Source organism: Nocardia sp. NPDC004860, from assembly GCF_040609015.1.
GTDB lineage: Bacteria > Actinomycetota > Actinomycetes > Mycobacteriales > Mycobacteriaceae > Nocardia.
The window spans coordinates 1-57,671 of the sequence record NZ_JBEXJI010000024.1; the positions used below are offsets into that span (position 1 = coordinate 1).

54 protein-coding genes (1 of these 54 running past the window's edge) are annotated in these 57,671 nt (G+C 65.0%); 30 read left to right on the forward strand and 24 right to left on the reverse strand.

The window, feature by feature from the left end; translation table 11 throughout:
- Positions 1-1,151: 1,151 nt before the first annotated feature.
- Complete coding sequence (locus tag ABZV44_RS32790) at positions 1,152-1,772, forward strand: hypothetical protein (protein ID WP_354844906.1); 621 nt, start codon at positions 1,152-1,154, stop codon at positions 1,770-1,772.
- 644 nt (positions 1,773-2,416) lie between these two features.
- On the opposite strand, the gene ABZV44_RS32795 is transcribed toward ABZV44_RS32790, so the two are convergent.
- A complete protein-coding gene (locus ABZV44_RS32795; protein WP_354844909.1) occupies positions 2,417-2,602 on the reverse strand; it encodes a hypothetical protein in 186 nt (61 codons plus the stop codon).
- Between the two features lie 473 nt (positions 2,603-3,075).
- On the opposite strand from ABZV44_RS32795, the gene ABZV44_RS32800 reads away from it, so the two are divergent.
- Entirely contained in the window at positions 3,076-3,921 is an 846-nt protein-coding gene (locus ABZV44_RS32800) for a hypothetical protein (RefSeq protein WP_354844911.1), read from the forward strand.
- 262 nt (positions 3,922-4,183) lie between these two features.
- On the opposite strand, the gene ABZV44_RS32805 is transcribed toward ABZV44_RS32800, so the two are convergent.
- Positions 4,184-4,366 (reverse strand): hypothetical protein, encoded by a 183-nt coding sequence (locus ABZV44_RS32805; protein WP_354844913.1) that lies wholly within the window; start codon positions 4,364-4,366, stop codon positions 4,184-4,186.
- A 141-nt stretch (positions 4,367-4,507) separates the two neighbouring features.
- On the opposite strand from ABZV44_RS32805, the gene ABZV44_RS32810 reads away from it, so the two are divergent.
- Positions 4,508-4,990: a hypothetical protein gene (locus tag ABZV44_RS32810; RefSeq protein WP_354844916.1), complete on the forward strand. Its 483-nt coding sequence runs from the start codon at positions 4,508-4,510 to the stop codon at positions 4,988-4,990.
- A 175-nt stretch (positions 4,991-5,165) separates the two neighbouring features.
- Positions 5,166-5,828, forward strand: a complete 663-nt coding sequence (locus tag ABZV44_RS32815; protein ID WP_354844918.1) for a GNAT family N-acetyltransferase — start codon at positions 5,166-5,168, stop codon at positions 5,826-5,828.
- Here the strand turns inward: ABZV44_RS32815 and ABZV44_RS32820 are convergent.
- The gene (locus tag ABZV44_RS32820) at positions 5,795-6,841 is read right to left on the reverse strand and encodes a hypothetical protein (RefSeq protein WP_354844921.1); all 1,047 of its coding nucleotides are present in this window, start codon (positions 6,839-6,841) and stop codon (positions 5,795-5,797) included. The two genes, ABZV44_RS32815 and ABZV44_RS32820, sit on opposite strands and share 34 nt — an antisense overlap.
- 597 nt (positions 6,842-7,438) lie before the next feature.
- Here ABZV44_RS32820 and ABZV44_RS32825 point away from each other — a divergent pair.
- The 12 genes from ABZV44_RS32825 (at position 7,439) to ABZV44_RS32880 (ending at position 17,463) form a co-directional block, all read left to right on the forward strand.
- Positions 7,439-7,777 (forward strand): hypothetical protein, encoded by a 339-nt coding sequence (locus tag ABZV44_RS32825; protein WP_354844923.1) that lies wholly within the window; start codon positions 7,439-7,441, stop codon positions 7,775-7,777.
- 222 nt (positions 7,778-7,999) lie between these two features.
- Positions 8,000-8,308, forward strand: coding sequence for a hypothetical protein (locus tag ABZV44_RS32830; RefSeq protein ID WP_354844926.1), 309 nt, complete (start codon positions 8,000-8,002; stop codon positions 8,306-8,308).
- Positions 8,309-8,698: 390 nt separating this feature from the next.
- The gene (locus ABZV44_RS32835) at positions 8,699-9,952 is read left to right on the forward strand and encodes a nucleotide sugar dehydrogenase (protein ID WP_354844929.1); all 1,254 of its coding nucleotides are present in this window, start codon (positions 8,699-8,701) and stop codon (positions 9,950-9,952) included.
- A gap of 35 nt (positions 9,953-9,987) precedes the next feature.
- The gene (locus ABZV44_RS32840; protein WP_354844932.1) at positions 9,988-10,947 is read left to right on the forward strand and encodes an NAD-dependent epimerase/dehydratase family protein; all 960 of its coding nucleotides are present in this window, start codon (positions 9,988-9,990) and stop codon (positions 10,945-10,947) included.
- Between the two features lie 8 nt (positions 10,948-10,955).
- Positions 10,956-11,225, forward strand: a complete 270-nt coding sequence (locus ABZV44_RS32845; RefSeq protein ID WP_354844934.1) for a hypothetical protein — start codon at positions 10,956-10,958, stop codon at positions 11,223-11,225.
- 10 nt (positions 11,226-11,235) lie between these two features.
- A complete protein-coding gene (locus tag ABZV44_RS32850) occupies positions 11,236-12,108 on the forward strand; it encodes an SUMF1/EgtB/PvdO family nonheme iron enzyme (RefSeq protein WP_354844937.1) in 873 nt (290 codons plus the stop codon).
- A 12-nt stretch (positions 12,109-12,120) separates the two neighbouring features.
- Positions 12,121-13,038: an NAD-dependent epimerase/dehydratase family protein gene (locus tag ABZV44_RS32855; RefSeq protein WP_354844940.1), complete on the forward strand. Its 918-nt coding sequence runs from the start codon at positions 12,121-12,123 to the stop codon at positions 13,036-13,038.
- Positions 13,039-13,118: 80 nt separating this feature from the next.
- A complete protein-coding gene (locus ABZV44_RS32860; RefSeq protein WP_354844943.1) occupies positions 13,119-13,832 on the forward strand; it encodes a PIG-L deacetylase family protein in 714 nt (237 codons plus the stop codon).
- A 626-nt stretch (positions 13,833-14,458) separates the two neighbouring features.
- Complete coding sequence (locus tag ABZV44_RS32865; protein ID WP_354844945.1) at positions 14,459-14,977, forward strand: hypothetical protein; 519 nt, start codon at positions 14,459-14,461, stop codon at positions 14,975-14,977.
- An 83-nt stretch (positions 14,978-15,060) separates the two neighbouring features.
- Positions 15,061-15,732: a phosphotransferase gene (locus tag ABZV44_RS32870; RefSeq protein WP_354844948.1), complete on the forward strand. Its 672-nt coding sequence runs from the start codon at positions 15,061-15,063 to the stop codon at positions 15,730-15,732.
- 354 nt (positions 15,733-16,086) lie between these two features.
- Positions 16,087-16,245 (forward strand): hypothetical protein, encoded by a 159-nt coding sequence (locus tag ABZV44_RS32875; RefSeq protein ID WP_354844951.1) that lies wholly within the window; start codon positions 16,087-16,089, stop codon positions 16,243-16,245.
- A 150-nt stretch (positions 16,246-16,395) separates the two neighbouring features.
- A complete protein-coding gene (locus ABZV44_RS32880) occupies positions 16,396-17,463 on the forward strand; it encodes a G1 family glutamic endopeptidase (RefSeq protein ID WP_354844953.1) in 1,068 nt (355 codons plus the stop codon).
- Here ABZV44_RS32880 and ABZV44_RS32885 read toward each other — a convergent pair.
- Positions 17,439-17,858, reverse strand: coding sequence for a hypothetical protein (locus ABZV44_RS32885; protein ID WP_354844956.1), 420 nt, complete (start codon positions 17,856-17,858; stop codon positions 17,439-17,441). The genes ABZV44_RS32880 and ABZV44_RS32885 overlap by 25 nt on opposite strands.
- A 181-nt stretch (positions 17,859-18,039) precedes the next feature.
- On the reverse strand, positions 18,040-18,552 hold the full coding sequence (locus tag ABZV44_RS32890) for a hypothetical protein (protein WP_354844958.1): 513 nt from the start codon (positions 18,550-18,552) through the stop codon (positions 18,040-18,042).
- A 291-nt stretch (positions 18,553-18,843) separates the two neighbouring features.
- On the opposite strand from ABZV44_RS32890, the gene ABZV44_RS32895 reads away from it, so the two are divergent.
- Complete coding sequence (locus ABZV44_RS32895; protein WP_354845279.1) at positions 18,844-18,951, forward strand: helix-turn-helix domain-containing protein; 108 nt, start codon at positions 18,844-18,846, stop codon at positions 18,949-18,951.
- A gap of 1,087 nt (positions 18,952-20,038) precedes the next feature.
- On the opposite strand, the gene ABZV44_RS32900 is transcribed toward ABZV44_RS32895, so the two are convergent.
- From ABZV44_RS32900 to mftR, 4 genes are all read right to left on the reverse strand, one after another.
- The gene (locus tag ABZV44_RS32900) at positions 20,039-20,950 is read right to left on the reverse strand and encodes a hypothetical protein (RefSeq protein WP_354844961.1); all 912 of its coding nucleotides are present in this window, start codon (positions 20,948-20,950) and stop codon (positions 20,039-20,041) included.
- A gap of 2 nt (positions 20,951-20,952) precedes the next feature.
- A complete protein-coding gene (locus tag ABZV44_RS32905) occupies positions 20,953-23,463 on the reverse strand; it encodes a hypothetical protein (RefSeq protein WP_354844964.1) in 2,511 nt (836 codons plus the stop codon).
- A gap of 496 nt (positions 23,464-23,959) precedes the next feature.
- A complete protein-coding gene (locus ABZV44_RS32910; RefSeq protein WP_354844967.1) occupies positions 23,960-24,187 on the reverse strand; it encodes a hypothetical protein in 228 nt (75 codons plus the stop codon).
- Between the two features lie 146 nt (positions 24,188-24,333).
- Positions 24,334-24,969, reverse strand: coding sequence for a mycofactocin system transcriptional regulator (gene mftR, locus ABZV44_RS32915; RefSeq protein WP_354844970.1), 636 nt, complete (start codon positions 24,967-24,969; stop codon positions 24,334-24,336).
- A gap of 66 nt (positions 24,970-25,035) precedes the next feature.
- Between mftR and mftA the strand changes: the two genes are divergently transcribed.
- Genes mftA through mftE form a run of 7 tightly spaced genes read left to right on the forward strand, consistent with a single transcriptional unit; the run spans position 25,036 to position 30,619 of the window.
- Positions 25,036-25,146 carry a mycofactocin precursor MftA gene (gene mftA, locus ABZV44_RS32920; protein ID WP_354844972.1) on the forward strand — a complete coding sequence of 37 codons (111 nt, stop codon included), beginning with the start codon at positions 25,036-25,038 and terminating at the stop codon, positions 25,144-25,146.
- Positions 25,136-25,435: a mycofactocin biosynthesis chaperone MftB gene (gene mftB, locus ABZV44_RS32925; RefSeq protein WP_354844975.1), complete on the forward strand. Its 300-nt coding sequence runs from the start codon at positions 25,136-25,138 to the stop codon at positions 25,433-25,435. Before mftA ends, mftB begins: the two co-directional genes overlap by 11 nt.
- Entirely contained in the window at positions 25,432-26,613 is a 1,182-nt protein-coding gene (gene mftC, locus ABZV44_RS32930) for a mycofactocin radical SAM maturase (RefSeq protein WP_354844977.1), read from the forward strand. The genes mftB and mftC overlap by 4 nt, the downstream gene beginning before the upstream one ends.
- Before the next feature lie 28 nt (positions 26,614-26,641).
- Positions 26,642-27,814, forward strand: a complete 1,173-nt coding sequence (mftD, locus tag ABZV44_RS32935) for a pre-mycofactocin synthase MftD (RefSeq protein WP_354844980.1) — start codon at positions 26,642-26,644, stop codon at positions 27,812-27,814.
- Positions 27,814-28,602, forward strand: coding sequence for a mycofactocin-coupled SDR family oxidoreductase (locus ABZV44_RS32940; protein WP_354844983.1), 789 nt, complete (start codon positions 27,814-27,816; stop codon positions 28,600-28,602). The genes mftD and ABZV44_RS32940 overlap by 1 nt, the downstream gene beginning before the upstream one ends.
- The gene (gene mftF / locus ABZV44_RS32945) at positions 28,599-29,936 is read left to right on the forward strand and encodes a mycofactocin biosynthesis glycosyltransferase MftF (RefSeq protein WP_354844985.1); all 1,338 of its coding nucleotides are present in this window, start codon (positions 28,599-28,601) and stop codon (positions 29,934-29,936) included. The genes ABZV44_RS32940 and mftF overlap by 4 nt, the downstream gene beginning before the upstream one ends.
- Before the next feature lie 11 nt (positions 29,937-29,947).
- A complete protein-coding gene (gene mftE, locus ABZV44_RS32950; protein ID WP_354844987.1) occupies positions 29,948-30,619 on the forward strand; it encodes a mycofactocin biosynthesis peptidyl-dipeptidase MftE in 672 nt (223 codons plus the stop codon).
- Positions 30,620-30,868: 249 nt separating this feature from the next.
- Here the strand turns inward: mftE and ABZV44_RS32955 are convergent, their stop codons facing one another.
- From ABZV44_RS32955 to ABZV44_RS33000, 10 genes are all read right to left on the reverse strand, one after another.
- Positions 30,869-31,543, reverse strand: coding sequence for a helix-turn-helix domain-containing protein (locus ABZV44_RS32955; protein ID WP_354844990.1), 675 nt, complete (start codon positions 31,541-31,543; stop codon positions 30,869-30,871).
- A gap of 266 nt (positions 31,544-31,809) precedes the next feature.
- Positions 31,810-32,040, reverse strand: a complete 231-nt coding sequence (locus ABZV44_RS32960; RefSeq protein ID WP_354844993.1) for a hypothetical protein — start codon at positions 32,038-32,040, stop codon at positions 31,810-31,812.
- A gap of 127 nt (positions 32,041-32,167) precedes the next feature.
- A complete protein-coding gene (locus ABZV44_RS32965) occupies positions 32,168-34,141 on the reverse strand; it encodes an aconitate hydratase (protein WP_354844995.1) in 1,974 nt (657 codons plus the stop codon).
- Between the two features lie 414 nt (positions 34,142-34,555).
- On the reverse strand, positions 34,556-35,110 hold the full coding sequence (locus ABZV44_RS32970; protein ID WP_354844998.1) for a gamma carbonic anhydrase family protein: 555 nt from the start codon (positions 35,108-35,110) through the stop codon (positions 34,556-34,558).
- Between the two features lie 101 nt (positions 35,111-35,211).
- Entirely contained in the window at positions 35,212-36,168 is a 957-nt protein-coding gene (locus ABZV44_RS32975) for a hydroxymethylglutaryl-CoA lyase (protein WP_354845001.1), read from the reverse strand.
- Positions 36,165-37,418 carry a CaiB/BaiF CoA-transferase family protein gene (locus ABZV44_RS32980; RefSeq protein WP_354845004.1) on the reverse strand — a complete coding sequence of 418 codons (1,254 nt, stop codon included), beginning with the start codon at positions 37,416-37,418 and terminating at the stop codon, positions 36,165-36,167. Before ABZV44_RS32980 ends, ABZV44_RS32975 begins: the two co-directional genes overlap by 4 nt.
- 194 nt (positions 37,419-37,612) lie before the next feature.
- Positions 37,613-38,848: an alpha/beta hydrolase gene (locus tag ABZV44_RS32985; RefSeq protein ID WP_354845006.1), complete on the reverse strand. Its 1,236-nt coding sequence runs from the start codon at positions 38,846-38,848 to the stop codon at positions 37,613-37,615.
- Complete coding sequence (locus tag ABZV44_RS32990; RefSeq protein ID WP_354845282.1) at positions 38,845-39,090, reverse strand: hypothetical protein; 246 nt, start codon at positions 39,088-39,090, stop codon at positions 38,845-38,847. The genes ABZV44_RS32985 and ABZV44_RS32990 overlap by 4 nt, the downstream gene beginning before the upstream one ends.
- Before the next feature lie 8 nt (positions 39,091-39,098).
- Positions 39,099-39,755, reverse strand: a complete 657-nt coding sequence (locus tag ABZV44_RS32995; RefSeq protein WP_354845009.1) for a VOC family protein — start codon at positions 39,753-39,755, stop codon at positions 39,099-39,101.
- A gap of 35 nt (positions 39,756-39,790) precedes the next feature.
- On the reverse strand, positions 39,791-40,573 hold the full coding sequence (locus tag ABZV44_RS33000) for a maleate cis-trans isomerase (RefSeq protein WP_354845012.1): 783 nt from the start codon (positions 40,571-40,573) through the stop codon (positions 39,791-39,793).
- Positions 40,574-40,665: 92 nt separating this feature from the next.
- On the opposite strand from ABZV44_RS33000, the gene ABZV44_RS33005 reads away from it, so the two are divergent.
- Positions 40,666-41,436: a TetR/AcrR family transcriptional regulator gene (locus tag ABZV44_RS33005; protein ID WP_354845015.1), complete on the forward strand. Its 771-nt coding sequence runs from the start codon at positions 40,666-40,668 to the stop codon at positions 41,434-41,436.
- 23 nt (positions 41,437-41,459) lie between these two features.
- Here the strand turns inward: ABZV44_RS33005 and ABZV44_RS33010 are convergent, their stop codons facing one another.
- Both ABZV44_RS33010 and ABZV44_RS33015 read right to left on the reverse strand, forming a co-directional pair.
- Complete coding sequence (locus ABZV44_RS33010; RefSeq protein ID WP_354845017.1) at positions 41,460-43,115, reverse strand: AMP-binding protein; 1,656 nt, start codon at positions 43,113-43,115, stop codon at positions 41,460-41,462.
- Between the two features lie 254 nt (positions 43,116-43,369).
- Entirely contained in the window at positions 43,370-43,576 is a 207-nt protein-coding gene (locus ABZV44_RS33015; RefSeq protein ID WP_354845020.1) for a hypothetical protein, read from the reverse strand.
- 208 nt (positions 43,577-43,784) lie between these two features.
- Here ABZV44_RS33015 and ABZV44_RS33020 point away from each other — a divergent pair, with 208 nt between their 5' ends.
- From ABZV44_RS33020 to ABZV44_RS33035, 4 genes are all read left to right on the forward strand, one after another.
- Positions 43,785-45,041, forward strand: a complete 1,257-nt coding sequence (locus tag ABZV44_RS33020) for a flavin-dependent oxidoreductase (protein WP_354845023.1) — start codon at positions 43,785-43,787, stop codon at positions 45,039-45,041.
- Positions 45,042-45,073: 32 nt separating this feature from the next.
- Positions 45,074-47,176 carry a hydantoinase/oxoprolinase family protein gene (locus ABZV44_RS33025; protein WP_354845026.1) on the forward strand — a complete coding sequence of 701 codons (2,103 nt, stop codon included), beginning with the start codon at positions 45,074-45,076 and terminating at the stop codon, positions 47,174-47,176.
- Positions 47,177-47,186: 10 nt separating this feature from the next.
- Complete coding sequence (locus ABZV44_RS33030) at positions 47,187-49,517, forward strand: hydantoinase B/oxoprolinase family protein (protein WP_354845029.1); 2,331 nt, start codon at positions 47,187-47,189, stop codon at positions 49,515-49,517.
- 239 nt (positions 49,518-49,756) lie between these two features.
- Positions 49,757-52,993, forward strand: a complete 3,237-nt coding sequence (locus tag ABZV44_RS33035) for a protein kinase (RefSeq protein ID WP_354845032.1) — start codon at positions 49,757-49,759, stop codon at positions 52,991-52,993.
- Positions 52,994-53,553: 560 nt separating this feature from the next.
- Here ABZV44_RS33035 and ABZV44_RS33040 read toward each other — a convergent pair.
- Both ABZV44_RS33040 and ABZV44_RS33045 read right to left on the reverse strand, forming a co-directional pair.
- Positions 53,554-54,750, reverse strand: coding sequence for an acetyl-CoA C-acetyltransferase (locus ABZV44_RS33040; protein WP_354845034.1), 1,197 nt, complete (start codon positions 54,748-54,750; stop codon positions 53,554-53,556).
- Positions 54,751-54,780: 30 nt separating this feature from the next.
- Complete coding sequence (locus tag ABZV44_RS33045) at positions 54,781-55,920, reverse strand: acyl-CoA dehydrogenase family protein (RefSeq protein ID WP_354845037.1); 1,140 nt, start codon at positions 55,918-55,920, stop codon at positions 54,781-54,783.
- A 96-nt stretch (positions 55,921-56,016) separates the two neighbouring features.
- Between ABZV44_RS33045 and ABZV44_RS33050 the strand changes: the two genes are divergently transcribed.
- Positions 56,017-56,601 carry a TetR/AcrR family transcriptional regulator gene (locus tag ABZV44_RS33050; protein ID WP_354845039.1) on the forward strand — a complete coding sequence of 195 codons (585 nt, stop codon included), beginning with the start codon at positions 56,017-56,019 and terminating at the stop codon, positions 56,599-56,601.
- Positions 56,602-56,952: 351 nt separating this feature from the next.
- Here ABZV44_RS33050 and ABZV44_RS33055 read toward each other — a convergent pair whose 3' ends face one another.
- Positions 56,953-57,671 carry the 3' portion of a mycofactocin-coupled SDR family oxidoreductase gene (locus tag ABZV44_RS33055; RefSeq protein WP_354845042.1) on the reverse strand. It continues 115 nt past the right edge of the window, so only the last 719 of its 834 coding nucleotides appear in the window; the start codon falls outside the window, past its right edge; it ends in the stop codon at positions 56,953-56,955.

Below are 57,671 nucleotides of genomic sequence, written 5' to 3' on the forward strand. Positions count from 1 at the left end.
GCAGGTCAAGCCACGCTTTTCGGCTTGACCTGCCCAGACCCGACCTGATAGCCCCTGGTGGGCTCAGCGAAGGACGACACCGACACCTGCGGGACCGGGCGACGCGCGGCCAGCGGCCGCGGACATCGGCGAGGGGCTACGGGCGCCGGTGGCCGGCGTAGATGACTTCTTGCCCTTCGGAATTGGACACGCGGGTGATCTTGCCGTAAGCCACTGCGCGAGAGCCGTGCTCGGTTTCCACGTCTGACTCGGCGGCCTTGGCACGATACGCGCGAGCGCACGCTCGCGGGCCTGGCCCTCCGCGCGGGCAGGCCCGCCCTCCACCACCGGCTTGCCCGTCTACGGGTAGATGAACAGGGGTTCGCTGGAAACGTCGCGGGAGCGCTCGGCGACCCTCCCGACTCTTGATCCGGCGCAACGTCAGCAGGTCGGCGAACGCGATCACAACCGCCGAGTATCCGGACTCGCCGAGCGGATTTGCTGGACAAGCCGTGTCATTCGAAGAAGGCTGGATCAGCAATTCGAAGACTGCGGCAGGCACCCCAATGCTTGAGCCCAACTCCGCGGGGCCGTCTTGTTCGAGCACGGGCTGTGAGCGAAGGCCATATGACAGACCCCGAGAGCGCTGGAAAATGGAACCCGAACGACTGGGGCTCAACAGGAGAGATCGGTCATCTCCTTGAGGAAGCGGGCGACCTCGCCGCGCAGGTGAGGCGGCTCGCCGACCGTCTTCGCACCGAAATGAGCAACATTCGACCACCTGACGATGCAAGTCCGGATTGGGTCAACAGCCCCGCAGGGCCCGTCTACTACCTGGACGCCGCCGTGAGCTACTTGACTGCTGCCATGCTGGGAACTATTTGTTGGGCCGATTTCCCGAATTCGGCGTTCAGGCACAATCCGCCCCCAGCGGATCGCTGGTCCTGCGATCATGCCCCTCGGCATCACCGTTCGTAACGGGGAGCTTGCCTCCAATGATGACCAGGCTAACTGTCATTAGAGCTTTTCGTGACTTGATCCCAGCTCTGCTCGGATTGCTCCTCGTCCTTTCCGTGGTACATAGTGGGTGGTTTCTCGGAGTATTGGGATTAGTCCTGCTCACAGCGCTCCTGACGCTAGGCGGGGTCGGATATCGTGTCGGCAGGTCACTCTTGCCAGAGCAACCCGATCGCGCTGTCTCCTGGATCGAAGTACAGGTAGTCGGGCTGATATTCGGGGTATATATCACGGGATACGCATTGATGCTGGGATTATTCTGGGGACTCACGGCCTGCGTGCGCAGCGAGACTGGAAAATTTGCTATAGGCGCTGCCAGCGGGTTCGTCCTCGCCGCATTGGCAGCGGCATTTATCAAGCCCGGGGAATCCGGCTCTTGGCTTGCTGATCGAGTCAAGAAGTCCCTATTCAAGTCGTACGGGCCATTTTTCAAGCCTCAGTCCGGGGGGCCGCCCTTCTGGGATCCTGCCGGGATCGAATCGCATGCCCTCCAAGATGAAGAGTTCGATCTGCCCCCAAGTGGACGGCGCATTAGCGGCTGGGGATACCACGCTCGTCGCGATCGAGCGAAATTTCTACGCAAGCAATGGGAACTGTCTGCCGCCGGACTACTGAACAAGGAGCTGATCGACCGCGCGATTCGCTTGGAGCGCTCCGTGGTGCTGCAGCAAGCGCGCCAGCACCCAAACATGGACGAACTCGTGGCGTGGCTGGAAAAACGGGAAACCGAGTCGATCGAGATCGAAGAACGCCAGCGCGAGGACGGCACCATCTAATTCCCCCGCTCCATCGTCGCGTCCGGGCCGGGGGCAACACGCCCCCATCGGCGGCGCACCTCCTGCCAGCCCTTGCTACCGTTTCGAACATACGTTCGTCCGATCGTATCTGGTGGGCCTTGGGCGATGGCACCCTCGCCGACCCCTCGCGCCTGTATCTCAATAGTGAGGGCCGCTACGAACAGCCCGTCCCGGCCCGATGTCGACGCGGCCACCGCCTCGGCCGCGTCCTCGTCGGGGGCGGGGCTGACGGCATCAGCTGGCACTGCCGACAGTGCGACGACGTCATTCACCGCCCGGCCCTCCACCCCGACCACGACCGGGACTGACCCCATGTTCGCGCCGCGCACCAAGGTCCGCCGGGCCACCTGGCCCGGCGAGGAACCCCACCCCCGTACATGGCTACGTCGCCCCGCCCCACATCCACGCGCGCGGCCTGGTGGACCACCGATACAACGACGAAACCCAGAGCCTGGAACCGATCTACTCCACACCCCACCCAGCCCAGACCATTTCCTGGTCTGGTGGCCCGGCGATCGCTGGACCTGGGAACTGCCCGGATTCGTCGAACCTGTCCCCGACGACCCGACCGGCGGGCAACCGCCGGCGCGGCCGGGTGGGGCCGGAGGTCCGGCCCCGCGGCGCTAGATGACGTCCCAGTACCAGGCGGTGAGCTGGGCGAAGAGGGCGTTTTGGCAGAAGCCGCAGACTGGTCGGGCGTAGCCGTAGTCGTTGATGGGCGCGGAGTCGTAGTCGTGGGCGGGTACGACGGCGGTGGCGGGGTTGGGGCAGTCGCGGGTGGAGCAGGCGGTGGAGGTCGTGGTGGTCATCGCGGGTTCCTCTCCGGGTGGGGTGTTCGAGCTGCCGGTAGGGCTACCGCGCCGGCGGGACGCGGAAAAGGATCGGCGTAGCCGACCGCGTAGCGGCTTGTCCTTTGGAGTGTTCCGCCGGTGTGGTAGGGCTGTGTCCAGTTCGATCATCCCGCTCGGAGAGGGGTTCGTGAGGGCCGCGGCCGTGCGGCTGCGTCGGCTGCCTCAACCCCGCCACCGCCGGAATGCGCTGGGACGCGGCTGCTTTCGACGTGCCCCGGCTGGGTGGTGAGCCTGCGGGAGCTGCGCTGGGTGCGGGAGGGCTCGGTGTCGCGGCAGCTCAAGGCATAGGCGGGATGCTGCGGGCCGCCGGCTACGGCGGGGAGCGGTTGAACAGCCGAAATCTGGTGTTTGATCAGGGTTTTGATCTGCGGTTTCGTGGCCAATTCCGCGATGAAACGTAAGAAACGTAAGAATTGTTATAGAATAGTTGCATGACGCTGTTGTTGGAAACGCGGCCGGTACCGGTAATCGACGCCGTGATTCGTAAGAATCGTAGGCTTTCAGATGTGTCGAATGGTTCGGGTATCGAGGTCGTGGACACCGAGGGCTTGCGTAAGCGCTGGTCGGCGTGCTGGAAGATGGCGGCCGCGGATCGGTTTGTGCAGGTCAATTGGTGGGGTAGGACGCCGACGGCGGTGTTGGTGTCGGCGGGGATGTGGCAGGAACGTCAGAAGCTGAACAAGGCTCTGGTGGTGCCGGATTCGCGGGTGCATGAGCGGCCGTCGTCGGATGGGCGCACGCAGTTGACGGACATTTTCGATGAGCTCGAGGCGGGCGTCCATACTGTGTTGCTGTTTCATGGCAAGGCGAAAGCGGTTGTGGTGCCGTATGTGTGGGCGCGCAAGGCGTTTCCGGAGTTGATGTTGGCTGAGCCGGTGGAGCCGCTGCATTCGGATGTGGCGTGGGATGGTGAGCTGGCGTTGGTGCTGTATCGGAGTCCGCGGGCGGCGCGGCGGTTCGAGCGGGAGTTCGAGGGGGCGGCGGATCCGGATTTCGAGGCGGATCGGCGGTTGTTGTCGCCGTCGAGTGAGCAGGCGCGGCGTCGGCAGGCTGGTCTGCGGGCGGTGGTGTATGTGGTCGATGGGCGTGTCGAGCGGGTGCGGGCGGTGGATCCGGCCGGGGAGTGGGCCGATCTGGGCGACGGGTATGCGCTGGCGCCGGTGTCGGCGGCGTTGACCCGTGAGCAGATCGACGAGCGGTTCCCGGGCCTGGGCTTGTATCCGGGTGAGGCGCGGCCGGCGGCGCCGGGTTCTCCGCGGGAGTACATCGACCTGTAGGGCGTCGGTATCGGTGTTGGCTTGTGTTGGCTTGCAGCGCAGATTGTTTCGGGTGCCGATATGGGGTAATTCGATGTTGTCCGGGTGGGGTGTGCCCGTAGGATTCGGTGCGGCCGACCGGCTCTTTCACCCCTTGGATCGTGTTGGTTCGCGGTCCGGTGTGTCTGGTTGCTCGTGCTGGGCTGGTGGCGCACCGTTGATGCAGATGCCGCCGGGCTTTCCCCTTCGCCCGGCGGTATCGCCATTCCCCGGGATGGGCGGGTTAGTTGTCGCCGTAGAGCGCGCGGGGTCCGAGCAGACGGAACAGTTCGACCTCGGGGCGGCTGTATCGGTCGAACAGGGTGTGGAGGGCGGCTGTGGCCTGTTCGGCTTCGCCTCGGCTGAATTGGTCCTGGAGGTGGCGCAATTCGTCGAGTATGTGGCGCTCGTCGGCGGCCGATGCCATCGGTTGTGCTGCTTCGCTGGTGTCGGCCGGCTGCGCTGCTGTGCTGGTTGTTCTGATTGTTCACCACCGCCCGGGCCCGGGACAGGAAATCTTCCACACTGCTGGTCGGTGCGCGGGATTTGGTCGGTGGCCGGTGCGAGCATGGGGCACATGGCATTTGACGATTTGCAGGCTGAGATCCGGGCCGAGCGTGAACGTGATCGCCGGGCGGCTCAGGTGGAGGCCGATGTGGCGGCCGGGCGGCAGGCGCGCGAGGAACAGATCTGGCTGGATTCTCTGGCGGCGCTGGATGTGGCGGCCCGCGATATCGCGAGGATCTGTCGGAAGGTCGGCTGTCCGGCGGATATTCGGGGCTGGCTGGGACTGAGGTCGGGATGGGTGTTCGATATCCCCACGCCGGCCCGGCGTATCACGGTTTTGGTGTGGCGGGGTGGGTCGTGGGAACGGGTGTCGGGCTCGAAGTTCGCATCGACTGATCCGGCGCAGATCCTTCGGCGTGGGGAGGTGGTGCGGTTGAGCGAGCCGTTGACGGTGGAGATGGTGTGTGAGGTCGTCGAGCCACAGATCAAGCAGCGGGCCCTGGGCGAGGCCTACAGCTGGCACTACATCGATACCTCTCGCTGACCGGCCAGATGGCGATGCCCTCGCCGCACAGCTCGAGGGTTTTCGCCGGGCGCGGTCGGAGGGCGCCAACGAATAAGCCCCGGCCAGTTCGGTGACTGACCGGGGCAATCGTTACAGCGAGGGAAGCGGTATCTGCTTACCGCCGGATCCGGACTTGCCTTTCAAGGGGGTAGCGGTGCAAGTGCCCGGGATCCGGCGGTTACGCCACTACCGCAGCCGAGAAACCGTTAGGTGGTTCGGTGGATATCGCCTCTCTTCGATGGCTATCCTCGCCGGTGTGAGTGGGGTTTCGGTGCAGGCGGTGACCGCGGTTGATGCCGCAAAACGGTTGGACGCGATCGATGCCCTGTACCAGCAGGTGTTCACTGTGGCGCCGAATGTGGCCGAGTCCCCTGCGCAGCATCGCGCGTCGATGCTGGGCATGCTGGCGGATCCGAGTTTCGGCTGCGCGCTCGCCGTCGTCGACGACGTCGAATTGGTGGGGTTCGCCTACGGGTACGGGTTGAAGTCCGGCCGTTGGTGGGAGGGGCTGCGTGAGCCGGTGCCGGAGGGATTCACCACCGAATGGGAGGGTCGCACGTTCGCGGTGATCGACATTGGGGTCAGCCAGCGATGGCGGCGGCACCGGATCGGTACCCAGCTGATGGAGGCTCTATTGGCCGATCGTGTCGAGCAGCGCGCCAGCCTCGGGGTGATTCCGGCGCTCTCGGATTCGGCCAGGTTCTACGCAGCCACCGGTTGGGAGCTGGTCGGCAGGCAGGACAGTCCCCCGGACGCAGGCTGGACATCACCAGTGTTCGACGTCTATGTGCGGGAGCTGGGGACCGGAAGCCGGTAGCGCCCCAGGGCGGTGTCGAGTTCCTGCACCGGCGAGGCGTTCTCCCACCCCTGCATGCTGGTACGCACGTCGGTGAGTGCGGCGACCAGTCGGGGTGAGCGGTTGGTCGCGGTCAACTTGGCGGCAGTACGAGCGGTGGTCGCCGCCGCGTCGATGTCACCGGTACGCAGGTGTGCCGCCGCGAGATCTACGGCGTTGAACGCACGGTTGCGCGTGAATTCCTCTGCGATGCCGCTGATTCCGTCGGTGAGCGCGTCCACTGCCGCTGCGGTTTCGCCGAGGGTGAGCAGGCATTGTCCGAGAGTGGATACAGCCAACCCGTCGTCGTAGAAGTAGGCAGGCGATTCGGTGGGGGTGACGGTCGCGCCGCGGTCGCGGGTCAGGCTCTCGAGCAGATCCAGGCATTCGCGGCGCTGCCCGGTCGCGGCGAGAGCGCGGGCGGTCACATCGGCGGCATAAGCGCGCAGCCGCAGGTCTCCGGTTTGAGCTGCCCATTGTTGCGCGGCGACGCCGTGATCGACGCCGCGGCGACCGTTCCCGTGCCAGGTCGCCAGGTGCGAAGCTTGGCACAGGGTGATCGCTGCCAGCGTCGAATCCTCGGCCTTATGGGCGTCATCGAGTGCCTGTTCGTAGGCCGCTGCGGCTTGCGGGTAGCGGCAGAGGTTGAACAGCAGCCAGCCACCGAAACGTGCCAAATTCGACCGCAGGCCCAGCAAACGGCGGCGAAACGGATCGGTTTCGCTGCATCCGGACACGAGGGCGTCAGCGGTGCGGTATTCGGCCGAGGCGATATCCAGGGCGCGGTGTGGGCCCACCGCGTCGTCGAGGAGCAAGGTGGCGTTGAGGACCGCCTCGACTCTGTCGAGGATGTGGCCACTGAGCACGGGCGGGGGTTCCCACGCTGAGGCGTCTTCGATGAGATTCGGGGCGTGTCCGCCCGCTGTGGCGAACTGGTCGAAAGCGAGCGCCGCCGGCACGGCGGCGCCCAAGCGCAGCACATCGCGACGATGCACGTCGTCTCCTGAGAGTAGGGGTGCGGACGGCTCCCACTGTATGTGTGCTGGCGGCGTTCTGATCGGCGTGACGGGAAGTTGCGGGGTGGAAGCCCGCCGGTTGTAGAGCCCCAACATGCCTGGGTCAGAAACCTTGAAAACAGTTTGCAGAGCTTCCCGATAGTGGCGGGGAGGCCACGTGACGCGGCCAGCCACCAGCCGCCGAATCGACTCGTCGGTATAGAGCCCTGGGCGGCCGGTAGCCACACCAACAGCCACATTGACGGCCTCGGCGGTGAGTTGCTGAGACCACCCACGGGCATCGATCAACGCCTTCAGCCGGGTGTTGCGATGACACTGTGAACCCATCGGTAGCCCCCATGCAGCCGTGGAACCTGTTGCCGCTGAGGGTAATCCGGACCTCGCCGCACCAGATAGGTTTCGCCCGAAACTGCGGGGTTGACAGCCGAGCCTGCGGGGTTTTCTGCGGGGTCTTCTGCACTTCCTGACCGTTGCCCGGCACGGCAGGCTCGAACTGGGCGCTGCTGGGTCGAGTTGATCGCCCCCTTTCGACTCCCCAGCGGCGGCCCTTCCAACCAACGAGGGTAGGGGCACTCGATGACGACATCCCGCGCAATCGGCTATCTGCAACAAGAAATTTCCGGCACCCATGAGGAATGGGATAAGGCCCAGATACGCCGACTTGCAGAGCGATTCGGCTACGACCTGACAAAAATCCTGGCGTTCGGCCCGGAAGTCGATCGCCCGATTCACCGGGTTCGTGTAGCGGTAGATCGGACCGGAGCCGAAGCCGTTTTCACCCCCAGCGCCGAACACTTCGACGGCGGCGAAGTCCCGGCCGACCTGATGCAGGTGGCCGATGTGATCACCGTGAACGACGAGCGCACCTACGCGCGCTATCCCACTGGTCAACTGCCCGAATTCAACGGGGCGTAGCAGCGAGTCAAGCGACGTGGAAAGAAACCGGCTCCCCAGCCGAAACCCTGGCGACAACCCCGGCAGCGCCGAACTTCCCGTACCCACGTGGACCTCCAAGGGTGACCGCGAACTGATCGCGAGAGTGGTTGCGGGACTGCACGAACTGCACGATTGGCCCACCGGCTACCGGGCCGAGCCCGAGAGGGCGACCCGCCCCGACCAGCTAGGCGGGGGTGGCTGATGGGCATGGTGCCGTGGTTCTCGCTGTTGCCCGCCGCCGGGCTCGCGTTGGCGCTGGCGTGTATCTTCCGCGCCCGTAGACCGGCGGGCCCGAGTGTGTGGGAGATCCAGGCCGAGTTACCACACCGCGCCCGCGAGATCCGCCCCAGCGTCGCCGATGCCATAGACGACGCCCACGAGCACCGCCGTTGCCGCCCCGAGAACTGCACGCGCCGCTGCGCCGCGCTGCGCGTGCTCTACGAGGCCGGGCGAGCGGACCTGACCGACGAGCTGTACGCGCTGCTCTACGAGCGACCCGAAAGCAATTGATACGGAAGGAGGTCGTAGGAATCGGATTAGGCTGATGCCCACCGCCCGGGTGAAGACCGGTGGCAGGTGTCATGAGCCCGGCAGACGAGCTCAACAGCGAGATTCCAGCACAAATCACGTTCCCCCGATTCGGTGGAACGGCGTCAAATCACGCCTATCGCTTCGAAATACTAAGTGGCACAACTAAATTCAGCAACTCCTGACGGCGACCGGTGTCAACACGGACGGTACCTATTTCCATTTCCTCGAAGGGATGACGTCATGACGATTCGAGAACTGTTCCAGGACCGAGCGGGCGGGCCTTCTGGCCATCGAGTGGGCCGACCTTGTCGAGGAAGCTGTGAACGGACAACCCAGGGCTCGGGACAGCGGTGAGCGCCAATGATGCCGGTGGCGCCGTCGCGTCGGATTGCCGTTGTCGGACAGGGTTTCGTCGGCCTGCCGGCGGCGATGTTGGCCGTTCAAGCTGGGCATTCGGTGGTCGGCTACGACACCGACCCGTACCGGGTTCTGCGGCTCGAACACGGCGATTCCTACGTCGCGGACGTGTCCTCGGCACGCCTCGTCGAAGCCCTACATTCGGGGCGGTACCTCCCGACCGGCGATCCGGATGCGTTGGAGGGCTTCGACATCGCGCTGATCGCTGTGCCGACTCCAGCCACCGATGATCGCCCAGACCTGAGCTGTATCGAGGCCGCCGCCAAAACTCTCGCCGCGTACCTGCGTCCGCGGTGCCTCGTGATCCTCGAATCCACGACCTACCCGGGAACGACGGTGGACATCGTCGCGCCAGCGCTGGAGACGTCCGGGTTGACAGCAGGGCGCGATTTCCGGCTCGGCTACGCACCCGAACGGCTGGATCCCGGTGCAGGCCTTGACGGTGTAGTACACGTGCCGAAGATCGCGGCCGGGATCGACGAGCAATCGCTAAGGGCGGTCGTCGAATTCTGGAGCGGCCTGGTCGACACCGTCGTACCCGCGCCCGACATCCAGACAGCAGAGTTCGCGAAGCTGGTCGAGAACGCGTTCCGGCTGGTCAACATCTCGTTCGTCAACGAACTCACCCGCGACGCGGCCGTTCTGGGGGTATCGGTCTGGGCGGCGTTGCAGCTAGCGGCCACAAAGCCCTACGGGTACATGCCATTTCATCCGGGCGCGGGCGCCGGTGGCCACTGCTTACCCTCGGATACCGCCTATTTGGCGTGGTGTCTGCGAACGCAGGGGCATCCATCACCGCTGATCGAAACAGCGGCACGGGTCAATCGGAACCAACCGGGCTATGTCGCGCAGCGGATCATGGCCGGCCTGATCCGCCGCTTCCACACCCTCACCCCGGACCGGGCCCGGATCGTCCTGCTCGGAGCCACTTACAAACCAGATGTCGCCGATGTGCGGGATTCGTGCGCGCTGAAGGTCTCCACCGAACTACGCCGCACCGGCGCGGAGGTCATCGTCGTCGACCCACTCGCCACCGACGTCAACGGCGTCCTGGCCGAGCTCACGCTGGCGCTGGTAGCGCAGGCATCAGCGGTCGCGGTGCTCGTCGCGCACCACGGCCTGGACTACGACCTGATCCGCCGCGCCCGGTACGTGTTCGACGCGTGCGGCGTCCTGGAACCAGGGCCGAACATCGAACAACTTTGAGTAACAACCGATTTCATAGGATCAGAGGAAACGTCATGAGCACTCACCACACCTTGGTCACCGGCGGCGCGGGATTCATCGGATCCCACCTGTGCCGGTACCTGCTGAACATCGGACACGACGTCACCGTGGTCGACAACATGTCAACCGGCCGAGAGGACAACATCGCCGATCTCGCGGACAATCCGCGGTTCACGCTGCGGGCTGCCGACGTCAGTCTCCCCGGCTCGTTCGTCGAACTCGACACACTGACCCATATCGTGCATCTGGCCTGCCCTGCCAGCCCGAAGGCCAACACGAGAATGCCGCTGGACACCATCCGTGCCTGCTCGGTGGGCACGCTGAACGTCCTCGATCTCGCCGCCCGCACTGGTACCCGAGTCGTATGCGCGTCGAGCTCGGAGATCTACGGCGACCCTCTCGAACATCCGCAGAACGAGACCTACCGCGGCAACTGCGATCCCGTCGGGGCATTCAGCGCCTATACCGAGGGGAAACGGGTCCTGGAGGCCGCGGCCGCGGCCCACGTCCGCGAAGGCACCAACGCCGGAATCATCCGGCCGTTCAACATCTACGGACCGAACATGTGGCCCGAGGACGGCCGAGTCGTCTCCTCGTTCTGCGCCAGCGCGTTGCGTGGGGCAACCCTCGAAATCGCGGGTGGCGAGCAAACCCGTTCGTTCTGCTACATCGGCGATTTCATCGAAGGTGTGGTGCGGATGATGGACTCCGACGCGTTCGGCCCGGTCAACCTCGGTAACCCGGCCTGCGAAGTTTCGATCGCGGAGCTGGCCCAGCTGGTGGTGCGGATCGCGGGTACCGGGCGAGCGCAGATCGTGCCGGGCCGCAGCGGCGAAACACATCGGCGGCAACCCGATACCGACCTCGCTGCCCGGGTCCTGTCCTGGTCGGCGATCACGAGCCTGGACACGGGCATCGAACGCACCCTCGATTGGATGTCTCAGGTCATCCACGCCGAGAGCTCGGTGCGGTGATGGCGACCGTGACGTTCGTGGTGCCGCCCAGCTGGAACAGTGAGACCCCGCTCTCGGATCTGAGCTGTGAGGCTCCGACGGTCGGGATGGCTCTGGGTTGGTTCGCCGACCGTTATCCCATTTTGCGTAAGCGCTACCTCACGCCCGATGGCGAGATCGCTGCGTGGGCGCTGGTGACCCTCAATCGGATCGATGTGCGGACACTGAGCGGACTCGATACCCGTATCGAAGCCGCTGACAGCGAGATCCAGATCATCGCCGCATTGATGGGCGGCTGAAATGTCCGACATGATCGCCATCCCTGCGGGCCGGGTCGAGATCGGCGCTCCGGATCATCATCTCGACGAACTCGCCCGACGCCAGCACTACGGGCGGGAATGGTTCGAAGACGAAGCGCCCCAAAATCTTTGCGACGTCGCGGGATTCCACATCGATCGGACACCGGTCATAAACGCAGCATTCGCCGAATTCGTGAGCGCGACCGGCTACGTCACCGGAGCCGAACAGCAGGGCTACGGCTTGATCTACGGGCAGGAGTACTGGCAGGTCGAACCGGGCATCTGCTGGCGATTTCCCGCACCCGGAATCGACGCGCTCAACGAACGGCCGCAGCATCCGGTGGTGCACGTCGACCACACCGATGCGACCGCGTACGCCTGCTGGGCAGGCAAACGGCTACCCACCGAAGTGGAATGGGAATACGCCGCGCACGGCGCAACCTGGTCGCCGTACCCCTGGGGACACCAGTGGAATCCGGCCGTGGTCAACTGCGTCGAGCACTGGGCCAGCGCTCCGATACAGGCACTCGGCGGCTGGCGCGCCTGGTGGCAGGCCCGCTACGACCAGTTCGGCTCGACGCCGGGCACAACCGCTGTCGGGACCTTCAGCCCCGCAGGCGATTCGGTGTTCGGCGTGGCAGACATGGCGGGCACGGTCGCTGAATGGACATCGAGCACCTACGCCTTCTACGACCCGAACAGGACCTACGACCCATCTTTCGCCGCTGCTAGGCTCCACCGCTATCGCGTGGTTCGCGGTGGTAGCTGGAAACATCTGGAGCCACAGGTCCGAACGACCGAACGCATGGCCGCCAGCTCGAGCTATTGCTGCTTCGACATCGGATTCCGATGTGCTGCCGATGCCGGTCCCGACAATCCATAGAAGGGGTGCAGTATGCGCGCAATCATCACTGGCGGAGCCGGATTCATCGGCTCGCACCTACTCGACAAACTGGTCAGCGACGGCCACCAGGTAAGCGTGATCGACAACCTGTCCTCCGGCGACAAGACCCGCATCCCCGACACCGTCGCCCTGCACATCGTCGACATCCGCGACGCCTCCACAGTCGCCGACATCGTCGCGGCCGAGCAGCCGGAGGTCGTCTTCCATCTGGCCGCGCAGATCAGTGTCCGGCACTCGGTGTCCGATCCGGTGTTCGACGCCGACACCAACGTGCTCGGCACGATCAAGCTGCTCGAAGCCGCCCGAACCGTGGGGGCGCGCATCGTGTTCGCTTCGACCGGCGGGGCGATGTACGGCGACGGTGTACCCATGCCGACCCCGGAAACCCAACTGCCGAAAACTCAAGCGCCCTACGGCATCAGCAAGTACGGGGCCGAACAGAACCTCGCGCTCTACAACCGGCTCTACGGCGCTCGGCATGTGTCGCTGCGCCTGGGCAACGCATTCGGGCCCCGCCAAGACCCACACGGCGAAGCGGGCGTCGTCGCCATCTTCTGCGGGCTCGTCGCCCGCGGCCAGACACCCACGATCTTCGGCGACGGCCATCAAACCCGTGACTACGTCTACGTCGCCGATGTGGTGCGCGCCTTCCTGGCGGCCGCCGGCTACACCGGCAGCGAGGAAATCTTCAACATCGGGACCGGCAAAGGAACCTCCGTGCGGGAGCTGCTGGCCGCGGTCAACGCTGCGGCCGGCACGGGCATCGCCGCCACCTTCGCCGCGGAGCGTGCCGGAGAGTGGAAGCACGGCGCACTCGACTCCTCCCGCGCGGCAACCGAACTGGGGTGGACCGCCACCACCTCGATCGCCGACGGCATCCGCAAAACCTACCAACAACTCACAGCCTGACCCATGTCCCGGTTCGGTGGCGGATCCGCCACCGAACCGGGCACCGGCTGGGTACGGCGCTGCCGAAAGGTGGAAGACCAGTGGACTGGGCACGACAGCGAGTTCTGATCATCGCGCCGCACCCTGACGATGAGGCGATCGGCTGCGGTGGTCTCATCAGCCGCGTCAAACGCGAAGGCGGGGAGGTCTTCGTCCTGTGGCTGACCATCGCTGACATCCGCGACTTCTCCGAGGCAGGACAATCCACAGCGGAACAACGCCGCCACGAAATGCAAGCAGCACATATGTTTTGGCCGCTCGACGGCAGCCACCTCGCGTTGCCCGGCGCTGCCTACAACCTCCGGCTCGATGCGATGGCTCAAGCTGATCTGGTCGACCTCATCGAACGCGGCGACCATCCACTATCGCTGTCCACACTCGCGCCGACGGTCGTCGCCTTCCCCGACCCGTCCAGCTACAACCAGGACCACGCGGCCGTCGGCTCGGCGGTCGTCACCGTCCTGCGTCCAGGCCCCAACACCTACCGGCACCAACCCGACCTCGTGCTGATGTATGAGGAGGTGGGCGACAGCTGGAGCAAGCATCAATTCGTCGCCCCACGAAACTACTTCGTCGAGCTGACCACCGATGACCTCGACCGAAAGATCGCCGGGCTTCGGGTGCACACCAGCCAATGGCGCGAAAGGCCGCACACCCGTTCAGAAACTGTCCTGCGAGGCGTCGCCGCCGTCCGCGGCGCGCAATGCGGCACTCAGTGGGCTGAGGCATATTGCTGCTACCGGTGGCGCGCATGAACCCGCAAATCCCCGCACAGCGCACAGGCGGCCACGATTCTTGCGCAGGAACCGGAAAGGGTGCTGCGCCAAGGCATGCCGGCAGATCAGGCGGGAGTGAGGGCAGGGCGATTGCGCAGGATTGCGCCGACGGCCAGCACCGACAGCGCCAGCAGGGTCAGCGCGAAGGTCGTCACATCATCGCCGGGAAATGGCCCGACACCAGCCGCTGGCCGGACCTGACGTTCGTCGGTCGCGTGTCATTTCACCACGTCAGCGAGATCTACTCCACCGCGACGGCCACCGTCCTGCTCCTGCCGGACCGGTATGCCGCAGTCGGACAGATGACGCAACGACTGCCCGAAGCAGTTCTACAGGGTTGTCTGCCGCTGACTCCGCGCACGATTCGCAAACGCCGAACTGTTCACACCACCGCAGCTGCACGTCACCGACGGCAGGCGTGTCGCCGACACGCTGGCGTGGTTGATCAAGGCCACTGGAACCGAAACGCATGCCGATCTGATCAAGGAATGCCTGGTCCGACTGGAGATGTTCCGCCTCTCACGTCAGCTGAAGGTGCTCGATGATTTGCTCATATGACGCGGAGCGCGGTGTTGTGGCCTCTCGGGCGGCTACCCTCGGTGCCCGTGGACAGAATCGCAGTGATCGGATGCGGAGGCTCAGGCAAGACCCATTTGGCCAATCAACTGGCCGCGCACCTAAGCCTGCCCCTGACCCATCTCGACGCGGTGTACTACGACGACAAATGGAATCCCCTGCCGCCCAACGAGTTCGAGGCCTTACAGCATCGACTGGTCGAGCCCCGTCGATGGCTGATCGAGGGCAACCACGCGTCCAGCATGGCCATCCGTCTCAGGGCCGCCACCACGGTGATCTTTCTGGATCTGCCGGCCATCACCTGCCTGGTTGGGGTCCTGCAGCGACGCTTGCGTTGCCGAGGCGGTCAACACGCCAACGGCGTCTACGACCGGATCACATGGAGCTTCATCCGCTACATCTGGGGCTACCGCACCACGATGCGCCCGAAAGTCGAATCCCTTCTCGGCGAACATGGAGACCATGCCGACCTGGTCGTACTCACCAGCCGCAAGGCGGTCAACGAGTACCTTGCTCGCGCTGTAACCGAGAGAGCCGACAAGCACTAGCGGCCGACGGCAGCGGGCATGGTGGGCCGCCGGCCGCGACCAGGGTCTCTTGCGACAGCTCGGGCCAGGGTGGGTGACCGGGCATGGAGTTCAGCAAGTACTACCGAACGGATTCCTACGCCGACACCGCACGACGTCACTATCGCTGGTTACAGCAATTGGATTCCGGCGTTCGGCTTCCTGTCCTCCTCGGGCAGGACGGCACAGCACTGCTCTTCGAGCACCTCGAGGGGCACGCGGTCGAACCTGATGACATGCGTTGTGCCGCAATCGTGTTGGGCAAGCTTCATGCCGCCGCGCACCGCGAGTACCTCTCCAGCGCGCGCCTGGATCGACCATTCGTGGTCAGCAACGAACTGACCGTGGCCGACTTCCTCACGCCACGCCGATCCCTCGGCTCGCAAGTGCGCCGATTCCGAGCGCTGCCGGTTGCCCTGTACAAGGACGCCAACGTGCGAAACTTCGTCGTACAGCCGACCGGAACTGCTGTCATCGACTTCGACGAGCTCACCCTGGCACCGTTCGGATACGACCTCGCCAAGCTCATCGTCAGCTGCGCAATGACCCACGGGCATTTCGGTAGAACCAGAGTCAGATCCGCGCTCGATGGGTACAACAGCGAACTGCCGCCCTCCCTGCAATGTCCAGAAGATCGTCTGCGGCAGTATGCGACGCTCCAGCACCTTCTTACTGCGCCTTATCAGGGCCGCCATGGATACCGGTACTCCTGGCTCGATGTCGACTCGTGGAGGTAGGGCCGCATCCGACTCAAGAAGCAGCGGCTGCCCGACCTGAGCTCGTGGATGTCGCCTGCGGGGGTTGTGCGATCCAGAGAGACCTGCGAGCAGTACAGGACTGTGAGCTGGGCGCTCGCAGGTCTTTCCGAATCGCGCGGCTGGCGGGAGCACTTCCAGCCGCAGCAGAGGCTCCCAGCTGCTTTAAGGTGTTGGCCGCGCCCACGTGTCCTATATGGGGCGCATAGCGGACACCGAGCGGTCCCGGGCGGCCGCGATTTCTGTTGGTCGGTTTACCACGGCTCTCCGCCGCCGGCCCGTACCGTCGCGGCCACCGAGCGGCCACGCGCCGCTCCCCGACCGAAAGAGGACCCCATGCGCTGGCTCACCCGCCTGCTCGACCGGTTCGACCGCTACAACGACGTCCAGGCGCACATGAGCGACGGGCGCATCCTGCGCCTGCGCGACCTGCCGCCCGAGGACCGCGAACGGGTGAAGAAGGTGCTCGCCAAGTACCGCCGCCGTCGCCGCTGACTGCCGAAATCGAGCACCGACACCCGATCCGGGTCTCGAATTCCAGTCGCAGAAGAAGGGTGAGGTGTAAGAGTGCGAAGATGCGTCCGGCAACGTAGACTTCCCGACTGATCGATGCTCCACGTTTCTGTACTTTTCCAGTCTTCAGAAATGGGGTGGATCATGCCGGAACCGATGAGTTGGGAGTCCCTCGGACTCCAACCAGCCAGTGTCGACGGGTACTTCTTCGATCCCAACCTTCCCGCGCAGATCGACACTGCAACCGCCAGCGACGACGTTCTCAAGCAGCTCGGCATCCCATCGAGGCCCGATGCAGCGGCCGACGCAGACGCATACACCGCGTGGAAGGCATCCTTTGAAAAGACACTCACCTATATCCCGCCAAAGCTGACCACCTTTCAACGGGCTACCCGCAAGGGACCAATGCAGTCCATGGGCCTTACTTCTTCCAGCTGGGCTGGTGGTGTTATACCGTCGCCAGCGGGCCAAACGTTCAAATACATAACCGGCCGGTGGAAAGTGCCCGCAGCGAACACCCCCACGGCGGGGCCCTTCGCCAATGTGCCCAGCACCCTCGCTTCCGTCTGGGTCGGATTGGACGGCGGCTATGCGACTGGCGCAAATGCCAGCGGAGACGTATTTCAGGCGGGTACGGACTCGATGAACAGTGCCTTCCCCCTCCCAGGGCCGAATGGTGCTGTTGTGTGGACCGAGTGGTTTCCGGCCCCCGGGGTGAACTACGACGGATTTCCGTGTAACTTCGGCGACGACATCTCCGTCGCTATGCAGTTCCTCGGGCCGGTGCTGTGGCCTCTCCCTGGCCTGGGGTCGGTACCTCTAGGCCGCGCTACCATCACCAACCACACAACGAAGAATTTCACCGGCATATACGGGATGGTAGGGCCCCAACCTTCTGGTCCCAATCCATTCGTCGGCAATACCGCCGAATGGATTGTGGAGACTCCGCAGCTCGGCAGCTGCACCAATGTGTTTGCGGCTCTGCCAGCTTTGCGGGACGTCACCTTTGACAACGCTGCCACGGTCGACAGCGCAGGATCAGAATCGGGACCGAAGTCCAAGAGCTTGCAGCTGTTTCAGATGGACAACAGCGGAGTCGGTATTGGCCGCAACAACGGTCAGCCGGGAACCGGCACAGTAGTCGCCATCGGAGGCAAAGACGCGGCGGGCAGAATTCAGGTAGCTCCGCAATTCAACTGAACCGTCAATACGGCGTCGGCCGCTCCACCATCCACCGCATCGCCAGCAGCCCCGGGACGCGCGGCTACCGAAAGCTGCCCGATGAGGATGTCGGCGGCGGTCTCGAGGGCCGCCCGCCGTTGCGTGGTATCCATCGCCTCGCATTCGGTCCACATCACCGTGTTCGCGCCACCGAGACCGACACGCGCCAAGCGCCGGAACTCGCTGCTGGCGACACCCGGCGCATCCAGGTCGATCATCTCCACAGGCAGGCCGCCCATCAGCGAATACGTGGAGACACAGGCCAATTCGACCAGGCGCGCGGTGGTGGCCGGATCCTCGACCATCAGCTTCAGCTGCGCATCCTGACACGAACCACAGCCATCGACCGCGGCCCCGACGAACCGGCCGAGCAAGGCGTGGTCCACCGGTCGACCGAGCGGATCGTCGACGTGGAACTCGAACTCTGTGTGCGATCCAGAGAGACCTGCGAGCAGTACGGGACTGTGAGCTGGGCGCTCGCAGGTCTTTCCGAATCGCGCAGCTGGCGGGAGCACTTCCAGCCGCAGCAGAGGCTCCCAGCTGCTTTAAGGTGTTTTAGCCGATGGGCAAGCTGGTGTCGCAGGTCCCGCAGAAGACACGTGACAGTCGGCAGTCGTTCCGGCATGGGCTCCAGTCGCTGCAGCGGTGGCACTCGGGCCGGTTGCGCTCGCAAGCGGCCGACTTCCAGCAACCGTTGCACACCCAGTGCCCATCGCTGAATCCCCGCATGCGCTGGTAGTCCCACCAGACGAGGTGAAAGACGCCACGGGTTTCGTAGCCGCCATCTGTCATCGTGACGACACCGGCGTGCAGGACGTGGTTGTCGTAGTCGGTACGCATGCGTGCCTCGTGGGCCCGCTTCTCGTGGTGGGCGGTGACGGCGGCGGCGACATCGGTGTCGTCGACCATCCAGCGCCTGCCCTGTCGTGTCGCCGGAACCTTGCTCTCGCCCAGCCACACTCGTCCGTGTCGGGCCGCGGACTGGCGATACCAGTTGTAGGAGTTGCTGCCGCAATCGTCAGCGGCCGTTCGGTATTGGGCGATAGCGTCTGCCAACGTAATCAGCATGCGAGGCCAATGTCTCCTGTGAGTCGTGCCGCATCGTGGGTGCGGCGTCGATGGCGCATCGTAGGAGTTCACGCGGACGCCGCAGCTGAATCGGGGATCAGCGTGTCGGCACTGGGCCCGTCACCATCGCGACCACTATTTCTGGGTCTAGCAGTTGGGGTCTTGGCAGCTGCAGGATCCGGGAAGTGTTGACAGCTGGTCCGGAGGCCCTGATAGGCAGGTTGTCCGGGAAGTGTTGAGAGTGATGATCTGTTGCGCGCTTTACATGACGCGGTAGAGGCCACCGGCCACATGTCCAGCCGCGCGGCTGCCCAGCGACTCGGCGTCAGCGCATCCACAGTGAAGCGATGGCGCAAGGCTTCCCGACTGATTCGGAAAGACCTGCGAGCACCCTGCTAACAGCCCTCTACCACTCGCAGGTCTCCCTGGATCGCACAGGGGTCGGGCAGCATCGGACATTGTCGATATATCGTAGTTATATCTAGTTATGCCGATAATGTGCGTTATGTCAAGTTGGATTCACAGGACGGACCGCGCATTCCGCACCGCGACCGTTACCACCAGTCACCTATCGATCCGAGAACCGGGCGAATGACGTAAATCTCTCTCGCACAGAAGATTTAGATGCCCATGGCCCGTCGGGCCGGATGCCGCGGGCAACCCTGCCGCTCGACAGTCGCCGTCATCCCTGCGACAGCGAACATGATGCGTTGTCATCCGTGTGAACAGACACAGCAGAAGAAGGCTTCCCTCACCCGGTCAGCCCGTGTTCGGTGATCCGGCACCGAGGCGACCGCGCGGATCTCGGCACTGCCGCCACACACGGCCCTGACCGATCGCGCCACCCCGCCTTCACCATTGGGCAATGGCGGCACCCTGGAGCACTCGAAAGGTCGAGCTCCTCCCCACAAACAACCCCGATCTACTTGCCCGGCAACGACCTTGGCAAGTTGAGCGGAACCACGAACGTCTGCACCCGATCTACCTCGACGGCCCTGGCACGCAGCATCGACACCCGCGGCACGACTCCGCGATTCCAGCCCTGAGCGTCAACTCCTGGAACGAGCGTCATTGGCGTCCACTTCCCCCACCGCAACTCAATAGACCAGATCAGCGGGTCGATCCGGTAAGGTCCACCATCGGACTTGATCAAGTCAACCAACACGATGCGATCGAGGCCGATTACCCCGAGAAGCCCTGCCGGGGAACCTCAGTCACAGAGTGTTCCGCTACTCGCCCGGCAGGGCTTTTCGCTGCGACAGATCGACGCCGCACCCTGGCGCTTGAGCGGGCACTCGATACGTGTGGGCGACCCACCGCTTCGAAACAGTCAGCGTTCTGTGTGCGGTGCCGATCAGTTCGCCGTCGACGATCATTGCGGCTCGTGGATCATGAGCATTGTCGTGGCGCACGGATTTTCGTGGCGACTCCGCCATCGGCGAGTGCGATGTCGCGATCGCGCTACCCAAACACAGCACCGCGCCGGTCAGGCTGATCTGGAGTCGAACACAGTCTCGACGATGCTGTCGAGTGACTGGCTCCCGTCGGCGACTGCGGCCATGTAGCCGTCGATGTCCTCAATCGTGGGCAGGCCACTGACACTGATCGTCAGCGGGACATCGGCGCACACTTCGGGATGTGCGCAGACCTGATTGAGGGTTGCCAACACCGAGTCCGCCACGGCCAGCCAGGTGCGTAAGAATCGCAGCCGCCGGTATATGCGGTAGCTGCTGGTGGCCTGTGGCAGGAACAGCTCTCGGCCGTCCCAGCCGATGGATCTCGTTGCGCGCGCGGCCATTGCATCGAGGCTGCGGCGGTGAGCGGCCCGGTCGTAGCTGCTGCGCGCAAGGTCGGCCGTGACCGGTGTCAACGCCGTATGGGAGGGTCGGAGCGCTGTCAGGCATTGCCAGGTGCGGTGCAGGTCACGCCGCAGCTGCACCGGAAGTTCGAAGGTCACCAGCACGTCGGCGGGGATCTTGCGCCGCGCCTGCTCGCCTGCGGTCTGCGTGTTCTGGAAGGTACCCCATATGCGCCGCTGCAGCGACCAACCGGGCAGCACCCCCAGGCGGGCGCCCGGCATCGGGTCCTGGTCGTCGGTGTACAGCTCGAACATGCTGCGCCCGTACATCAGGTGGTCGTGCCCGACGGCGGTCACCAATCGCACGAACAGCCTGGCCGGGTCCTCGCTGCCGAAACCGAGTTCGTCGAGCAAGCCGGCGACGACCGCCGCACCGCGCGCGGGGTCGTGTTCGCCGTAGTCGAGGCCGATCTCGAACGCGTACTGCTGGTGGTCGAAGTCGTCGAGCAGCATCGAGCAGTACAAGCCGCCATGGCCGGGTGGCGCCGAGCCGTCGAATGCGTACGGGTGCAGCGAAACCCGGGACCGGAGCGCTGACATGATCACTGCTCGCCGACGGGGTCGGCGGCACCTGCCGCGCCGTGATGGGTGGATTGTGTTGTGTCCAGCGCACCGAAGGCAGCGATGAGCGTCGCCAGCCGGGACCCGACGTGGTCGAGCACGGGGACGGCGCCGCGCTGTGTGGCCTGGGGCAGCACCCATGCGGCGACGAACAATTCACTCAATTGCGCGATCTGCAGCCGGCTCCGGATGAGCGCCAGCCGCGGGTTGGATACTCCACCGAGTGAGTCGGGTTCGCCGAGATCGAGACCCTCGCTCCGAAATCCCCTGGCTTGCAGTGCTTCGACGACTCGACGGTGGCGGGTGGTCTGCGCGAGCAAGCCCGGCGACATCGCGAGCACGCGTTGGTTGTGCACGATCGTCTCCAGGCAGAGGTCGAGGATGTGTTGAGCGTCGGCGTCGAGCACACGCTCCCATGCGGTGTCGAATCCCGCGAGGCGGAGCTGGTCGTGTTCGTCGACGAGTCCGATCGTCATCGCGGCGCCGGACAACTGCAGCAGCATCGACAGCGGCTCGGACCACACGGCGGCCAAAACGCTGGGGTGGTGGCGGCGCACGCTGGATTGCAGGCGCGCACGGGCACTGTCGGTGGCCACGAACAGTGCCAGCAGCCGCCGGTCGAGGTCGACAACGGCCCGGTCGGAGACGACGTCGTCGAACAGGTCTTGGTAACTGCGCTGAAACGCCCACCCGAACATGTCGGGTCGGTCGCTGCGCATGCGGGCATCCGTCCGGGCAGCCAGCACTGCGATCGGTGTGCGCAACCCGTCATGCAGCAGTTGCCGTCGACGATGCAGATCGTCCAACCCGAGATCGGGCCATGCGTCATCGGTCTCTCGGTGTGCGGCCTCGCATCGGGTGAACAGCTCCGCCATCGCTGCCAGCGGGTGTTGCCATTTGGCGGTTGCCTCGTCCATGCGGCTGAGGGCCGCACATGCTGCGGGCGTGGGCGAATCTCCGACGCGGCGCACCCACGGCCACAGATCCTCGTCGAAGACGGCCATCAATTGTGTGGCCTCGTCGATGATTTCGGTGGCGATCGCGCGGGCCATCAGCTGTGCGATGTTGGTGTCGGAGGTGATCCGGCGGCCCTCGACGGATGCTTCGAAGGCCAGGGCGTCCTGGATCTGACGGCTCGACCGTGACGACACCGGTCCCAGGTTTCGCGCGCGTTGCCCTGCGGCCTGGTGCAGGGTCCAGCGCGGGAAGCCGTCGGTCAGCGCCGCGACGTGATCGTAGAATCCCAACAGTGCTTGAATGTGGGCGTGCATGACGAAGTCGACCAAGTCCGCCAGCGCTAGTTCGGTGCCGGTGGCCGGTGCACTGGGCTGCTTGCCCGTGGCGGCGGCGGTCGCGACCGTCGCCGGTGACGCTGTGACCGGTAGCGCGCGCTCCACCTCCGCCATCACCGGCGCGGCCACGGTCGCCATCCACAGGCGTGCCTCGGCGAACAGGCCACGCCGGGTCAATTCCCGCACGGGGTCGTCGAGTGCGTCGAGCAGCGACGCGAGTTCGGCGATCTTGCGACCGCTGAGCAACTCCCCCACGATCGCCGCGAGTCGTCGTTCGACCCACAGCGGGTCCTCGGTGGGGGTGGCGGGCAAGGTCGTGGAGGTCGACAACGCCACGCCGATCTCCAGCGTATCGGCCAGCAGCCAGTCTTTGTGCTCGAGGGAGGAAACGCACCAGCCGGGGGCCGCGAGCAGGTCCCGCTTTCTGTGCCCGTAGGCCAGCCATTGTCTGCTCAGGTACTGCGCGGCGGTCCTGGATCGGGGATCGGCGGCGGCATATTCGGCGGCGACGTTGGTGATGTCTTTTTCGCGGCTGCGGATCAGTGCGCAGATATCGCTCAACGTCTGCAGCGATGCCAGAGTCCGATTGCGCCGCAGCAGGATCTGCGTATCAGGCTCGCCGCTCGCCGACCGCGAAACCGGCGTCGTCGAACGCGCCAGGTCTTCACCTACGATCGGCAGCAGCCGTCGTGGCTCGAGCAGGTCGTAGAGCTGGGTACGCAGCCGCCCGAACGACAGCACCACGAACCCGCCCAGCAACGCCACGATCACCAGCACCAGGTGATTGGGCTGACGGCCGACGGTCGGCATCATCAACACGATCAGCCCCGACAACACCGCCTGCACATACACTCGCGCGTACACCCGGCCGCCGGGCAGCCGGGTGACCAACGCCCGCACCAGCGCGGTGGTGTCCTTGTAGGCTGTCGACACCACGAACGCGACCGTCGCGAAATAGACGCCGGCCAACGTGCCGGTCACAGCAAGCGCGGCAGCGACGATGCCCTGAACGTTCAACGTCGCCGGCGGAAGCCCGCCACACCAACGCGCCGCCGACGACAGCCACCAGGGAAGCCATTCCCATTCCGCAACAACGTCTTTCAGCGCAGTCCCGAAGCGTTGACTCGCCGAGACCAGGACCACCGCCACGATCGTGGCGACGACAACCCGCCCCAGCAGCCCGAGGGCCGTCCACGACATCGACCTCGACTCCCGAGCGAGCGACCCCGCCCGGGCCGCGAGCAACGAAACCGCGCTACGCCCAACCAACACACGACGGCGCGTCCGCCAGTATCTCGCTGTCGACATCGTGCGTGCCCGCCACCCCAGAGCACGACTGGCTAGATTCACCGACACCCTTTCCGGGTAAGCACTTTCACCTCACAGGCCGATCCGATTCCGCCAGGCGACCCGCCCGATTCAACCATCCGCGACGTCTCCCGCCAGACACGCCCCGCGACGTGGTGACACTCACCGGGAAAACACGCAGACGGCCAGGGGCCGCGCATCGCCTCGCCGAGAGCATCGCCCTGCCCCCAACCTGCAGCGCTCACCCTCACCCGGGCGCGATGCGGCCATCCCGCACGGCCTCGTCTACCGATGCCCGACACACTCGGCGACCGGATCATCGGCACCGCTCGCATGCTGGTTCAGCAGGCACACGACGCAGCCGCGGTCCCCGGCGATTCCACGCCCGCTACGCATCGTTGGTTTTCCCGCCGGACAGCGACAGCCAACCGTTGGGGTCCTTGGCGGTCACTCGGCCGGAGATGTAGCCGGTCAAGGCATCCGATTGCATCGATCCTGTGTCGCCGATAGAACCCGTGGCCGGCAGCGGGCCGGTGGCGTTGTAGCCGAGCGGGCTGGACGCCTGGTTCAGGTTCGAATTGATTCGTGCTCGTGAAGGACACCCGTTGGCCGGCACTACGATTCATCATTCGGACGCCGGGTCGCAAGCGATCCGCGGTCGCTGTGCAGGACACAACCGGCTACGTGCGCCCGGCGGGCCACCGCGTTGTTGAACGCGCGGACGGCCAACACCGATTTCATCCGTACGCGGAAGTGGTCATCTCACCGTCGATGCGGCAGGAGGTCACCGGTGAACGCGGTGTCCAGGCACCGCATGGTGCGGTCCAGAACCTTGGCCAGATCCAATTCGGGTCGGGCCAGCCAGTGCTCGTACCCTGCCACGGCGGCGCCGAGCGCACAGTGCGCTACCGTCTGCGGGAGCAGGTCGGTCACCGACCCGCCCAGACGGGCGGCCACGAATTCCGCGACCACGGCACGCCAGTCCCGGTAGCGCAGTGTGGAATGTGCTTGCAGGACGGGAACTTTCAGGATCAGTTCCATCCGCTTGCGGTGCCACGGCACGTGGGCCTGATCGAAGCGGTTGAACTCGATCACCACGGTGCGCACCGCGTCGATGACGGGCTGGTCCGGCGGGCACTGCGCGAACAGCTCGCGCATGCCCTGCAACTGCTCGGTGAAGTTGCCCCAGACCACGTCGTTCTTGGATTCGAAGTAGCGGAAGAATGTCCGCTTGCTGACCCCGACCTCGGCGGCGATGTCCTCCACGGTCGTCGCCTCGAAGCCGTGGCGTTCGAAGAGCTCGAAGGCCACGCGCTCCAATTCGACTGCGCTGGTGGAGGGTTTGCGACCTGCGCGTCCGCTCGCGGCCGCGGATTTCCCGCCGCCGGACCCTTCCATTTTGTCACCCGATGACATTATGCTGCGTCTCACACTCCCTCCACCCGATTCATCGCAGGAGCAGCCATGTCGGAATCCATCACCAGCCAGACAGTAGTCGCCGACGACGCCGCGCTGATCGAGGACGAACTCCTCGTCGAGGACGTCTCGATCGACGGCATGTGCGGTGTCTACTGACTTCGACCCGGCCGGGGCTTACGCCCTGGCACCGTCGGTTTCGCTGCGGCCGGAACCGTTCGGGGCACTGGTCTACGACTTCACCACCCGCCGCCTGTCGTTTCTGAAGACACCGCAACTGGTGACCGTGGTCCGCGGACTCGGCGCTCACCGGGACGCGACCGCCGCGGTGGCGGCCGCCGGGATCCCGACCGGCGAACACCGCAGTTATTTCCGGGCACTGGCGACACTGCTCAAGGCGGGCACCATCACGCCCCGGACCGCGACCGACGAACAGGACCACCGATGAAACTGGTCGACCATTTCACCCGCGGCCTGGACGCGCCGATCTGCCTGACCTGGGAACTGACCTATGCGTGCAACCTGGCATGCGAGCACTGCCTGTCCTCGTCGGGCCGCCGCGATCCCCGCGAGCTCTCGACCGCGGAATGCATGGCGTTCGTCGACGAACTCGAGCGCATGCAGGTCTTCTACGTGAACATCGGCGGCGGCGAGCCGACCATCCGTGGCGACTTCTGGGACCTGCTGGACTACGCGGTGGACCATCACGTCGGAGTCAAGTTCTCCACCAACGGAATTCGGCTCACACCCCAGCGGGCACGGCAGCTCGCGAAGACCGACTACGTCGACGTGCAGATCTCCATCGACGGCGCCACCGCCGAGATCAACGACGCGGTCCGCGGTCCCGGATCCTTCGCGACCGCCCAGCGCGCCATGGAGAATCTCGCCGAGGCGGGCTTCGAGAATTTCAAGATCTCGGTCGTGATGACCCGCCACAATGTGGGCCAGCTCGACGAATTCAAGGCCATCGCCGACCGATTCGGCGCGCAGCTGCGCATCACCCGGCTGCGGCCGTCCGGCCGGGGCGCCGATGTCTGGCACGACCTGCACCCGCGGATCGAGCAGCAGCGGCAGATCTACGACTGGCTGGTGGACCACGGCGACGGCGTGCTCACCGGCGACTCCTTCTTCCATCTCAACGCCCTCGGCTCCACCCCGCTGCCCGGGCTGAATCTGTGCGGCGCGGGCCGGGTGGTCTGCCTCGTCGACCCGGTCGGCGACGTCTACGCCTGCCCGTTCGCCATCCACGACGAATTCCTGGCCGGCAATGTCCGCGACGTCGGCGGCTTCGAAAACGTCTGGCGCACTTCGGAACTGTTCACCGAGCTGCGACAGCCGCAGACCGGCGGCGCCTGCGCCTCCTGTTCGGCCTACGACTCGTGCCGGGGCGGCTGCATGGCCGCGAAGTTCTTCACCGGGCTGCCGCTGGACGGACCCGATCCCGAATGCGTGCGCGGCGGTTCCGAACTCGCGCTCGCCGCGGTCGGAACACGACCCCAGCCGGACAAGGACCACTCCCACACCGGCCTGCGCCGACCGGTGGTGCTGGGTATGCCCGGGCCCCACGGCGGCACGGCCGCACCCGATCGGGCCTGTGACACCAGCCCCCTCGCCGGCCTCCGCTGACCATTTCTACTGCTGGACAAGGATTCTCATGGCAAGCACCCGCGACTGGTTCGAATCCGTCGCCGAGGCCCAGCGACGCGCCGAGAAACGTGTCCCCAAGTCGGTGTACCTGGCATTGCTGGCCGGGTCCGAGGCGGGCACGACGCTGAGCGACAATGTCGCCGCCTTCGGCGAACTCGGGTTCCGCCCGCACATCGCCGACCTGCCCGCCACCCGCGACCTCGCCACCACTGTGCTGGGACAGGAGATTTCGCTGCCGGTGATCTGCTCGCCCACCGGTGTGCAGGCGGTCGACCCCGAGGGCGAGGTCGGCGTCGCGCGCGGCGCCGCGCAGTCCGGGACCGCGCTGGGCCTGTCCTCGTTCGGCTCGAAGCCCATCGAAGAGGTCGTCGCCGCCAACGACAAGACGTTCTTCCAGATCTATTGGCTGGGCAGCAAAGACACCATGGTCGCCAAGATGGACCGGGCCCGCGAGGCCGGGGCCAAGGGCCTGATCGTCACCCTGGACTGGGTTTTCGCCACGGCCCGCGACTGGGGCAGCCCCGCGCTGCCCGAACGCATCGACCTCAAGACCGCGGCCAGTTTCGCGCCGCAGGTGCTGGCCCGGCCGGGCTGGCTGCTGCGCTTCGGCCGATCCGGAAAACTGCCCGATCTGACCACGCCCAACCTGGTGCCGCGCGGCGAGCAGGGCCCGACCTTCTTCGGCGCCTACGGCGAATGGATGGGCACCCCACCGCCGACCTGGGACGACCTGGCCTGGATGCGGCAGCTGTGGGACGGGCCCTTCCTCATCAAGGGCGTCGGCCGGCCCGATGACGCCAAGCGCGCCATCGATATCGGGGCCACGGCCATCTCGGTGTCGAACCACGGCGGCAACAATCTCGACACCACGCCCGCCGCGATCCGCATGCTGCCCAGCGTCGCGGACACCGTGGGCGACCAGATCGAGATCCTCCTCGACGGCGGCGTCCGGCGCGGCAGCGACGTGGTCAAGGCGGTGGCGCTGGGCGCGCGGGCCGTCATGATCGGCCGGCCGTACCTGTGGGGCATGGCCGCCGCCGGCGCGCACGGGGTGCACAACGTCCTCGAAGTGCTCCGCCAGGGCATCGACTCCACCCTGTACGGCCTGGGACGCGCGTCGATCCACGACGTCACCCGCGAGGATGTGCTGATGCCCGACGGTTTCACGCGGGGCATGTAGTGGAGGGCGGACCGGTTGCGGTGGTCACCGGCGCGGCACGCGGGATCGGTGCGGCGACCGTCCACCAACTGGCGGGCGAGGGCTGGCGGGTCGTCGCCATCGACATCTGCGGTGACGACCCCGGGCTCGGATATCCCCTGGGCGCCCGGGAACAGTTGCGAGCGGTCGCCGAACCCCACGACGGCGCGGTCCTGGATGTCGTCTGCGATGTCCGGGATGCCGAACAACTCTGCGCCGCAGTCGAACTCGCCAGTGATCGGTTCGGCCGGCTGGATGCGGCGGTGGCGGCCGCGGCCGTCATGACCGGCGGGCGGCCGCTGTGGGAGACCACCAGCGCGGACTGGCAGCCGATGTTCGACATCGGCGTGCACGGCATGGCCAACCTGGCCCGCGCGGCCATTCCGCTCATGCTCGACCGGCCGGCGCCCCGCACCGGCCGCTTCCTCGGCGTGGCCTCCGCCGCCGCCCATCACGGCATGTGGCGCCTGTCCGGCTACAACGCCGCCAAACACGCTGTGGTCGGGCTCATTACGGGACTCGCCCATGATCTGCGCGGCACCGGGATCACGGCCACCGCCGTCTCCCCCGGCTCCACGCGGACCGCGCTGCTGACCGAGACCGCCCGCCTCTACGACCTCGCCGACGCCGACGAGTTCGCGAAGCATCAACTGCTGAACCGCATCCTGGAACCCGAGGAGGTCGCGAACGTGATCACCTGGCTGTGCCGGCCCGAAACCGCCGTCCTCACCGGCAGCGTCGTGCACGCCGACGGCGGATTCCAGCGGTGACCACCCGGATCCGCCTCGACCGCCGGGTGCGCCGATTCGACGGCGGGCGAATCGTTCTCGGCGGTGCGCCGATGCGGGTGTTGAAACTGAGCGAAGCCGGGGCACGCCGCGTCGACCAGTGGGCCGCGGGCGCACCCGTCGGCGGCCATGCCACCGATCAGGCGTTCCTGCGACGGCTCGTCGGCACCGGGATCGCCCATCCGGCGAGCTCGACCAGCACTTGCACGCCGGACGACGTGACGATCGTCGTTCCAGTAAAGGACAACCATCGCGGCATCGACCGCCTGCTGCCACACACAGCGCAGATCGCCGCCCGCATCATCGTCGACGACGGGTCCGTGCCGCCGATACCGGCAGCCGCTGTGCGCCACGACAATTCATGTGGACCGGCAGCCGCCCGCAATTCCGGATGGCGGCTCGCCGACACCGACTTGATCGCTTTTCTCGACTCCGATACCGAGCCCTGCCACGACTGGCTGGAGCATCTCCTCCCGCTGTTCGACGACCCGGCCGTCGCCGCGGTGGCGCCACGAATCGTCTCCGGGAACAACGGCGTCGTCGGACCCTACGAAGCGAACCGATCCAGCCTGGACATGGGCACCGACCCCGCCGTGGTCCGGCCCGACGGCCACGTCCGATACGTGCCCAGCGCGGCCCTGGTGGTCCGCCGCTCCGCACTGACGGCCATCGGCGGATTCGATGAGACACTCCGTTTCGGCGAGGACGTCGACCTCGTGTGGCGGCTGGCCGATGCTGGATACACCGTTCGCTACCAACCCGATTCGACCGTCTACCACGAGCCGCGGCAGACCCTGGGCGCCTGGCTGCGACAGCGCTTCGACTACGGCACCTCGGCGGCTCCGCTCGCCGAAAGGCATCCGCGTCTGCTGGCCGCCATCCGCACTCCGCGCTATTTCGCCGCCCAGTGCGCCCTGACCGCCGCCGGGCGGCCCGGGCTGGCCGCTGTGATCGGTATCGTCGCAGCCGGACACTCGACGATGCGACTGCGACGACTCGGCATTCCGCTCCGCACCGCGGGGGCGCTTTCGGCGACTGCTCAGCTGCGGCTCATCGAGCAAGTGGGCGTGGCGTTCCGGACCATATGGTGGCTGCCGGGACTGTGCCACAGGCGAACTCGCGCCCTAGCGCTGATCTCGTTCGCCCGGGTCGCGATTCCCGCATTGCTGCGGGGCCGGGGCCTGCGTTGGACGGCTCTGCGCGCACTCGACGACGCGACCTATGGTCTCGGTGTGTGGGCCGGGTGCCTGCGCCACCGCACCGGCGAACCGCTCCTGCCCACCCTCGGACAGCCGGAATCGAGTGCACAGCAATGAATCTCGGCGACATGCGTTTCCCCCCGCTCAGCGACCGCATCCACCGGACCGTGCTCGCCATCCCGCTGGGCGCCACCGAACAACACGGCCCGCATCTGCCCCTCGACACCGACACAACCATCGCCGCCGAACTGTGCCGCAGACTCGCCACCCGACGGCCCGATATTGTTGTCGCGCCTCCGATCCCCTACGGCGCGAGCGGCGAACACGCCAGCTTCCCGGGCACGCTGTCCATCGGCCACCGGGCCCTCGAACTCCTCCTGCTCGAACTCGTCCGCTCCGCAGACGCCTTCGCCGGTGTCGTCCTCGTGAACGGGCACGGCGGCAATCTCGCCACCCTGCACACGATCGAGAAGACGCTGACCGCCGAAGGCCGCAGGCCGCTCATATGGTCGCCGACCGGATACAGCACCGACAGCCATGCAGGACACATTGAAACCTCGGTCATGTTGGCGATCGACAGCGACAGCGTCGCAATGGAATCCGCGCAGCCAGGCGACACCCGCCCGCTCGCCGAGATCATGCCGATCCTGCGGCAGTACGGCGTCGCGGCGGTCAGCGCCAACGGAGTCCTTGGCGACCCCACCACAGCCGACCACACGGCTGGGCACGAGCTGCTGGCGCGGTGGACAGAGGCACTGGTCGACAGTGTAGCCGACCGCATTCCGCTCTTCCTCGAATAGCCCAGAGGGACAATCGCATTCGGCGCACAGCACAGCACGCAGAGTGCGCCGAATTCAATTGCCCTGATCACCCTCTTGTCCTGGCACGACAATTGCATTTCGTTGTGCGGCTGGCATTTTCGCTCGTAGCAGAGCTGTCTTGCATGTGTTTGGTGATGGCGGCGCCAGTGGGTTCCGGCCAGCACATGGGTGAGGGTGCGGGCCGGCAAACGGCGGATGTCGGCGACTGCGATTTGGCCCAGCCCGTCATTATTGACGAACACGACGCCTAATCGCCACCAAAGCGGCCCGAGCGGCGCGTACCTCGTCCATGGTGAGCGCAGGTGAGGGCAAGCGTGTCTCCGCAGGCCGCATACCGTCCAGCAGCAGCGCCAGATACCGGTGCGAGATCTCCGGCCGCACCGAGTCGGCAAACGCTGCGACGGCGTGCACCATCGAGATCACCGCGAAGAAATCGGACGGTGCTACATCCGCCCGAACCTCGCCGTTGACCCGGGCACGGTGGAGTAAATCTTCCACAGCGGGCGAAACCGCCGCCTCGAACCGATCGAAGAACGTAGTTCCGTCAGCCAGCTCGGTCATGGCGATCGCCACTCCACGATTGCCGGCCACATGTTCACAACTCCGCTCCAGCAGCTTGGTAAGCCCCGACCAGGGGTCAGGGTCGCGCACGGCCTCAACCGCATTCGCCTCGAGCTGGGTAACGTATCGATCCAGAATCTCGGCAACCAGCTCGGATTTGTTCGCGAACCGCCGGTACACAGTGCCCACGCCGACCCCCGCCGCGTGCGCTACGTCATCGAGTGTTACATCGACTCCGCGCTCGGCAAAGAGTCGCTCGGCGGCGGCCAGTATCCTCGCCTGATTTCGCATGGCGTCCGCTCGCATACGACGGGTTTCGATGGGCGGTTCACATTCGGTCATTGTGTAGGATTCTTATCTCAGACCACGTAGCAGAACGCATGGTCAACGGGCCGACTATCCACCTGGTGTCACTTTTAAACTGCCATTCGTCATCATTGACGAACTAGCCTGTGAGTCTGCATTATTGTCGCGTATAAGTGGCGGCTCGGTGTATCCCAGTTGACACACCCTCGTGTGAAGTGACACTGGTGTGATGGTTTTACGACCACCACCCTGTCACTCCCACACCTGGATTCACCCTCTCACCCACAGAAGCGATCCCATCGTCACCAACGACCTGGCCGATATTGCACCTTGGCCCGCAGGCATTGTTCCCGGAGTTTTTGGTGTGCCACAGCGTCGATCGAGCGTCCTGCAATCGAGTCCAAAAGGGTGTGCAGGCGTCGGTAGAACTCATCGATCGTCAATCCAAACGTAGGCAGAATGTGTTCGTGTCCGCCTCCGTATGGCGCCCACTTAACTGCAAATTTGAGTATGTCGTTCTCGATACTAGTCATCTTTGTCCGATCATCTTGTCAGCTGCATCGCTCCCGCGCACGTGTGGCACTCGACCGCGTCGCTCGCTTTAACCACCCTTCGGGCCGGTCAACTTCTTCTTTTCCTCGAAGCATGTGAGGCGTCTATTCAGACCAGGATTGTTGTCGCGTGCTTGCTGGCTGATTTCGCCCGGCCACCGTTCCGGATGTGGGCGAGCAGGCCACCGGCGGCGAGGACCTTCCGTTCCCCGTCGGTAAGATCGATCGTCAACACGATCGGCTCGACATGGTCGGAGACCTCGACAGTGATTGTCTTGTCCCCGTCGAGCAGCGCCTGCCGCAGGCCAACGATGCTCCAGTGCTGGCCGACGTCGAAGGACGGTGCGTCGGTGGGCAGGACGAGCGGGGCGATGCCAGCGGCGATGAGGTTTCGCCGGTGAATGCGGGCGTAGCTCTTGGCGGCGATGACCCGGACACCGAGGTAGACCGGGATCAGGGCGGCGTGTTCCCGGGAGGACCCTTGGCCGTAGTTGTCACCGGCCACGATCACCCCACCACCCCATTGCTGGGCCCGGTCGTGAAAGTTCGGGTCGTGGCGGGCGAACATGAATCTCGCGCACAGGGCGATGTTGGACCATACCGACATCGCGATCGCGCCGTCCGGGGCCATGTCACCGGTGGAGATGTCGTCTCCGACAGTGATCAGCACGCGAGCCTGCAGTTTGTCCGACACCGGTTCGGGCACTGGAGGGGAGACCAGGTTGGGTCCTCGTTCCACGACGATGCCAGCGCGGACATCGTCGGGAAGCCGGTCGCTGATCAGCGTGTCGTGCATGCCGGTGTCGGGGGCGTGGCTGGCTCGGATCTCAACCGCCGGCCGGCTCGAGGGGTCTGTGATTCGACCGGTCAATGCGGATGCTGCCGCGGTGGAAGGGCTGCACAGATAGACCTGATCCTCGGCGGTGCCGCTGCGCCCGGGGAAGTTGCGGTTGAACGTCCGTAGAGAGGCAGCGCCCTGCAACGGGGCTTGCCCGATTCCCACGCACGGCCCGCACACGGGTTCAAGCATGCGCGCCCCAGCCTGCATCAGATCCTGATAGACCCCGGATTCGATGATGGTGCGCAGGATCTGCCTGGATCCGGGGGTCACCGTCATCGCGACCCGAGGATGCACGGTGCGTCCGCGCAGAGCGGCGGCGACCGTGGCGAGGTCCTCGTAGGAGCTGTTGACTGACGAGCCGACACAGATCTGTGAGATCGGGGTGTCGGGGAGTTCGGCGACGGGCAGTACGTTGCCCGGTGAGTGGGGGACCGCGACGAGTGGGACAAGTTCGGACAGGTCGATCTTGATGGTCTCGTCGTATACGGCGCCGTCGTCGGCGATCAGCGGTTCGAAGTCCTCTTCGCGGCCCTGCTGAGTCAGCCACTGACGGGTTTGATCATCAGAGGCGAAGACTGCGGTGGTGGCACCGGTCTCGATGATCATATTCGCGATGGTTGCGCGTCCGGACGTTGACAAGTGAGTGAGGGCAGGGCCGTAGAACTCGAATACGGCGCCCCGGCCACCACGGACACCGTAGCGGCGCAGGATTTCCAGGACGATGTCCTTCGGTTCGACAGCGTTGCGCAGTCCGCCGACCAGTTCGACGCCGATCACCCGTGGGCAGGGGAAGTCGAACCCATAGCCACCCATCGCGACGGCGACCTCGAGACCGCCAGCGCCTGTTGCGAACATGCCGGCCGCCCCGGCGGTGGAGGTGTGGGAATCCGCGCCGAGTACGAGCTCACCCGGTTTGGTGAATCGTTCGAGGTGAATGTAATGCGAGATCCCGTGCCCGGCTGGGGAGTACCGCACCCCGTACTTCTCGCAGAAGGTGCGCAGGTAGCGGTGATCCTGCATGTTCTTGTCGTCGATCTGCAGGACGTTGTGATCGACGTACATCACCGCGAGCGGTACCTGGATGGAGTCTATGGCGAGTTCTTCGAACTGCATCGCCGCCATGGTGCCGGTGGCGTCCTCGATGAGGATCTGGTCGGGGCGCACGGTGATGTCCGTGCCTGGGGTGAGCTCGCCGGCGATTAGGTGTCGGCGCAGGATCTTGTATGTAAGTGTGTCGGCCATGGCAGGATTGCTTTCGCTGGTTCGGAGGGGAGGTGAGCAGCAGGGGCCGCGAAATTATCGTTGGAGGAGCATCAGTGCGCGTGAAACCAACCCCGTCTGGATGCGAATCGATTCGGATCCCGCGCCTCGCCTGCTCGGGAGCATGGTTTTGACACCGAGTCTGGCCATGACGATTCAGCCCCTTGGGGCGAATTGCGCTGCCGCCCTATAGGAGCGGGGAGCCGACAACCTACCGCGGAGTCGTTTCGTTGCCCTGTTGCCGCCCGGGTATGACGAAGCGAAGGGTCGCGAGGACGACAGAGGCGACGACTACTGGCACTACAGCTGCCCGTCATAGTGCACCGCCGCACCAGACGACCCTAGAAGGCGGGTAGTCATGCGTCATGGCCATCGAGCGCGTGACCAGCCACCAACTCACAGAACTACTACGGCATCGGTATCTCGTTTCCGGCCGAGCTCTGCGGAATATCGGGCCGCGTTTTCGACGTATTTGGCGACGCCGCTGTGATGTGCGGTCTCGAACTCCACACGGTTTCGATGTGGCCGGAAGATCTTGGCAGGGAAACCGAGCGCTCGGGTTCCTTCGGGCACGTGGGTGCCTTCGGTCAAGAGGGTGCCGGCACCTACGAGACAGGACTTCCCGACCACGACAGCATGAAGGCAGGTGGACATGGAACCGATCAATGACCCCGCTCCGATGGTGGCGCCCTCGAGATGCGCGTTGTGCCCGACAACGCAGTCGGCACCGATAACAGTCGGCCACTGTTCGGAGGTGTGCAACACCGTGCCGTCCTGAATGGAGGTTCGTGCACCGATGCTGATTCGGCCGAAGTCCGCACGCAGCACGGCAGTCGGCCAGATCGACGCATGCTCGCTAATGCTCACCGCACCGATGACGACCGCATCGGGATGAACGAAGGCGGTGGGATGAATGTCGGGAACCTTGTCACCGAGAGGGTAGATGGTCATCGCTCCTAGTTCCTTTCGCTAAAGCGATTCCGATGCTTGAGCCAGTTGTCGGGATCGGCCACGCGGCCTCAGAGGCCGGTCAGCGAGACAGGTGCCGGTTATCAAGAACATTTGTCTCGCTCTTGACCGCCGCCGATGACCCACTCGAACGCGGCGGCATTGGAGCGTGCACCCTGGGCGGCCTTGGACCGGTTGACTTCACCGAGTTCGGCGAGCGTCTTCTCGGACAGTTCCACGAGGGAGCCGAACGTGGTGGGTTTCAGCCAGTCGGGGCGGGTGGCGAACAGCAGGTCCTCGCTGGCGGTGTTGCCGCTGGCGCCGGGTGCGAACGGGCAGCCGCCCAGTCCGCCGAGAGCGGCGTCGACGGTCATCGCACCTGCTGCGACCGCGGCGAGACTATTTGCAATCCCCAGTCCCCAGGTGTCGTGACCGTGGTAGACGATGCCCCGCTGCGGGGTTTCGAGCCGCACTCGGGAGATGAGTGAGTAGACCTCGGAGGGGACAGCCTGGCCGAGGGTGTCGCAGACGACGACGTCTACGGCACCGTGGGCGCGCGGATCGTTGGCGATGTCGATCACCCGCTGCTCCGGCACCCGGCCCTCGAACGGGCAGGTGAACGACGTCGCGATGCACAGCTGGATGCTGCCGCCGATCTCTTGAGCAAGTTCGATCGCGGCCGGCATCGCGGCGAGGCTGTCTTCGGTGGAACGTCCAATGTTCGCCTGGTTGTGCGAATCGGAAGCCGAGAAGCAGTACTGGAAATGGCGCGCGCCGACAGCGGCGGCCTTCTCCACGTGCCGCGGCGTCGCCACCCACACCCAGCAGTGGTCGAGTTCTTCGGGGGTCAGCTCGGAGATCACCTCGACGGTGTTCGCCATCGGTGGGACGAGGTCAGGGCGGGCCATGGATCCGATCTCCAGTGCGGGCACGCCGAGTTCGAGGAGTCGCCGGGCGATCTCAAGTTTCCGGGCGGTGGGCAGCATCTTGCCTGTCAACTGCAATCCGTCGCGTAGGGTGACGTCGCGGAGCAGGGTGCGTGATTCGAAGGACTGAGTCATGAGTTGCTGCCCGCGGTGTCATTGACGATGGCGTCGATCTGTTCCGGGGTCTTGCCGAGCAACGTTTCGAGGACCTCCCGGGTGTGCTCGCCGAGATCGGGTCCAATGGAGCGGATGGGCAGCGACTGTCCACCGATCACCGGGACGATCCCTGGGAACCCGACCTGCTTCGGTTCGGCCTGACCGATGTCGACGGTGAACTGCTGGATCATGTTGCGCGCCACGTATTGTTCGTCGGCGCAGATGTCGGCGGCGGTGTTGATCGGCCCCGAGGGCACGCCGGCCGCGTCCAGGATCTTCAGCGCCTCCTCGCGTGAGTACCGGATGGTCCACTGACCGATCGCGGTGTCGAGTTCGTCGCGGCGCGCCCACCGTCCGGCGTTGGTGGACAGGTCGGGGTCGGCCCCGAGGTCGGCGCGACCGATGGTGTCCATGTAGCGGCGGAAAATGGCGTCGCCGTTGCCGGCGATGATGATGCTGTTGCCGTCACTGCAGGTGTATGCGTTCGACGGGGCGATGCCCTCCATCCTCCCGCCGACGCGTTCGCGTTTGATTCCGTACGCGAGGTAGTCGGGGATCAGTGACTCCATCATCGACAGGATCGATTCGTTGAGTGCGACGTCGATGATCCGGTGCGGTAGGGAGGGGCCCTGTGTTCCGGCGACCTTTGCAGCTTCGCGTTGGAACAGGGCCATCACCGCCCCGAAGGCCGCGTAGAGGCCAGCGATCGAGTCGCCGATCGACACTCCCACCCGCACCGGTGGCCGGTCCGGGTCGCCGACGAGTTCACGGAGTCCGCCGGCAGCTTCCGCGACCGCGGCGAACCCCGGGCGCTGCGACATCGGCCCGGTCTGCCCGAACGCGGAGATACGGGTGATCACCAGGTCCGGATTCGCCGCATTCAACGCGTCCGGTCCGATGCCCCACTTCTCCAGCGTGCCGGGCCGGAAGTTCTCCAGCAGGATGTCGCACTTGGCGGCGAGGTCGAGGGTTAGCTGGCGGCCCTCCTCGGTGCGCAGGTCCAGCACGATCGACTTCTTATTGCGGTTTATCGTGCGGTAGAGCATCGAGGTGGCGCCGGAGTAGAGCCGCCAGTTACGCAGCTCGTCGCCTGTTTTCGGGCGCTCCACCTTGATGACCTCGGCCCCGAAGTCGGCGAGCATCCGGCCCGCCGTCGGAGCAGCGATGTAGTTACCCAACTCAAGTACCCGAATCCCTTCGAGTGGCCGAATGGTGTTGTCGGAGAACATGGTGATCCTTCAGATGGTCGGATGTTGCCGCGAGAGCGATGCGTAAAAGACCGACACGGCGTCACCGAAACGGATCAGCTTGGCGAGTCGAATGTGCTCGTATCCGTACGAGAGCCCGTCAATGGGTTGTTCGAGCATCCACCGCCCTGCCGCTGTCGACATCAAACCCATCAACAGGGTCTCGACGAATGTCGTTATCGGTACCTCTCGGCCAGCCAGGGGTCGAGGACTGCCATGGCATTGTCATATCCGTTGACTCCGCCCCGTTCGAGCGGGCCGCCGAAGTGCGTTCCGTCCACGGCCTCGACCGTCAGGTCTGCGGCTCCGAGAGCATCCGAGAAAGCCGCGACGTCCGACGGGAAGGATGCCTGGTCACCGGTGAACTCGACAAGCAGCGTCGGCACAGTCACACCCGGGGCACAGCGCAGGAAGCCCGCGTTGCTCGTATTGGCACTCCAGGTCGACATCCAAGCCTCGGCCGTGGAGAGTCGGCCGAAGCCGACCAGGCCGTAGTCGGTGAGGTCGGGACGGCGGCCGAAAACCGACCCATACGGACGCTTGCTGGGATCCAGGGAGAGGTCGATGTTCCGAAGATCGGCGTCGGTGCGGTACACCGTGATCAAGCCGGGTGCGATCGCCCGCCGCCGATCACTCAACTGACTACTTTCCTTGAAAGCGGAGTTGGCGGCAGCCGACGTCGACGCCAGGTCCGCGGCACGAGCGTCAATGCGGGCGATTCGCTCGGCCTGTGCGGCCCGGTAGCGGGCGACGAATTCCTCGGTGTAGGTGGTCGGCTCGGGGGCATCGCGGAAGCCATTCCCCGACGCGAACGGATCGAGCGCGTGGTCGACGGACATCGGATCGCGCTCGTCCACCACGGACGGATCGATCATCCGCAACAAGATCTCGCCCTGCCCCGGATGCGGTGCGACGAACGCGACTCCGTCGGGCAGCGGCATCTCAGTCTCGGCGAGCGCGACTGGCCGTCCCGAAGGAGTGCGGTCGATCCGTTCCCCGGGCGACAGTGCCGCCTGCTGGCAATAGAAGGCGGCGAGCGGGCCACCGCCCGAATGACCGAGCGCGACTACATGAGTGAACCTTGCCTGCCGCAGGAAGGCCTGGCCCGCGGCGAAGTCGATGATGGCCCGCTCGTGCAGCAGGTTGAGATCGTTGTTCGGCGATCGGGAACCCTGCGTCCACACCGCGTATCCCGAACGCAGCAACCGCGCCACCATCCCGTGATCGGTGACGTCAGCACGGGGATGCATAAGTGTCACGACGGTCCGTGCGGCCAGCGGCGTACGCAGCACGCCAGATACCTTGGCACCGTCGGCGGTGGTCAGGTGGTGCACCTCGGTAGTCACGTACTCGGGCATCGTCTCGGACTCGATATGCCGACCAGCACCCAGCCCCTTGGCCGACCCGCTCACCGGTCGACCACCTTCAGTGCGTCCTTGTTCCACTGGGATATGCGCCAGCCGTCGAGTCCGGCCACCCAGCTATACCAGACCGCATGCCGTACGCCAGTGGCCCGGCGGTCTACGACGATCGGGTTCGCCGACGATACCGCAAAGTACGGCCCCACCTCGACAACGTCCGCGCCCGGAATCGAGCGCGCGACATCGATGATCGAGTCGTTCTCCGGAACGTCGAGGATATAGAGACGGTTCAGTTCCGCACTCATTTCTCGGTAGCCTCCTCCAACAGCGTCTGCTGCTCGGCCCACTTCTCCGCCCGCTCGACGATGAGTTCAGCTTTGCGCACCAAGAGCTGATCCAGCGTCCCGCCCGGCTGCTGGACGACCTCGACGAGTGCGTCGACCGTTAGATTCGCGTCGAGGTGCTCCTGCGGGGCCACCGGTCGGAGGGCGCGGGTGAACTCGATCAAGTAGCCGTTCGGGTCGTGGGTGTAGATCGACTCGATCGTCTCGTGCTGGATCTGCATTTCGACCGGCCAATCGCTGGCGTCGAGCCGACGGCGGTACTCCATAAGCTCGTCAGCAGAGTCGACATGCAACGCGAGATGCCGCGAGTTCACGAACCAGTCCGGCGTCCCAGCGCCGAACCGGGCGTAGACGTCCCCGGCGCCCTCACTCATGTCCGGCCCATCGAGGCCGAAGTAGTAGAAGAATGCGATCCGGTCAGCCTTACCGATGTCGAAGAAGAAGTGTATGAAGTCCGGATGGTCCGGCCCGCCCCAGCCTGCGGCGCAGACCGAATGGACGACGGGAAAGCCCAGCGTGTCCCGGTAAAACCGGACCGTGCTGGCAGGGTCGAATGTGGGGAACGCGGCATGATCGACGCCAGCCACTAGGTGTTTGTCGTGCAGCGATGTCATCGGTTGCACCGTCCTTTCATGGGTTACCTAACGTGTCAATGAGCGGGTGCGCAGGCGTGTTCTGCGGCATCGATCCTGAGTAGCGATCCCGCTCCGGGAATATCGACCGACAGTCCGCAGGCGCGCAGGATGCTGTACGTGCTGGCTGTCGCCGCAGACAGGACCGCCACGCCGAACTCTCGTTCGGCCATGTCGACGAGCTCCAGCGAGGGCATCTGCACGCAGCAAGAGATAACGACCGCGTCGACGCCGGTGTAATCCAGCGAACGGGCCGCAGTCATCACGTCTCGGCCAGGAAGACACCCGACCGCGTGATCGTCCTCCACCTCCAGGCACTTCCAATCGTGGACAGTGAAGCCCTCGTGCTCGATGTAGTCGACAACCTTTTCGGAGAGCGGGCGCATGTAGGGCATGACCAGCGCTACCCGCTGCGCGTCGAGCGCCCGCAATGCCTCGATGAGAGAACCAGCGCTGGTACGCACCTTGGCCTCCGAGCCTCCGGTGGCCAGCTGTTCAGCGATTAGACCCTCAACGCGCTGATGCTCACCCGGGCCACCGGCCATCAGCGCGACCGGACTGGCATAGAGGATCACGTCGGGGAGGGCATCGCCGATCTCGATGACACAGCGCTCACGTTGTGCATTCATCGCCTCGAGCTGCGTCGGAGAGACCTGCGACATACGCATCCGAGTCACGTGGTGGCTGAATCGGGCCGATGGATGCCGGCCCAGGAGCTCCGGAATCTCGGTCTCCAGAGTCACATTGGTACTTGGCACGATCAGGCCGACGCGGCGCCTGATGGTCTGAAATCCGCCCACTCCCCCAGTTTTCAACACTTGTGACAAAAAGTCAACACTACTGTCAGCGATGCGATTCGAGCCGACGGACTGACCGGCGGTAACCTCGGCGCATGAGTGACACAGGTGCCGCCCGGGCCGATAAGCCGCAAGGCAGCGCAACACCTTCCCGACGCGAGGAGCCGGCCGAGAAGCAAAACACGGACCGAGTCAGCGTTCGTCGAGGTTTGGTCGAACAGCAGATCTACATTCAGGCGACCAGATTGTTCGCCGAGCGCGGTTTCGCCGGCACCAGTTTCCAGGACATCGCTGACGCGGTCGGGCTTACCCGGCCAGCGCTCTACCACTATGTGAGCAGCAAGGACGACCTGCTCGCTCGGATCGTCACGGAGACAACGCAGGATGCCGCCATGACCGTCCAACAGATCGTCCGGCGCGAGGACCTGGACCCCGCCCAGAAGGTCCGTGAGATCGTCCGGACCAGCGTCATCAAGCAGGGGAAGCACAGCGCCCGGTTCCAGCTGCTGCTCCGTTCGGAGGCGAACCTGCCTGAAGCTGTGGCGGAAACCCATCTGGAGAGCCGCCGCATCGTGCTCCGGTCGATTACCGCACTACTTGAGGACGGTATTGCCTCGGGCATCTTCCGGCCGGCGGACGCCCGCGTGGCCGCACTGGGCGTGATCGGCCTGACGAACTGGGTGGCATGGTGGTACAGCGACGATCATGGCGATGACCTCGTCGCGATCAGCGAAGAATTGGCTGACCTCGCAGTGGCCGGGGTGGTGGCCGAGGGCGGCCCACATGGACCGGTCGGCAGTCCCGCCGAAGCCATCAAGACGATCCGCGCGAACCTGGTTCGCCTCGAGGAGATGCTCGACGGCTGACGAGATGCTCGGCCAAGGCCGACTCACTCGTCCCCGGCGACCTTCGCGACGATGTCGCGCTGCAGGACCTTCTTGTCCAACTTCCCGACAGCGGTCTTCGGCATTTCGGTGATCGTCTCGATACGCTCCGGCCATTTGAATTTCGCCAGGGACAACCCCTCGAGGTGAGCCTGGACGTCCTTTAGTGTCAACGGCTCGCCAGTAGTGACCAGGTATGCGCAGGCACGTTCCCCGAGGCGAGTGTCCGGCATCGCGACGACCGCCGCCGCCATGATCCGTGGATGACACAGAAGGAGACGTTCTACCTCGTCGGGACTGATCTTCTCGCCACCGCGGTTGATTAGGTTCTTGATCCGGCCCTCGATCGAGATGCAGCGCTCATCGCCGTACTGACGTATAGCGACCAGGTCCCCGGTGCGATAGAAGCCGTCGGGCATGAAGGCGGCCTCGTTGATATCGTCGGCGTCGAAGTAGCCTCGGATTGTGTACGGTCCGCGACAAGCGAGTTCGCCCACCTCGCCGTCCGGGAGGTTGATATCCGTTCCCGGCTCGAACACGCGGAACTCGTCATACGGAGAGATCGGCACGCCCACGGTGTTCAACCGACCATCACGAATGGTCTTCGAGGTCGAGTTCGCACAGAAACCCTCCCCCATTCCGAAGTTCTGCCCCAACCAGATGCCTTTGCGCTCGAAGGCCTCGAAGAGGCGCTCTGGCACCTTGGCACCCGACAGCACCACCCGCTTCACCGAGGCCATGGCCTCATCGAAGAGCGGATGCTCGACCATGTTGTAGTGGCCGTGGCCGATCAGGACGTCAGTGGCCTGCCCCTCGGCGAAGACCGGCAGCGCCTGGTCCAGGGCCGGCGTGCCAAGCACGAGCGTACCTCCGACGCTATGGACCGCATGGAGTGCGAGCGTGATCCCGCCGTTGTGGATGATGGGGTACAGATATGCAGTACGGGTCTCCTCGTCCCATCCAACCACCTCAGCGAACGCCTTGGCGTTGTACCAGTATTCCGCGTGCAGGCGGGGTATCACCTTCGGGAGGCCGGTCGTACCGCCAGAAAGCTGGAAGCACGCGATCTCGTCGGGGCTGATCTGAGACTGGATCGCCGACACCGCCTCTCGCGCCGTCGCCGCGTCGAACGACTCATCAATGAGTCGTTCGATGGAGACACCGCGATCATCAGCAGTCCCCACGGTAAGTACATGACGCATCGTCGGATGCCCAGCGCACTGCTCCTGCGCGAAGGCCACTAGGTCGAAGCCCGACACCGTCGACTCCACGATGTGGGCGACCGCGCCGACCTTCCGGCTGATCCCGCCGATCTCGTTCCCCCGATGGGCGGCGAGTGTGCACACCGGGATCAGGCCAGCCTTGAGCAAGCCATACCAGGCCACCACCGAGTAGAGCCGATTGGTGAGCTGGACGATGACGCGGTCACCCTGAACAAAGCCCAGGGTCTGCAAACCGAGCGCGAGCCGATCCGTAATCTCATCCAGTTCGATATAACTAAGAGATCCCTCCTCCGCGACAATCGCGGGCCGAGCGCCCTGCCGGGCCGCGACCTCGTGGAACTCAGCACCTATCGGGAGGCTGCCCCACAGACCCGCCGAGCGGTACCGCTCGGCGACCTCGACGGGGTAATGAACAAGCCGACCGCTCCAGTTGATCACCAAATACCTCCTGTTAGTTGAGCGCTTTGTGGCGCCGATCACCACAGGAAGTATACGAACATTGACAGTTATGTCAAAAGATTTACTTGTCCGTATAACTCCCGTGGCGACGCTCCACGACCTGCCGAATCAGCCCGGGAGCGACGCGGAATGATCGGACCGCCCTATGCCGAGGGCATCGACACTCGGCGACCATGACCCGACAGTCGACGACGTGACCGAACTCGGTCAACGCTCAGGCATATCGCCATTGTCTACACCCAGCCCGCTGGCACGGATCGCGCCGAGGAGCAACCATCCGGCGACGGCCGTCTTCGCCGCGTGGACTCTGAGGCGCCGATGACGCCGATGACGCCGATGACGCCGATGACGCCGATGACGCCGATGACGCCGATGACGCCGATGACGCCGAGCATGATGCCGCCGGAGACCGACAGTCGACCAGATCGAACTCGGGCCACCCGCGAAGGCGCTCGTCGCGCTCACTGGCTCACCGCACGCAACACACGTGACGCATGTCCAGCGGGGCCTCATCCTCAAGACGAACGACCTCGCCACACGGCAAACTACAGATGTGTCGATTGATTGACGACTGAGTAAATCTGAGTTAGCCTGCTCACATCACCGTATGTACGGACATATTCCAGCTCACACCCTGAAAGGCTGTGAATGAAAATCTTGATTGCCGGCGGCGGGATCGGTGGCCTCGCCTTGGCCCTCTCACTCCAGCAACGAAACCCGCACCTCGAAGTTCACATCTTCGAAGCCGCTCCCGAATTCAAACCGCTGGGCCTCGGAATTAACATGCTGCCGCACGCTATTCGAGTGCTGAACGGGCTCGGCCTCACCAGCGCCCTGGCATCCGTTGCAGTCGAAGCGCAGGAGTGCGCGTTCTTCACGCACCATGGGCAGCTCATCCATCGAGAGCCCTGTGGACTATTCGCCGGGTACGACTACCCCCATTATTCGATCCATCGGGGCGACTTGCACAAGGTGCTGTTCGACGCGACATGCGAGCGGCTCGGCGCCGATCGCGTGCACAAGGATCATCGACTCGTCGACTTTACGCAGAGCGCCGACAAGGTAACGGCTCATTTCACCGATCGCGCGGGTCGCACGATCGGCAGCTGGACCGGGGACCTGCTGGTCGGTTGCGACGGCATTCATTCAGCGGTCCGAAAGGTGTTGTATCCCAACGAGGGAAAGCCCGTTTTCCACGGCATCAACATGTGGCGTGGCGTCACTACGATGCAGCCGATCCTCACCGGCGCGAGCGCAATCAGGATCGGCGCACTGCAGTTGACCGGAAAACTCGTCGTCTATCCCATCCGGAACAACGTCGACGCCGCCGGCAACCAGCTTGTCAATTGGGTAGCGGAGATGTTCAGCGAACACGAGGCGCCCTGCGACTGGAGCGCACCCGGCATGCTGGATGATTTCCTGCCCAACTTCGCAGACTGGAAGTTCGACTGGCTGGACTGCCCTGAGATGATCGAGTCTGCCGAGAATATCGTCTCCTACCCGATGGTCGACCGGGACCCGATCGACCGCTGGACCTTCGGCCGGGTGACATTGGTCGGCGACGCTGCGCACCCCATGTATCCGCGAGGAGGAAACGGTGGCGCACAAGCAATCCTGGACGCCGAGACGCTCGCCGAGGTCGTCAACAACCACTGCGACGACCCGGTACGCGCGCTGAGCGAGTACGAGTCGATGCGGCTCGCAACTGTGAACAACATTGTGCTGACAAATCGCACGGCACCGCCGGACTCGATCATCGAACTCGTGGAACAGCGAACCTCGGGCGAAAGATTCAGCGACATCAGCGACGTCATCACGCAGGAAGAAATCGAGAGCATCCACGGCAACTACCAGAAGACCGCCGGCTACGACCGCGAATCAGTTGCGGCGCACGAACGTTCGTAGATCCACCATCAAATCCACGCAGAGGAATACACATGGCGTACGCGCTTGGCATCGATGTCGGGGGCACCTTCACCGACGGAGTCGCATCGGACGGGTCAGGTGGCATCGTTTCAGCGAAAGCCCACACCACACCTCCCCATCGCGAAGTCGGCGTCATGCGCGTCATCGAGGAACTGGCCACCGAACTCGGACTCGGTGTCAACGAGTTGCTGGGGCAGACCGACTACATCGCGCACGGCACCACCGCGTCCATCAACGCCCTGGTCCAAGGCTCTGTGGCCGAGGTGGGCCTCATCGCCACCAAAGGCCACCGCGACGCGATCTACATCATGAACGCCGAAGGGCGCACGCTCGGCCGGTCGGCGCACGAGATCCAGGACACGTTGCGGAATCGCAAACCGCAGGCTTTGATTCCCAAATACCGAGCGTTGGAAGTCACTGAACGGCTCGACTACGCCGGGCGGGTGCTGGTGCCGCTCGACGAAGACGAGGTGCGCCGCGTAGCCCGGGCCCTCCTCGAGCAGGGAGTGGAAGCGATCGCTGTCTGCCTGCTGTGGTCGTTTAAGAACGATCAGCATGAGCGCCGGATCCGGGAGCTGATCCATGAGATCGCACCGGATATGTATGTCACGCTGTCATCGGAGGTGAGCCCGCGGATCCGCGAATTCGCGCGGACGTCCACCACGATCATGAATGCGCAGGTTGGTCCGCGACTTCGCACCTATCTACAGCCGCTCCAGCGGCAGCTCACAGAGCGTGGGCTTGCGGGACCGCTGCTGGTGATGCAGAGCGAGGGCGGGACGATCACAGCCGATCGGGCGCCTGAACACGCGATTACCACGATCGGTTCGGTGCTGTCGGGCGGCGTCATCGGCGGAATGCGGATGGCCGAGCAGCTCGGGCACCGCAACGTGATCACCACCGACGTCGGGGGCACCACCTTTCTCGCGGGCCTCATCGTCGATGGAGAACCGGTGATGGCGTCCGGCTCGATCGTCAACCAGTACCCGATCAACGCCCCGACGATCCAGGTGCACACTATCGGATCCGGCGGCGGCGCCCTGGCATCTGTCGACGCCGGTGGCAATCTGCGAATCGGCCCGCAGAGCGCAGAGGCCGTGCCTGGCCCCGCCTGCTACGGCAATGGCGGGACCCGCCCCACGAACACCGATGCCAACCTCGTCCTGGGCATCCTGAGCGAATACGGGCTGATCGGCGGCAGGAAGCCGCTGGACCTCGAGCTGGCTAGGGCCGCAATCCGCGAGCACGTGGCGGTCCCGCTGGGGCTCACGGTCGAGGACGCGGCCATCGCCATCTATGAGGTTCAGAACGCGCAGGCCGGCGACCTGCTTCGGCGCGCGGTCGTGGGGTCCGGATACGACCCTCGCGACTTTGTCGTCTATGCCTTCGGCGGTGCCGGTCCCGCGCACTGTGCCGGCTACTGCAACGATCTCGGCGTCTCTGAAGTGGTCGTACCGCTGGGCCCGATCGCCTCGGCCTTCTCCGCCTACGGCCTCGCAGCTTCCGATGTCGTCTTCAGCGCCGAGATCTCGGCTCCCTCGTCCTTCCCCATCGATCACGTCGAACTCCAGGACTATTTCGACCGGCTCCAGGCCGAGGTTGATGACGTGCTGAAGCGTCAGGGTGTCAAATTCCAGGACGTGTCCTTCCAGCGCGAGGCGGATCTGCGCTACGCCATGCAGGTCCATGAGCTGACTACGCCAGTGCCCGGCGGCCCGCTCGACGAGAACTGCGGAAGCGCCATCATGGCGGCCTTCGAGGAACAGTACGAGCGGATCAACGGATCCGGCACTGGCTACCGGGCAGCCGGGATGCAGGCGATCACCTACCGGGTGCGGGCGAAGGCGAGCCTCGGATTCCCCGTGACGCTGCCGACCATCGAAACGGCCAGCAGCAGTGATCCAGTCAGTGCACTACTTGTGGAACGGCCGGTCCGGCTGGATTCACAGCGCGGGTACGAGCCCACCCCGGTCTACGAGTACTCGCGCCTGCGGGCTGGTCACGTACTCGTCGGACCCGCGATCGTCCAGGTTCCCACGACCGCAGTCGTGGTGCCCGCGGGCACGACCGGACGGGTCGATCGACTCGGCAACCTTGTCATTACCTACGAGTGAGAAACAGCCAATGAACAGCATCATTCCCGGCGCCGATCATTTCGTCAGCCGTTCGATCTCACGCGATGAACTGCGCGCACGAATTCCTGGCACCCTACCGCTACACACGGTCGACGATGACCTCATCGAGTCCGTCGATGCGCTCACCTACGAAGTGGTTCGACACCGACTATGGGCCATTACCCAGGAGATGGGCGAGACCCTGCGGAGAATGTCGGGCTCCCATGTCGTTACCGAGTCCAACGACTTCAACTTCTCCATCTGCGATGAGCTGGGCGAGCAGGTCCAAGTCGGCAGCTACAACATCGGTCTTATCGGGTCCATGGATCTCGCGATCTATTGGACGCTGCAGCATCGCAGCACCAATCCCGGGATATCCGAAGGCGACATGTTCCTCTGCAACGACCCCTGGGTCGGCGGCGGGCTGCACCAGAACGACGCGGCGATCCTGGCACCAATCTTCCACGACGGCAAGCTCTTCGGGTGGACGACCGCGATCGCGCACCAGGTCGACCTCGGCGGCTACCGTCCCGGCTCCTTCAGCCCGTCCTCCCAGGACATCTTCGGCGAGGCCGTTCCCACCCCACCTCTGAAGGTGGTGAGAAACGGTGTACTGCAACAAGATGTCGCGGATGCCTGGACCCGTCGCTCGCGGCTGCCGCATATGGTCGGCCTCGATCTGCGGGCGAAGATCGCCGCGAACAAGAATGCCGCCGATCGCGTTCTCCGGCTCATCCGAAAGTATGGAGCCAACCCGGTCAAGGCCGTCATGCGCCGAATGCTCAACGACGCGGAGACCAGACTCAAAGCCAAGCTGGCGGCACTGCCGGACGGAACTTGGTCAGCTACGGGCTACCAGGAGCAGTCCGGCACAGGGGACCGCAGAATGCACGCCATCAAGGTCGCCATGACCAAGCGCGGCGACCGGCTGGTGTTCGATTTCACCGGCACCGCGCCGCAAACGGGCGTCATCAACTGTCCGTACCCGGGTCTGCGTGCAGGCATCGTATTCACCGTTCTGCCGCTGCTGGCAGGCGACATTCCGTGGGCGGCAGGGGGCCTGATGAGGTGCTTCGACATCATCGCCGAAGAGAACACCATCACCAACGCCTCATTCCCGGCCGCCGTTGGCAAAGGGCCATTCGGCCCTGCGTGGGGCGCAGCAAATCTCGTGGCGGAGGTCATCGCCAAGATGCTCGACGCCGAACCCACTCGCCGGACGGACGTTCAGGCCATCTGCAACGGAACGACAGACATGTGTGTGGTGTCCGGTATGGATACGCGGGACGGCGACCGCAAGGGATTCGTCTCGCCGGTCTTCGACGTTATGGCGGGGGGCTACGGCGCTCAAGTGCACTACGACGGCGTCGACACCGGCGGCCGCTTGATCATCCCTGCCGCGCGGGCACCCGATGTCGAGATGACCGAGTACCTGTACCCGCTCGTCGCGCTCTGGCGCCGGGAACAGACCGACTCCGGCGGTCCGGGTCGGCAACGGGGTGGTATGAGCGGTTCGGTCTGCTACGTGCAGCATCCACATCAGTCCGAACCCGTGTCACTGGTGGTGTCCGGGACGGGCAAAGTGGCGAACCAAAACGTCGGTCTGGCGGGTGGATACCCCGGCAATTCGCAACTCGACATGGTGATCCGGCAGATTGGGACCCCGCAACTGAAGAGCGCCTCGTCGATCCCCGCCGACCTCGATCAGCTCGGCGGCATGATGGACGTTCTACCCTGCGAGGGCGAGTCGATCCTTGGCCCTGATGACGCGCTTTTTCTGCACTGGCAGGCTGGCGGCGGGTACGGCGACCCACTACTCCGCGCGCCGGAGAGCGTCCGCGAAGACGTGCTGCAGCAACGGGTCTCACACGAAGCCGCGCTCGACCTGTACGGCGTCTCGCTCACCGATGTCGGCGAGGTCGACGCTGCGGCCACCTCGTCGGCACGACAAGAGTTGCGCCGGCAGCGGGCCGCGAACGCCGGGTTGCCGGACGAATCGGGTCGGCCGATGGCCGGTCGACTCGCGGAGACCGGTCGCCGGTTGGACGACAACCTGGCGATCGTGCGCGTTGACGACACCGACACGGTCGCATGCATCCACTGTGGGACGCTGATTGGCCCGGCTGACGGCAGCACGTACGTCAACAGCCTGGCGCGCATCGACTGGGAGCCGACTAAAGCCGGACCGCACATCTGGGCGGACCCATCTGTGTACGTCGACGCCGACATGGTCTTCCGCCAGCTGTGCTGCCCTGGCTGCCTGACAGCTACATACTCCCGCGTCGTGCCCAAGGACCACCCCCTGCCCGACGACGTCTACGAGCATGACCCACACCATTAGGGCAATAACCTGCAATCTACGACTGTGTCGGACTATGGACATTTAGTCGTACAGTCGCAGGACCTGCAAGGTGGGAATGCAAGGCGCAGCACCTTCAGCCCCAGCCGGCCAACTCGGAGCGCGGTTCCCCAGATCAGTGTCGCTGAGCTGGGGAACCAGCTCGATGGACGTCATAGTCCGGCACGGGCACCGGGGATACTCTGGCTAGTGCCCGCTGAGGTTGGGGTCACGAGTAGCCGATGGTCGAAAACGATCCGTTCCAGACACAGCGTGATGTTGGTAGCGATGTCATCACGGAGTTGCACGCTGCCGGTTTCGACGATGCGGAAGAGATCGGGCGGGGCGGGTTCGGCCAGGTGTATCGGTGTACCCAACTCGCCGCGGACCGTACGGTCGCGGTTAAGGTACTCACCGGTGAACTCGAGGAGAATCGGGAACGTTTCTTTCGCGAGCAGCGCGCGATGGGGCGGCTGACCGGGCACCCCAACATCGTCGACATGCTCGAGGTCGGTGAGACCCCCGGCGGCCTGCCCTACCTGGTGATGCCATACCACTCGCGCGGATCCCTCGATGCCCGCATCCGGCGCGAAGGTCCGTTTTCACTGCCGGAAGTGTTGCACCTGGCGGTGAAGATCGCCGGAGCGCTGGAAACGGCGCATCGGGCGGACGTGCTACACCGCGATATCAAGCCGGGAAACATTCTGCTCACCGACTACGGCGAACCGGCGTTGACCGATTTCGGAATCGCACATATCGCCGGCGGGTTCGAGACCGAGACCGGCACAATCACCGGTTCACCGGCGTTCACCGCACCGGAGGTACTCGGCGGGGACGCCCCGAGCCGGGCCTCCGATGTATACGGGCTCGGCGCCACCCTGTTCTGCGCCCTGACCGGCCATGCCGCCTTCGAACGCCGCAGCGGCGAGCAAGTTCTCGCACAATTCGCGCGAATCACCGAGCAACCAATCCCCGATCTGCGCAAGAGCGGCATGCCCGACGACCTGTCCGCGGTGATCGAGTCGGCGATGTCGCGCGACCCGCGGGCCCGCCCCACCGCCGAGGAATTGGGCCGACAACTCCAACAGGTCGAGAGCCAGCACGGATTCGCCGTAGACGAGATGGCGCTACCGACCGAACCAGGAGCCGACCATGCATCGATCATCCCGTCGGTGCTTGCGGTGGGGAACGACGTCGGGAATCTCCCACTCGAACTCACCAGCTTCGTCGGTCGGCGGATCCAGGTGGCCGAGGTCAAGAATCTACTGGCCGGGTCGCGTCTGGTGACGCTGACCGGAATGGGCGGGGTCGGCAAATCACGGCTCGCACTGCGCGTCGCCCACAAGGTGAAAGAGAATTTCGCCGACGGAGTCTGGCTCGTCGAGTTGGGTGATCTGCGGGATGAGACATTGTTGGTCGACGTTGTAGCCTCCGCCCTCGGCCTGCGGAACCAGAGTTCCCGCCCCATGCTCGATGTCATGGCAGAACTGCTGTCCGCTCGCACCCTGCTGCTGATACTGGACAACTGCGAGCAGGTGATCGATGCAGCCATGAAGCTGACCGAGTCGCTACTGCGAACCTGCCGACAGCTGCGGATTCTGACGACAAGCCGCGAGGCTTTGAACGTCGGCGGGGAATCGGTATTTGCGGTACCTCCATTGGGGACTCCCGAGTTGACGGACAAACCATCCGCGCGTGCACGCTACGACGCGGTGACTTTGTTTGCCGAACGCGCCGCCGCAGCCACACCGGGGTTCGAGGTCACCGATGACAACGGGCTCACCGTCGCCCGCATCTGCGCGCGACTGGACGGCCTGCCGCTGGCGATCGAGCTGGCCGCGGCCCGCTTACGCACGATGTCGCCTGAGCAGATCCTGACCCGGCTCGACGACCGATACGCCCTGTTGACCCGCGGTAGCCGTGGTGCCCCGAGGCGGCAGCAGACCCTGCGGTGGTGCATCGGCTGGAGCTACGACCTGTGCACGCCGATCGAGCAGCGGCTGTGGAACCAGCTGTCGGTGTTCGCCGGCGGTTTCGAGCTCGATGCCGCCGAACAGGTCTGCGACACCGTCCTAACCGAGGCGGAATTGCACGATGGGCTGTCCGCACTGGTGGACAAGTCGATTCTGATCCGCAAGGAAACCGAAGGCACGATTCGCTTCCGGATGCTTGAAACCGTCCAGGAATACGGCAGGGACAAAGCCCAAGACAGCGGACACTACCTCGAATACGTTCTGCGGCATCGACAGTGGTGCGAGCAGTTGGTGCTCCGGGCAGAGGCGGAATGGATCGGTCCGCATCAGGTGCGTTGGGTTGCCCGACTCGAGCGAGAACTACCGAATCTGCGCAAAGCGCTGGAACTCAGCCTGACCGAGGCGAACGATTCCGCTTTGCGGATCACCACCGCCCTCTACCAGTTCTGGGCAGGCCGCGGACGGCTCAGCGAGGGGCGCCGCTGGTGTGAGCGCGCCCTCGACCATGCGACCGGCGTTCCGGCCGCTGACCGGGCCACGGCACTCTACGACGCCTGTTCGATAGCCGCGATGCAGGGCGATATACAGGCCGCAACGGATAAGCTGACACAGCTCCGGACCCTGGCCGAGCAGACGACCGACCCTCTCGTCCGGATCCTGCCTATCCACGCCGAGGGAAACATTTGTCTATCGGGCATCGGCGGTGGTCCGGCGCGCGCAAGCACCCTCCTCACCGAGGCCGTCGCCGCCTACAAAGAATCTCCGGACCTCGAACTGCCGCTGGATATCCTGATTTCGCTCGGCTGGGCCTACGCATCGCAGGGCGATACCGCGCAGGCTCTCGCACACTTCGACGAGGTGCTCGCAATCACCCAATCCGCCGGCGAGGCGATGCTTCGCTCGTGGGCGTTGTGGGGAGCGGGATTTGCCGTGTGGCGAAGAAATGAACCCGAGCGCGCCTCACAGCTCTTACAGGAAGGGATTCGAGCGGCCCGGCTGGTCGCCGACCCGCTGGTCGCCGGGGCCTGTCTGGAGACGCTGGCCTGGCTCACAGCGGAGCAGCACCACCCCCGGCGTGCCGCTGTCTTGATGGGTGCCGCCGATTCGCTGGGCCGCGCTGCCGGCAGCTCCGCGTTCATGGTTCGCGATTTGCTCGTCTATCGCGAGGAATGCGCCTCGAGCAGTCGCAAAGCGCTCGGCGAACGAGCATTCGAGGCAGCTCGTCAGGAAGGCGCCGCAATGGGTTTCGACGCCGCGGTGGGCTTCGCGCTCGGAGAGCAAACCGAAGCCCTCGAGCCTGGCCCTCACCCGAGAGGAGTCCTGACCAAACGTGAGCGCCAAGTCGCCGATCTCATCGCCCAAGGTCTGACCAACCGGGCGATCGCGGCTCGGCTGGTGATTTCGCAGCGCACAGCCGACGGACACGTGGAACACATCCTGACCAAGCTCGGATTCACCTCGCGCGCACAGATTGCCGCATGGACCGTCGATCAGCCCGAAGCTTGAGCCTCCCGGTACAGCTACGGCCCCTGTTCCTCAGACTGCCACTCCAGGGAACACACCGTCACCGACTCACGTGCCGACCCGGTAGATCTGCGGAACCGGGCCCAGCACACCACCTTCCGCAACATCACCCACCCCGCCGAGGGCACGAAGCTTGCGACAGCCCGTCTACGCCCGCGGGCGGCCTTGGGTGTTCCTCGTAGGGACTCCACGTGAAGGGTGGTCGTTCGAGGGGTGAGACTAAATTAGAAAGTCATTTGATCGTTCGATCCCTGCAGTCGGCTGGGTTTGGCCAATCGTGCGGTGTCGGTGCTCCGGCGGGCCAACCGCAACCGGGCGCGGGCTGAGTCCCGGGCACGGCAGGTCCCGGTTCCGGCGCTACCGATATGTCGAGGCAGCGACTACCTCCATGCCAAATACGGTGGTCTGGAATGAGAGTGCGTGTGCCTCGATCACCACCATCGGCGACGACTACTCCCATTCGAGTGTCGAAGACGTCCGCCGGGCCCTGGTTGACAACGCAGGGGTCCTGCGACGAACCGGCCTGGCTGGGATGAGTGCTGCTAGCCCCGGGGGTCGGTGGGGACGTGCAGGATCAAGGCATCGCCTTGTCCCCCTCCTCCACAGAGCGCGGCGGCACCGGTGCCGCCGCCGCGCCGGGCTAGTTCGAGCGCGAGGTGCAGGATGATGCGGGCCCCCGACATGCCGATAGGATGTCCGAGGGCGATCGCACCACCGTTGACATTAACTCGGTCGGGATCAATGCCCAGCGCACGAGTCGAGGCGATCCCGACGGCGGCGAAGGCCTCGTTGATCTCAAGCAGATCCAGATCGGCCGGAGCGATCCCAGCGGTGTCGCAGGCGGCGGTGATCGCGTTAGCGGGTTGCAGCTGCAGTCCGGAGTCGGGGCCCGCGACCATCCCGTGCTCGCCGATCTCGGCGATCCACGAAATCCCCTCCGCCTCGGCGCTTTCCTTGCTCATCAGGACCACCGCGCAAGCGCCGTCGTTGATCGTCGAGGCATTGCCCGCAGTTATGGTTCCATCGCCACGGAACGCTGGTCGGAGCCGGGACAGGGTGTCCACGGTGGTGTCGGGCCGGATGCCCTCGTCCCGTACGATCCGGGTGCTGGTGCCGCTCTTGCCCGGCACGTCGACCGGGATGACCTCGTCGTCGAAAACGCCGGTGGCCCATGCTTTTGCGGCGAGCTGGTGGGAACGGGCGGCGAAGGCGTCCTGCTCGTCGCGGGAGATGTGATCGGTATCGTTGCCGACCTCGGTCAATAGGCCCATCGGCTGCTCGGTGAACGCGTCGCATAGCCCGTCGAAGGCCATATGGTCCAGCAACGTGGCGTCACCGTATTTGAATCCAACACGTGAGTTCGGCAGCAGATGCGGCGCCTGGCTCATCGATTCCATCCCACCTGCGACGACCACATCGAACACTCCGGATCGAATGAGCTGGTCGGCCAGGATGATCGAGTTTGTACTGGACAGGCAGGCCTTGTTGATGTTCAACGCCGGAACCGACATCGGCACACCAGCCTTGGCCGCAGCCTGACGCGCGGGCATCTGCCCGGCACCGGCGGTCAGCACCTGCCCCATGATCACATGCTGCACACGGTCCGGGATGACACCGGCCTTGTGCAGGGCCGCGCCGATCGCGATACCGCCCAGATCGGTGCCCGACAGCCGGGCCAGCCCCCCACCGAGCCGGCCGATCGGAGTCCGGGCTCCCGCGACGATGACAGTAGTGAACATTTGAGTGGAACCTCTCATGCGGAAATGTGGTTACCGGGCCAGTGACCGACTGATCACCAGACGTTGAATCTGATTGGTGCCCTCGAAGATTTGCGTGATCTTGGCCTCGCGCATGTACCGCTCGACCCGGTACTCCCGCGTATAGCCGTAGCCACCGAACACCTGCACCGCATCAGTGGTCACCTTCATCGCGGCGTCGGTCGCCACCAGCTTGGCGACACTGGCTTGGCGCGAATAGTCCAGGCGTGCGTCCCGCCGCCGCGCCGCATCCAGATACGTCGCCCGCGCGGAATCCACAGCCGCGGCCATATCGGCAAGCAGGAACCCCAGGCCCTGATGGTCGATGATCGGCTTACCGAACGTGGTGCGCTCCTTGGCATAGGCGACGGCCTCGTCCAGGGCCGCCTGCGCCAGGCCGGTGGCCACCGCTGCGATACCCAGGCGCCCGGAATCCAGTGCACTCAACGCGATCTGCAGACCCTGCCCCAGCTCACCGATCCGGCGCTCGTCGGGCAGGAACGCATCGTCGTAGTGCGCGGTCGTGGTCGGCACCGCATGCAGGCCCATCTTTTGCTCCGGCCTGCCGAAGCTCAACCCGGGCGTGCCGTCCGGGACGAGGAAACAGCTGATACCCCGGGAACCTTCTCCCGTGCGGGCGAAAAGATTGTAAAAATCGGCCTTGCCGCCGTGGGTGATCCACGCCTTGGTCCCGCTGATCCGATAGCCACCCTCGGTCACCGAAGCCTTACAGGCCACGGCGGCGGCATCCGAACCGGCCTGCGGCTCGGACAGACTATATGCGCCGATCATGCCGCCGCCCAGCATCCGCGGCAACCATCGCTGCTTCTGCTCCTCGGTGCCAAACGCCAGAAGCGGATGACACGACAGGCTGTGCACGCTCACCGCTACCGCCACTGCGGCCCACCGCGCGGCGATCTCCTCGAGCACCTGCAAATACACCTCGTACGGCTGACCACCCCCACCCCACTCGACCGGATAAGGCAGGCTCAACAGCCCCGACTCACCCAGAGTCGCGAACACACCCTCGGGGTACGTCTCGGAGTACTCGTGCTCATCGACCATCGGCACCAGGACCTTGTCGGCGATGTCGCGAGTGAGCTGGATCAGCTCGCGGGCTTCGTCTGTGGGCAGCAAGCGGTCGACGGGCACGACTCTCCTCCGGACTACGCGAGATAGTACTCAATTACCAGCGACAGTACTGTCTCCAGATGAGTACTGCAATACGCATGCCGGTACTATCCGGTCATGGACCAGCGCACCCGTTCCGGCTTTGCGACCCGTCGACGCACCGAACTGTTCGACGCACTGGTCGATCTCTTCCTCGTGGAGGGCTTCACGCACCTGACCCTGGACGACATCGCCGCACGGCTGCGCTGCTCGAAATCCACGCTCTACACCCTGGCGGGCAGCAAGGAACAACTCGTGCGCGCCGCGACGGTGCACTTCTTCCGACGCGCCACCGACGATGTGGAGGCCCACATAGCCGGGGTCACCGGCGCCCGCGAACGCATCACCGCGTACCTGTCCGCCGTCGGTACCGCACTGGCCGCGGCATCCGACGGATTCATGGCCGACATGGGTGCCTTCACACCTGCTCGCGAGGTCTACGAACAGAACACCCGCATCGCCGCCCGCCGGGTCCGCGAACTGATCGACGAGGGCGTGGCCGACGGCGACTTCCGCAACGTGCACGCCGCATTCGCCGCCGACCTCGCCGCCACCACCATGGCCCGCATCCAACAGGGCGGGATCCGCGAAACCACCGGCCTCGACGACGCCAACGCCTACCGCGAACTCGCCGCCATCCTGACCACCGGTATTACCGCATAACCTGCCGACCGGTCCAACGGTCTCCGCTCGCCGACATCAGCCCATCGAAAATTCAACGCGACGTGATCCCTGCGGTCGGTCACCGCGGAGCTCGCAGACGCCGGATTCGCCGACGCCGAGGAGATCGGGCGTGCCGAGTTCGGTGTGGCGTACAGGTGCAGCAACCGGGTCGCCATCGACCGAAGGGTGGCGGTCAAGGTGCGCACCGCCCCAAGGACGTCAGGCCGAGGCGACCTTGCCCTTGAAGGCATCCGAATAGATTTCTCGATCGCAGTGGCGAGACCCGCCTCCACCTCGTCGGACTCGGCGCGGAATTCAGCGGCTCCTCAAACCGAGTAGCAGTTCATGCTGCTATTTCACGGCGTATCCGGCGTCGACGGGCATGGTGACACCGGTGACGTAGCGCCCCTCGTCGGAGGCGAGGAACAGTACGGCGTTAGTGACGTCGTCAGCTTCGATCCAAGGGATGGGAAGGGCGTTCAGCGTTCGGAAGGCGGGCACGACGTCCGCCTCGGTCGGGTTTTCGAGGTCCGGGCGAAACAGCTTGTAGCCCACCGGGTTGTGCACCATCGGCGTCCCCACGGTGGTGGGGTTGACTGTATTGACGCGGATGGAGTGCTCCGCCAGCTCAAGTGCCAGGGTCCGCATCAGACCGGTAAGGCCTGCCTTCGAGGCGGCATAGGACGCCATGTTCGGAACAGCCTTCAGCCCGATGGACGAGCTTATGATCACGATCGCGCCACCGCCGCGTGCAAGGAGGTGCGAGATTGCCGGGCGGACGGTATGGAAGGCGCCGGTCAGATTGGTGTCGATGACCGTTGCCCAGTTTGCGGGTGTGGCCTGCATGGCGGGGCCCGGAATTCCCGTGATCCCTGCATTCGCCACGACCACGTCCAGTCCGCCCAGCTCTTGGGCGCCACGGTCTACGAGTTCGGCGACTGCATCCGCGTCTCGGACGTCTGCGACGGTGGCGATGATTCTCCGATCGAGCTTTTCCACCAGGCGGACGGTCTCGGCGAGATCTTCCGGGCTCGCCACGGGGGTGCCCTGTCCCGGGACCGGTCCGGCTA

Coding starts and splice junctions, on each gene's coding strand:
- ABZV44_RS32795 (WP_354844909.1), bottom strand. CDS start 2,602: ATGACCACCACGACCTCCACCGCCTGCTCCACCCGCGACTGCCCCAAC.
- ABZV44_RS32800 (WP_354844911.1), top strand. CDS start 3,076: ATGACGCTGTTGTTGGAAACGCGGCCGGTACCGGTAATCGACGCCGTG.
- ABZV44_RS32805 (WP_354844913.1), bottom strand. CDS start 4,366: ATGGCATCGGCCGCCGACGAGCGCCACATACTCGACGAATTGCGCCAC.
- ABZV44_RS32810 (WP_354844916.1), top strand. CDS start 4,508: ATGGGGCACATGGCATTTGACGATTTGCAGGCTGAGATCCGGGCCGAG.
- ABZV44_RS32825 (WP_354844923.1), top strand. CDS start 7,439: ATGACGACATCCCGCGCAATCGGCTATCTGCAACAAGAAATTTCCGGC.
- ABZV44_RS32830 (WP_354844926.1), top strand. CDS start 8,000: ATGGGCATGGTGCCGTGGTTCTCGCTGTTGCCCGCCGCCGGGCTCGCG.
- ABZV44_RS32840 (WP_354844932.1), top strand. CDS start 9,988: ATGAGCACTCACCACACCTTGGTCACCGGCGGCGCGGGATTCATCGGA.
- ABZV44_RS32850 (WP_354844937.1), top strand. CDS start 11,236: ATGATCGCCATCCCTGCGGGCCGGGTCGAGATCGGCGCTCCGGATCAT.
- ABZV44_RS32855 (WP_354844940.1), top strand. CDS start 12,121: ATGCGCGCAATCATCACTGGCGGAGCCGGATTCATCGGCTCGCACCTA.
- ABZV44_RS32870 (WP_354844948.1), top strand. CDS start 15,061: ATGGAGTTCAGCAAGTACTACCGAACGGATTCCTACGCCGACACCGCA.
- ABZV44_RS32875 (WP_354844951.1), top strand. CDS start 16,087: ATGCGCTGGCTCACCCGCCTGCTCGACCGGTTCGACCGCTACAACGAC.
- ABZV44_RS32880 (WP_354844953.1), top strand. CDS start 16,396: ATGGGGTGGATCATGCCGGAACCGATGAGTTGGGAGTCCCTCGGACTC.
- ABZV44_RS32890 (WP_354844958.1), bottom strand. CDS start 18,552: ATGCTGATTACGTTGGCAGACGCTATCGCCCAATACCGAACGGCCGCT.
- ABZV44_RS32895 (WP_354845279.1), top strand. CDS start 18,844: ATGTCCAGCCGCGCGGCTGCCCAGCGACTCGGCGTCAGCGCATCCACA.
- ABZV44_RS32900 (WP_354844961.1), bottom strand. CDS start 20,950: ATGTCAGCGCTCCGGTCCCGGGTTTCGCTGCACCCGTACGCATTCGAC.
- ABZV44_RS32905 (WP_354844964.1), bottom strand. CDS start 23,463: ATGTCGTGGACGGCCCTCGGGCTGCTGGGGCGGGTTGTCGTCGCCACG.
- mftR (WP_354844970.1), bottom strand. CDS start 24,969: ATGGAAGGGTCCGGCGGCGGGAAATCCGCGGCCGCGAGCGGACGCGCA.
- mftA (WP_354844972.1), top strand. CDS start 25,036: ATGTCGGAATCCATCACCAGCCAGACAGTAGTCGCCGACGACGCCGCG.
- mftC (WP_354844977.1), top strand. CDS start 25,432: ATGAAACTGGTCGACCATTTCACCCGCGGCCTGGACGCGCCGATCTGC.
- mftD (WP_354844980.1), top strand. CDS start 26,642: ATGGCAAGCACCCGCGACTGGTTCGAATCCGTCGCCGAGGCCCAGCGA.
- mftE (WP_354844987.1), top strand. CDS start 29,948: ATGCGTTTCCCCCCGCTCAGCGACCGCATCCACCGGACCGTGCTCGCC.
- ABZV44_RS32955 (WP_354844990.1), bottom strand. CDS start 31,543: ATGACCGAATGTGAACCGCCCATCGAAACCCGTCGTATGCGAGCGGAC.
- ABZV44_RS32960 (WP_354844993.1), bottom strand. CDS start 32,040: ATGACTAGTATCGAGAACGACATACTCAAATTTGCAGTTAAGTGGGCG.
- ABZV44_RS32965 (WP_354844995.1), bottom strand. CDS start 34,141: ATGGCCGACACACTTACATACAAGATCCTGCGCCGACACCTAATCGCC.
- ABZV44_RS32970 (WP_354844998.1), bottom strand. CDS start 35,110: ATGACCATCTACCCTCTCGGTGACAAGGTTCCCGACATTCATCCCACC.
- ABZV44_RS32975 (WP_354845001.1), bottom strand. CDS start 36,168: ATGACTCAGTCCTTCGAATCACGCACCCTGCTCCGCGACGTCACCCTA.
- ABZV44_RS32980 (WP_354845004.1), bottom strand. CDS start 37,418: ATGTTCTCCGACAACACCATTCGGCCACTCGAAGGGATTCGGGTACTT.
- ABZV44_RS32995 (WP_354845009.1), bottom strand. CDS start 39,755: ATGACATCGCTGCACGACAAACACCTAGTGGCTGGCGTCGATCATGCC.
- ABZV44_RS33005 (WP_354845015.1), top strand. CDS start 40,666: ATGAGTGACACAGGTGCCGCCCGGGCCGATAAGCCGCAAGGCAGCGCA.
- ABZV44_RS33020 (WP_354845023.1), top strand. CDS start 43,785: ATGAAAATCTTGATTGCCGGCGGCGGGATCGGTGGCCTCGCCTTGGCC.
- ABZV44_RS33025 (WP_354845026.1), top strand. CDS start 45,074: ATGGCGTACGCGCTTGGCATCGATGTCGGGGGCACCTTCACCGACGGA.
- ABZV44_RS33030 (WP_354845029.1), top strand. CDS start 47,187: ATGAACAGCATCATTCCCGGCGCCGATCATTTCGTCAGCCGTTCGATC.
- ABZV44_RS33035 (WP_354845032.1), top strand. CDS start 49,757: ATGGTCGAAAACGATCCGTTCCAGACACAGCGTGATGTTGGTAGCGAT.
- ABZV44_RS33040 (WP_354845034.1), bottom strand. CDS start 54,750: ATGTTCACTACTGTCATCGTCGCGGGAGCCCGGACTCCGATCGGCCGG.
- ABZV44_RS33050 (WP_354845039.1), top strand. CDS start 56,017: ATGGACCAGCGCACCCGTTCCGGCTTTGCGACCCGTCGACGCACCGAA.